57 protein-coding genes and 2 tRNA genes (2 of these 59 running past the window's edge) are annotated in these 57,671 nt (G+C 40.0%); 25 read left to right on the forward strand and 34 right to left on the reverse strand.

Annotated features, from left to right (window positions below):
• The 19 genes from HRU80_10285 to HRU80_10375 form a co-directional block, all read left to right on the forward strand.
• Positions 1–664, forward strand: partial view of an rRNA pseudouridine synthase gene (locus HRU80_10285; GenBank protein ID QOJ30514.1) — the 3' portion only. The gene continues 44 nt to the left of window position 1, outside the view; only the last 664 of its 708 coding nucleotides appear in the window; its start codon lies beyond the left edge, outside the window; it ends in the stop codon at positions 662–664.
• The gene (gene dacB / locus HRU80_10290) at positions 648–2,141 is read left to right on the forward strand and encodes a D-alanyl-D-alanine carboxypeptidase/D-alanyl-D-alanine-endopeptidase (protein ID QOJ29252.1); all 1,494 of its coding nucleotides are present in this window, start codon (positions 648–650) and stop codon (positions 2,139–2,141) included. The genes HRU80_10285 and dacB overlap by 17 nt, the downstream gene beginning before the upstream one ends.
• 8 nt (positions 2,142–2,149) lie before the next feature.
• Positions 2,150–3,652 carry a lysine--tRNA ligase gene (gene lysS / locus HRU80_10295; GenBank protein QOJ29253.1) on the forward strand — a complete coding sequence of 501 codons (1,503 nt, stop codon included), beginning with the start codon at positions 2,150–2,152 and terminating at the stop codon, positions 3,650–3,652.
• A gap of 3 nt (positions 3,653–3,655) precedes the next feature.
• A complete protein-coding gene (locus tag HRU80_10300; GenBank protein QOJ29254.1) occupies positions 3,656–4,621 on the forward strand; it encodes a DUF2279 domain-containing protein in 966 nt (321 codons plus the stop codon).
• Between the two features lie 6 nt (positions 4,622–4,627).
• Positions 4,628–5,353 (forward strand): glycosyltransferase, encoded by a 726-nt coding sequence (locus tag HRU80_10305; GenBank protein QOJ29255.1) that lies wholly within the window; start codon positions 4,628–4,630, stop codon positions 5,351–5,353.
• Complete coding sequence (locus HRU80_10310) at positions 5,354–6,973, forward strand: hypothetical protein (GenBank protein ID QOJ29256.1); 1,620 nt, start codon at positions 5,354–5,356, stop codon at positions 6,971–6,973.
• 10 nt (positions 6,974–6,983) lie between these two features.
• Complete coding sequence (locus tag HRU80_10315; protein ID QOJ29257.1) at positions 6,984–8,588, forward strand: S41 family peptidase; 1,605 nt, start codon at positions 6,984–6,986, stop codon at positions 8,586–8,588.
• Between the two features lie 4 nt (positions 8,589–8,592).
• Complete coding sequence (locus tag HRU80_10320) at positions 8,593–9,429, forward strand: DUF3108 domain-containing protein (GenBank protein QOJ29258.1); 837 nt, start codon at positions 8,593–8,595, stop codon at positions 9,427–9,429.
• A gap of 1 nt (position 9,430) precedes the next feature.
• Positions 9,431–9,949, forward strand: coding sequence for a gamma carbonic anhydrase family protein (locus HRU80_10325; protein QOJ29259.1), 519 nt, complete (start codon positions 9,431–9,433; stop codon positions 9,947–9,949).
• Positions 9,949–10,392, forward strand: coding sequence for an rRNA maturation RNase YbeY (ybeY, locus tag HRU80_10330; protein ID QOJ29260.1), 444 nt, complete (start codon positions 9,949–9,951; stop codon positions 10,390–10,392). Before HRU80_10325 ends, ybeY begins: the two co-directional genes overlap by 1 nt.
• A 9-nt stretch (positions 10,393–10,401) precedes the next feature.
• On the forward strand, positions 10,402–12,735 hold the full coding sequence (topA, locus tag HRU80_10335; GenBank protein QOJ29261.1) for a type I DNA topoisomerase: 2,334 nt from the start codon (positions 10,402–10,404) through the stop codon (positions 12,733–12,735).
• Positions 12,732–13,625, forward strand: a complete 894-nt coding sequence (locus HRU80_10340; protein QOJ29262.1) for a tyrosine-type recombinase/integrase — start codon at positions 12,732–12,734, stop codon at positions 13,623–13,625. The genes topA and HRU80_10340 overlap by 4 nt, the downstream gene beginning before the upstream one ends.
• 16 nt (positions 13,626–13,641) lie before the next feature.
• Positions 13,642–13,938: a ribosome-associated translation inhibitor RaiA gene (gene raiA, locus HRU80_10345; protein QOJ29263.1), complete on the forward strand. Its 297-nt coding sequence runs from the start codon at positions 13,642–13,644 to the stop codon at positions 13,936–13,938.
• Position 13,939: 1 nt separating this feature from the next.
• Positions 13,940–14,953, forward strand: a complete 1,014-nt coding sequence (locus HRU80_10350; GenBank protein ID QOJ29264.1) for an HPr kinase/phosphorylase — start codon at positions 13,940–13,942, stop codon at positions 14,951–14,953.
• A gap of 68 nt (positions 14,954–15,021) precedes the next feature.
• Positions 15,022–15,963 carry a M23 family metallopeptidase gene (locus HRU80_10355; protein ID QOJ29265.1) on the forward strand — a complete coding sequence of 314 codons (942 nt, stop codon included), beginning with the start codon at positions 15,022–15,024 and terminating at the stop codon, positions 15,961–15,963.
• Complete coding sequence (locus HRU80_10360) at positions 15,960–16,181, forward strand: DUF2795 domain-containing protein (protein ID QOJ29266.1); 222 nt, start codon at positions 15,960–15,962, stop codon at positions 16,179–16,181. Before HRU80_10355 ends, HRU80_10360 begins: the two co-directional genes overlap by 4 nt.
• A gap of 27 nt (positions 16,182–16,208) precedes the next feature.
• The gene (locus HRU80_10365) at positions 16,209–17,360 is read left to right on the forward strand and encodes an AAA family ATPase (protein ID QOJ29267.1); all 1,152 of its coding nucleotides are present in this window, start codon (positions 16,209–16,211) and stop codon (positions 17,358–17,360) included.
• A 1-nt stretch (position 17,361) separates the two neighbouring features.
• Positions 17,362–18,540, forward strand: coding sequence for an acetyl-CoA C-acetyltransferase (locus tag HRU80_10370; protein ID QOJ29268.1), 1,179 nt, complete (start codon positions 17,362–17,364; stop codon positions 18,538–18,540).
• A gap of 16 nt (positions 18,541–18,556) precedes the next feature.
• A complete protein-coding gene (locus HRU80_10375; GenBank protein QOJ30515.1) occupies positions 18,557–19,399 on the forward strand; it encodes a 3-hydroxybutyryl-CoA dehydrogenase in 843 nt (280 codons plus the stop codon).
• An 83-nt stretch (positions 19,400–19,482) separates the two neighbouring features.
• On the opposite strand, the gene HRU80_10380 is transcribed toward HRU80_10375, so the two are convergent.
• The 12 genes from HRU80_10380 to HRU80_10435 all read right to left on the reverse strand — a co-directional run bounded on the left by HRU80_10380 (position 19,483) and on the right by HRU80_10435 (position 30,294).
• The gene (locus HRU80_10380) at positions 19,483–19,683 is read right to left on the reverse strand and encodes a hypothetical protein (protein QOJ29269.1); all 201 of its coding nucleotides are present in this window, start codon (positions 19,681–19,683) and stop codon (positions 19,483–19,485) included.
• Positions 19,684–19,694: 11 nt separating this feature from the next.
• Positions 19,695–20,600: a diacylglycerol kinase family lipid kinase gene (locus tag HRU80_10385; protein ID QOJ29270.1), complete on the reverse strand. Its 906-nt coding sequence runs from the start codon at positions 20,598–20,600 to the stop codon at positions 19,695–19,697.
• Between the two features lie 10 nt (positions 20,601–20,610).
• A complete protein-coding gene (gene ftsY, locus HRU80_10390; protein QOJ29271.1) occupies positions 20,611–21,549 on the reverse strand; it encodes a signal recognition particle-docking protein FtsY in 939 nt (312 codons plus the stop codon).
• The gene (locus HRU80_10395; GenBank protein QOJ29272.1) at positions 21,550–22,098 is read right to left on the reverse strand and encodes a CDP-alcohol phosphatidyltransferase family protein; all 549 of its coding nucleotides are present in this window, start codon (positions 22,096–22,098) and stop codon (positions 21,550–21,552) included.
• A 3-nt stretch (positions 22,099–22,101) separates the two neighbouring features.
• The gene (locus HRU80_10400) at positions 22,102–26,298 is read right to left on the reverse strand and encodes a S8 family serine peptidase (protein ID QOJ29273.1); all 4,197 of its coding nucleotides are present in this window, start codon (positions 26,296–26,298) and stop codon (positions 22,102–22,104) included.
• On the reverse strand, positions 26,288–27,778 hold the full coding sequence (locus tag HRU80_10405) for an amidophosphoribosyltransferase (protein ID QOJ29274.1): 1,491 nt from the start codon (positions 27,776–27,778) through the stop codon (positions 26,288–26,290). The genes HRU80_10400 and HRU80_10405 overlap by 11 nt, the downstream gene beginning before the upstream one ends.
• A gap of 67 nt (positions 27,779–27,845) precedes the next feature.
• Positions 27,846–27,919 (reverse strand) — tRNA-Pro (locus HRU80_10410).
• Positions 27,920–28,312: a MerR family transcriptional regulator gene (locus HRU80_10415; GenBank protein QOJ29275.1), complete on the reverse strand. Its 393-nt coding sequence runs from the start codon at positions 28,310–28,312 to the stop codon at positions 27,920–27,922.
• A 75-nt stretch (positions 28,313–28,387) separates the two neighbouring features.
• Entirely contained in the window at positions 28,388–29,065 is a 678-nt protein-coding gene (locus HRU80_10420; GenBank protein ID QOJ29276.1) for an HAD-IA family hydrolase, read from the reverse strand.
• Positions 29,066–29,512 (reverse strand): type II 3-dehydroquinate dehydratase, encoded by a 447-nt coding sequence (locus HRU80_10425; GenBank protein ID QOJ29277.1) that lies wholly within the window; start codon positions 29,510–29,512, stop codon positions 29,066–29,068.
• Entirely contained in the window at positions 29,496–29,780 is a 285-nt protein-coding gene (locus HRU80_10430) for a hypothetical protein (protein ID QOJ29278.1), read from the reverse strand. Before HRU80_10430 ends, HRU80_10425 begins: the two co-directional genes overlap by 17 nt.
• The gene (locus HRU80_10435) at positions 29,770–30,294 is read right to left on the reverse strand and encodes a hypothetical protein (protein ID QOJ29279.1); all 525 of its coding nucleotides are present in this window, start codon (positions 30,292–30,294) and stop codon (positions 29,770–29,772) included. Before HRU80_10435 ends, HRU80_10430 begins: the two co-directional genes overlap by 11 nt.
• A gap of 37 nt (positions 30,295–30,331) precedes the next feature.
• On the opposite strand from HRU80_10435, the gene HRU80_10440 reads away from it, so the two are divergent.
• On the forward strand, positions 30,332–31,252 hold the full coding sequence (locus HRU80_10440; GenBank protein QOJ29280.1) for a Ppx/GppA family phosphatase: 921 nt from the start codon (positions 30,332–30,334) through the stop codon (positions 31,250–31,252).
• On the opposite strand, the gene nadB is transcribed toward HRU80_10440, so the two are convergent.
• The 11 genes from nadB to HRU80_10495 all read right to left on the reverse strand — a co-directional run bounded on the left by nadB (position 31,230) and on the right by HRU80_10495 (position 40,733).
• On the reverse strand, positions 31,230–32,843 hold the full coding sequence (nadB, locus tag HRU80_10445; GenBank protein ID QOJ29281.1) for an L-aspartate oxidase: 1,614 nt from the start codon (positions 32,841–32,843) through the stop codon (positions 31,230–31,232). The genes HRU80_10440 and nadB overlap by 23 nt on opposite strands.
• A complete protein-coding gene (locus HRU80_10450) occupies positions 32,833–33,180 on the reverse strand; it encodes a hypothetical protein (GenBank protein QOJ29282.1) in 348 nt (115 codons plus the stop codon). Before HRU80_10450 ends, nadB begins: the two co-directional genes overlap by 11 nt.
• A gap of 362 nt (positions 33,181–33,542) precedes the next feature.
• On the reverse strand, positions 33,543–34,031 hold the full coding sequence (locus HRU80_10455; GenBank protein QOJ29283.1) for a hypothetical protein: 489 nt from the start codon (positions 34,029–34,031) through the stop codon (positions 33,543–33,545).
• Positions 34,003–34,935, reverse strand: coding sequence for a ParB/RepB/Spo0J family partition protein (locus HRU80_10460; protein QOJ29284.1), 933 nt, complete (start codon positions 34,933–34,935; stop codon positions 34,003–34,005). The genes HRU80_10455 and HRU80_10460 overlap by 29 nt, the downstream gene beginning before the upstream one ends.
• A 7-nt stretch (positions 34,936–34,942) precedes the next feature.
• Entirely contained in the window at positions 34,943–35,707 is a 765-nt protein-coding gene (locus HRU80_10465; protein QOJ29285.1) for a ParA family protein, read from the reverse strand.
• Positions 35,708–35,802: 95 nt separating this feature from the next.
• Complete coding sequence (locus tag HRU80_10470) at positions 35,803–36,507, reverse strand: glycosyltransferase family 2 protein (protein QOJ30516.1); 705 nt, start codon at positions 36,505–36,507, stop codon at positions 35,803–35,805.
• Positions 36,471–37,262, reverse strand: coding sequence for a TIGR00159 family protein (locus HRU80_10475; protein ID QOJ29286.1), 792 nt, complete (start codon positions 37,260–37,262; stop codon positions 36,471–36,473). The genes HRU80_10470 and HRU80_10475 overlap by 37 nt, the downstream gene beginning before the upstream one ends.
• A 1-nt stretch (position 37,263) precedes the next feature.
• Positions 37,264–38,070: a dihydropteroate synthase gene (folP, locus tag HRU80_10480; protein ID QOJ29287.1), complete on the reverse strand. Its 807-nt coding sequence runs from the start codon at positions 38,068–38,070 to the stop codon at positions 37,264–37,266.
• Positions 38,071–38,141: 71 nt separating this feature from the next.
• Positions 38,142–39,308: an N-acetylglucosamine-6-phosphate deacetylase gene (nagA, locus tag HRU80_10485; GenBank protein QOJ29288.1), complete on the reverse strand. Its 1,167-nt coding sequence runs from the start codon at positions 39,306–39,308 to the stop codon at positions 38,142–38,144.
• Positions 39,305–39,973, reverse strand: a complete 669-nt coding sequence (gene rpe, locus HRU80_10490) for a ribulose-phosphate 3-epimerase (GenBank protein ID QOJ30517.1) — start codon at positions 39,971–39,973, stop codon at positions 39,305–39,307. The genes nagA and rpe overlap by 4 nt, the downstream gene beginning before the upstream one ends.
• A gap of 7 nt (positions 39,974–39,980) precedes the next feature.
• On the reverse strand, positions 39,981–40,733 hold the full coding sequence (locus HRU80_10495) for a PASTA domain-containing protein (protein QOJ29289.1): 753 nt from the start codon (positions 40,731–40,733) through the stop codon (positions 39,981–39,983).
• 173 nt (positions 40,734–40,906) lie between these two features.
• On the opposite strand from HRU80_10495, the gene HRU80_10500 reads away from it, so the two are divergent.
• The 5 genes from HRU80_10500 (at position 40,907) to HRU80_10520 (ending at position 44,645) form a co-directional block, all read left to right on the forward strand.
• Positions 40,907–42,394 carry a fibronectin/fibrinogen-binding protein gene (locus tag HRU80_10500; protein QOJ29290.1) on the forward strand — a complete coding sequence of 496 codons (1,488 nt, stop codon included), beginning with the start codon at positions 40,907–40,909 and terminating at the stop codon, positions 42,392–42,394.
• The gene (locus HRU80_10505) at positions 42,394–43,215 is read left to right on the forward strand and encodes a glucosamine-6-phosphate deaminase (GenBank protein QOJ29291.1); all 822 of its coding nucleotides are present in this window, start codon (positions 42,394–42,396) and stop codon (positions 43,213–43,215) included. The genes HRU80_10500 and HRU80_10505 overlap by 1 nt, the downstream gene beginning before the upstream one ends.
• A 69-nt stretch (positions 43,216–43,284) precedes the next feature.
• Positions 43,285–43,358, forward strand: a tRNA-Arg gene (locus tag HRU80_10510).
• 132 nt (positions 43,359–43,490) lie between these two features.
• On the forward strand, positions 43,491–43,922 hold the full coding sequence (locus HRU80_10515; protein ID QOJ30518.1) for a nucleoside deaminase: 432 nt from the start codon (positions 43,491–43,493) through the stop codon (positions 43,920–43,922).
• A 60-nt stretch (positions 43,923–43,982) separates the two neighbouring features.
• Complete coding sequence (locus HRU80_10520; protein ID QOJ29292.1) at positions 43,983–44,645, forward strand: adenylate kinase; 663 nt, start codon at positions 43,983–43,985, stop codon at positions 44,643–44,645.
• Here the strand turns inward: HRU80_10520 and ftsE are convergent.
• The 11 genes in view from ftsE to HRU80_10575 are tightly spaced (at most 48 nt apart) and all read right to left on the reverse strand, a layout consistent with a single transcriptional unit that may run on beyond the window.
• Positions 44,632–45,300: a cell division ATP-binding protein FtsE gene (gene ftsE / locus HRU80_10525; GenBank protein ID QOJ30519.1), complete on the reverse strand. Its 669-nt coding sequence runs from the start codon at positions 45,298–45,300 to the stop codon at positions 44,632–44,634. The two genes, HRU80_10520 and ftsE, sit on opposite strands and share 14 nt — an antisense overlap.
• Before the next feature lie 2 nt (positions 45,301–45,302).
• Entirely contained in the window at positions 45,303–46,274 is a 972-nt protein-coding gene (pdxA, locus tag HRU80_10530; protein ID QOJ29293.1) for a 4-hydroxythreonine-4-phosphate dehydrogenase PdxA, read from the reverse strand.
• Between the two features lie 5 nt (positions 46,275–46,279).
• Positions 46,280–48,568: a peptidoglycan DD-metalloendopeptidase family protein gene (locus tag HRU80_10535; GenBank protein QOJ29294.1), complete on the reverse strand. Its 2,289-nt coding sequence runs from the start codon at positions 48,566–48,568 to the stop codon at positions 46,280–46,282.
• A 2-nt stretch (positions 48,569–48,570) separates the two neighbouring features.
• Complete coding sequence (gene rho / locus HRU80_10540; protein QOJ30520.1) at positions 48,571–49,818, reverse strand: transcription termination factor Rho; 1,248 nt, start codon at positions 49,816–49,818, stop codon at positions 48,571–48,573.
• A gap of 48 nt (positions 49,819–49,866) precedes the next feature.
• Positions 49,867–51,150, reverse strand: a complete 1,284-nt coding sequence (locus HRU80_10545; protein ID QOJ29295.1) for a bifunctional folylpolyglutamate synthase/dihydrofolate synthase — start codon at positions 51,148–51,150, stop codon at positions 49,867–49,869.
• Positions 51,147–52,064 carry a dihydroorotate dehydrogenase gene (locus HRU80_10550; GenBank protein QOJ29296.1) on the reverse strand — a complete coding sequence of 306 codons (918 nt, stop codon included), beginning with the start codon at positions 52,062–52,064 and terminating at the stop codon, positions 51,147–51,149. Before HRU80_10550 ends, HRU80_10545 begins: the two co-directional genes overlap by 4 nt.
• The gene (locus HRU80_10555; protein QOJ29297.1) at positions 52,061–52,819 is read right to left on the reverse strand and encodes a dihydroorotate dehydrogenase electron transfer subunit; all 759 of its coding nucleotides are present in this window, start codon (positions 52,817–52,819) and stop codon (positions 52,061–52,063) included. Before HRU80_10555 ends, HRU80_10550 begins: the two co-directional genes overlap by 4 nt.
• A gap of 34 nt (positions 52,820–52,853) precedes the next feature.
• Positions 52,854–55,385 carry an Ig-like domain-containing protein gene (locus HRU80_10560; protein QOJ29298.1) on the reverse strand — a complete coding sequence of 844 codons (2,532 nt, stop codon included), beginning with the start codon at positions 55,383–55,385 and terminating at the stop codon, positions 52,854–52,856.
• 17 nt (positions 55,386–55,402) lie between these two features.
• On the reverse strand, positions 55,403–56,041 hold the full coding sequence (locus HRU80_10565) for an RpiB/LacA/LacB family sugar-phosphate isomerase (protein ID QOJ29299.1): 639 nt from the start codon (positions 56,039–56,041) through the stop codon (positions 55,403–55,405).
• Positions 56,041–57,108: an NTP transferase domain-containing protein gene (locus HRU80_10570; GenBank protein QOJ29300.1), complete on the reverse strand. Its 1,068-nt coding sequence runs from the start codon at positions 57,106–57,108 to the stop codon at positions 56,041–56,043. Before HRU80_10570 ends, HRU80_10565 begins: the two co-directional genes overlap by 1 nt.
• A 12-nt stretch (positions 57,109–57,120) precedes the next feature.
• Positions 57,121–57,671, reverse strand: partial view of a hypothetical protein gene (locus tag HRU80_10575; GenBank protein ID QOJ29301.1) — the 3' portion only. The gene runs 325 nt beyond the window's last position; the window shows 551 of its 876 coding nt (coding positions 326–876); the start codon falls outside the window, past its right edge; the stop codon is at positions 57,121–57,123.

Raw genomic sequence — 57,671 nt, forward strand, 5'->3', positions numbered from 1 at the left:
GAGGCAGGCAGACGAATACATCAGGCAGGGAAGGATAGATGTAAATCGTAAAACCGTTACTGATTTTGGTATCTTTATTGAACCTGAGAAAGATGATGTCCGTTTTGATGGTCAAAGAATAAAACCCAAAGAACACATCTATATACTGCTTAATAAACCAAAGGGTGTAGTTTCTACTACTGCAGACGAAAAGGGAAGAAAAACAGTAATCAATCTGATTAAGACTAAAGAGCGTATTTTTCCTGTCGGCAGACTTGACTTCAATACTACAGGAGTAATTCTTCTGACTAATGATGGTGACTTTACGAATGTAATGCTTCATCCCGGTCATAAAATTCCAAGAACCTATGTTGCCGAAATTCACAAACCTCTTTCAGAAGAAGATCAGCTGAAACTGCAAAAAGGATTTGTCTATGAAGGTAAGTTTTCCAAATTCGACAAGGTTAGTGTACATAAAAGGGGGCTGGTTGCTGAGGTTACAGTAACAGAGGGCCGCAATCACTTCGTAAAAAACCTGTTTAAGAAACTCGGTTATTTTGTGAACGAGCTTCATCGTAAATCATATGCAAACTTCACTGACAGAGATTTACCGATAGGAGCATACAGATTTATCACCAAAAGTGAGATAAAGGCATTTTATAAAAAATATGAACCGGCTGAATAATTTTCTTGTCCTCATAGGATTAGTTTTCCTTTCTGAAGCAGCTTTTGCTCAGAAAGAAACCTTTACCAATACTGCCTCAACAACGCTTGAAGAATTGCGTAATGAATTTGATCAGTTATTTGAGGATCCTGATTTTTATAATGCCCAGTGGGGAGTTTGCATTCAGTCTCTTGAAACAGGTGAGTTTCTTTACCGCCGTAATGAAAATAAACTTCTGATGCCTGCTTCAAATCTTAAGCTTCTCACAACTGCCTCGGGATTACAGTTTTTAGGTTCAGATTTCAGATTCAAAACGGAAATTGGATATTCAGGTAAGATTGAAGGAACAACACTTAAAGGAGATCTGATTATCAGAGGGTACGGTGATCCTACAATCAGCGGCAGATATACCAAGGATGACGTACTGAAATATTTTAATGACTGGGCAGATAGTCTCATAAATGCCGGAATTGAAGAGATCACAGGAAATGTAATAGGAGATGACAATGCCTTTGATGATATTGGATTGGGAAGCGGCTGGTCCTGGGATTATGAAAGCTACTGGTATTCTGCACCTTCCGGAGCTTTATCATTAAATGACAATTGTGTTGACATAGTTGCTTCTCCGGCTAAAAATGGGGATAAAGCAGAAATTAAGCTGATACCTGACAATAAATATACCGTAATTGTTAACCGTGTTATCACAGTGCCATTTGATTCTTCGGCAGGAATAGAAATTTACAGAGAGAGAGGAACAAATGTCATCACTGTTTCAGGCAAAATTCGTGAAGGCAGTAAACCTGTTAAACTCTATGCCACAGTAAACAATCCTACACAGTTTTTTGTTGTGGTACTTAAAGAGGTTTTAAAAGCAAAAGGAATTAACGTTCGCGGATTTGCAATTGATATAGATGATCAGCAGAGTGAAACGGAATCCGATTTCAACCTCCTGTTTATGCATGAATCTCTCCCATTGAGTGAGATAATCAAGGTTATTAATAAAAACAGTCAGAACTTTTTTGCTGAACAGCTGCTGAAGGCGATAGCGTATTATAAAACAGGATTAGGAACTTCAACAAGAGGTATCCGCCAGATAAAGCAGATTACACCCCGGATGGGAATCAATTCTGATAATTTTACCATGGTTGACGGGTCTGGCTTATCGCGCTTAAATTTAATTTCTGCCCAGCAGATGGTCGCTGTTTTACGATATATGTATCAGTCAGAGTATTTTAATGATTATTATAATTCACTGCCAATTGCCGGCCGAGATGGAACACTTGCAGACAGGATGAGAAAATCTGCTGCATTTGAGAAAATCAGAGCCAAAACAGGATTTATTGGGGGAGTGAGAAGCCTGTCCGGTTATGCAGTAACTGCCGATGGAGAAACCATTGCCTTCTCCATGATTGTGAACAATTTTACCGTACCTTTGGTACTTGCAGAGAATTTGCAGGATATGATATGCCTGCGGTTATCAACACTTAGAAGAAAATAGGAGAATTTTTGGAACAATATATTATTGAAGATGCCAATAGTCTGGTTGAACGCAGACTTGAAGAGATAAAACTGCTTCAGGAACGCGGTGTTACTGTATTTGCCTACTCATTTGAAACTGATTCAAATGCAGCAAAAATTAAAGCAGAATTTTCAGACGAATCTTCTGCAAACGTTTCAATTGCAGGAAGAATTATGGCTATCCGCCGAATGGGGAAAGCAAGTTTCGCCGCTATTCAGGATCAGACCGGAAAAATTCAGATTTATATCAAAAAGGATGATATTGGGGATATGTATGAGAATTTCAAACTCATGGATATCGGTGATATTATTGGCGTTAAAGGTTTTACATTCAGAACCAAGACAGGGGAAATTTCAGTGCATTGTAAAGAACTTACGCTTCTCTCTAAAGCAGTTAGACCCATACCGATCGCGAAAGAAGTAATTGACGATCAGGGAAATAAAACGGTATTTGACCAGTTTGCGGATAAAGAACTTCGTTATCGTCAGCGTTATGTTGATCTGATAGTTAATCCTGAAGTCCGTGATGTTTTTGTAAAGCGGAGTAAAATAATCTCTGCAATGAGACGCTTTCTCGACGAGAAGGGACTCCTTGAAGTTGAAACACCTGTTTTGCAGCCGCAATACGGCGGAGCTTCGGCACGACCTTTTATTACCAAGCATAATGCTCTTGGCATTCCTCTATATCTCAGAATAGCAGATGAGCTCTATCTTAAACGCCTGATCGTTGGCGGTTTTGAAGGAGTATATGAGATTTCAAAAGACTTCAGAAATGAAGGAATGGATAAAACACACAATCCTGAATTCACCATGATGGAGTGCTATGTTGCCTATAAAGACTACAACTGGATGATGAATTTTGTTGAAGAAATGGTGAATTACATTGTTGCAAATGTTTTTGCAAACAGTTCGTTTGATGTGGATGGAGTTACCATAACATTTGGCGGAAAATGGAAACGTGTGAGCATGGTAAATGAAATTAAGAATAAAACCGGACTGGACATTTTAACTGCAACAACTGATCAACTTGCAGAAGCAGTGAAGAAGTTTGGTGGTGAAGTTGGAGAAGTTCGGACTCGGGGTAAACTGATTGATGAACTTTTCAGTGTTACTGTTCAGCCAGAACTGATCCAGCCATCATTCGTTATTGATTATCCGGTTGAAATTTCTCCGCTCGCCAAAAAACACAGAGAAATACCAGGCCTCGTTGAGAGGTTTGAAGGATATATCTGCGGAAGGGAAATCTGCAATGCTTTTAGCGAATTAAATGATCCTTTTGATCAGTTTGACCGGTTCAGCCAGCAGTTGTCAGACAGGGATTCCGGAGATGATGAAGCTCAGGTAATGGATGAGGATTTTATAAATGCTCTGCAGTATGGCATGCCGCCAACCGCAGGACTCGGCATTGGCATTGACCGGTTGGTTATGCTTTTAACGAATCAGCCATCCATACGCGATGTTATATTATTCCCGACGATGAAACCGCTTTAGCAGATGAAGCAAATAATTATTCTGTTTTTCATTGTATTGAGTTCAGTAGCCGTATCTCAGGTTATTCCTGAAAAACGGGATACGACTGTTCTCATGAGCAAACTTGAGCTTCTGAATTCAATGAGCAGCAGTACTTCTCTTTCTTATGAAATGAATCTGGTTGAAAAATACCCGTCTGTGGACGTAAATGCCCAGAATATTGATTACCTGCGGTTAGGATTGATATCAACAGTTACTCTTGGTTCAGGTCTTGCGGTTCATATATATCAGGCAAATGCCTGGTGGAAGGATCAGAGAACTCCGTTCAAAATTGTCAATGACTGGGAATATGCTTTATGGATTGATAAAATTGGTCATTTCTATGCAACTTCATTATTGCAGCATGCGTTTTCAGCAGCGCTGGAGGGTGCAGGTTTTAATCTTGAAAATTCAGCCTGGATTGGAGCCGGTACTGCATTAGGCTATCAATTGTTTATCGAGATTGAAGACGGTTTTGGTCCGCAATGGGGTTTCAGTCCCGGAGATGCCGTATTTGATTTACTTGGAGCTTCGTACCCGGTCTTTCAGCATTATTATCCTTTTCTGAAGAACTTTCAGATGAAGTTCAGTTATTATCCGGTTGATCTTAACAAGGTCAGTCCGAAATCCGGCCAGAGACATATTATGATTGATGATTATTCCGGTCAAAAATTCTGGCTGTCATTCCGGATGAAGAATCTACTTCCTTATGAGATTGCAAAAATCTGGCCTTCATGGCTGGCATTGGCAGTTGGTTATGGAGTAAAGAATCTTGACGGATCAGGTGGAGGTCAGAAGGATGTTTATATAGCCATGGATCTGGATTTAGAGGCTCTCCCATTGCATGGCAAAACATGGGGATTTATTAAGAATACTTTAAACTATGCACATTTTCCGATGCCGGGTATCCGGATTACCAATAATGTGGCTTTTTTTGGTCTTTGTTATTAGAAAGATTTGAAACTTAGCATTGTTATACCAACTCTGAATGAAGAAAAACTTCTTCCGGTTCTCCTGAGTCAATTACAGGATGTAAGGAGGAAATATTCTAATACTGAAATCATAGTATCCGATGGCGGAAGTAAGGATAATACTCTTCAGATAGCAAAAGAGTTTGAATGTAAGATCGTGAATGATAATTCTGTTAACGGAAATATTGCCTCAGGGAGAAATTTTGGGGCAGCTCATTCTTCCGGTGATATACTTCTTTTTATTAATGCAGATATTAGATTTAAGTCTCCGGAATCGTTTTTTGATTATGCCTATAATCAGTTTTTAACGACCGGCTGCGCTGCAATGACCTGTTACGTTACAACATTTCCTGAAGAGTCACGTATTGCCGATAAATTATTCCATACATTTTATAATGCGTATTTTATTCTTCTTAATAAAATAGGAGTCGGCATGGGGAGGGGTGAATGCCAGCTGGTAAAAAAGGATATTTTTGAGAGTGTGGGAGGATATAATATTCACTTAGCCGCCGGGGAAGATTTTGATCTCTTCAGAAGAATTAAAAACTGCGGAAATAAGATACTCTTCAATACAGGTTTTACGGTGTTCGAATCTCCGAGAAGATACCGGAAACTTGGATATATAGGAGTTGCATTATTATGGACAAAAAATGCAGTGTCCATACTTCTTAAAAACAAATCAATCTCTAAAGTCTGGGAGCAGGTCAGATAAATGATACGTATATTCTTGCTACTTTTGATTATTTTACCAGGTTATATCATCTCTCAGGAATTTCAGATAAACAAATCTCATCCTGTTAACGGATTTTTAGACAGATACTATACCATAACGGGAAGAACAATTGAAAATTTCTTGTATCCGGTGCATAGAGATGTCATTTTTTCGCGGCTTAATGAACTTTCAGTTTATGATTCATTATTTACCAAGACTGATAAAGAACTGTTCAATCAGTTTATATCAGAGTTTGGTCCTCAGACAGATGTAAATGTCAAGCAGCTTACTTCATTTGAGAATTATGAATTCCTTTCTGAAAAGGAAAGTTACTTCTACTTCAGCAATTCATCGGATTCATTCTCGGTGGGGATCAATCTCATTGCGGAAATTGGTTATCATTCTAATTTTTCAGATGGTTCATCGGCGAATACTGTACTGCTTGGCGGTGATTTATCTGCAAGATTTGGAAAGCATGTGACCTTTAATCTAAGAGGATTGAACGGTATTTTTTCAGGCAATAAATCGGCGATCAGAGATCAGAGAAGGTATAATTCCAATTATAAACTTACTGATGACCCCAACTCTGCATTTTATGATGAAACAGAAGGCAATATTTCCTTAACCTATCCTGGTGTAAGTTTTACGCTTGCAAGAGGAGATTTATCTGCTGGTCTGGGTCAGTTTTCCCCGATGATTCGTGACCTTTATCCCCGGAGTGACTTTTTCTCTCTCAATCTCAGTTATGGGATATTAAACTACACTTTTGCCCATGGTTCTCTCCTGGCAGAATCCGTTTATCTGGGAGATAGCATTACCGGTGGAATAAGAGAAATACCGGAGAAATACATCGTATTCCACAAGGCTTCATTCAGTATAAGTGAGGCTGTAAAAATGCATTTTGGGGAGATGGTGGTCTATTCGGGACGGGGAATGGATCCCGGTTACTTGAACCCCTTTAATTTTTATAAAACAGTGGAACATTCAAGGGTTGACCGTGATAATACAGCGCTATTCACTGCTTTTGAGTCGGTATTGCCCTATTCATCGAAATTTTATCTGACCCTTCTGATGGATGATATTGATTATGCCAAACTTGGCAGCGGATGGTGGGGGAACCAGACTCTGCTACATGGCGGAATTACCTCATTTCCGGTCATATCATACGTACCCACGGAAATTAGTCTTGAAATTCTGCAAATTCAGCCCTATGTTTTCTCTCACAGGATTAAAAGAAATAATTTTGCTAACTTATCCGTACCGGTTTGGGGGGAGTTTTCTCCTAATTCGGTGAATTACCTCATTTCAGCCGGAGGGTGGTTTTCTGACAAGTTTTACTCAAAAATGAGTTATACCTTTACTCAAAGAGCGCTGAATGAATATGATTCAGCAGGAAACCTGGTTAAAAATTACGGGTCTAATGTGAATGAGGGGCACAGATCCTTCGATTCGGAAACCATTGGATTTCTGGAAGGGATAAAGGATAAGGTGCATTCTTTTGAAGCCGGAGTGATTTATCAGCCGGTAAATAATTATTTTCTGAAACTGATTTATAAGTTTTCTGATTCTTCAGTCGGAAATACTAATTTTGCTTCATTTTATTTAACAATTAAACTCTGAAAAGGGCAACATGAATTTTCGAAAATTCCGGATACCTCTTCTGGTAGTAGTTCTGACAACCGGTATCCTCCTTGGTACCCAGATTCAAAAGGTGATATCAGGAGATAATCTACTTGAGAACATCAAGAAATTTAACGATGTTCTCACTTTTACCCAGAGATATTACGTTGAGGATGTTGATACCCAGAAACTTGTGGAATCAGCCATTAAAGGGATGCTCGATGAACTCGATCCTCACTCCGTTTATATCCCGGCCAAACAGATGCAGTCTGTTGAAGAGGAATTCCGCGGCGATTTCGAAGGCATCGGGATAGAATTCCAGATTGTTAATGATACTTTAACGGTTGTAACTCCGATTACCGGAGGTCCCAGTGAAGCATTGGGAATTATGGCCGGTGACCGTATTGTAAAGATTGATAGTACTAATGCTGTCGGATTTACAAATGATGATGTAAGAAAGCGGCTCAGAGGACCGGCAGGTACAAAGGTAAAGGTTCTGGTGGTCCGGGCTGGAGTAAAAGATCCTATTGAATACGAAATTACCAGGGATAAAATACCCCTCTATTCCGTTGATACCCATCTTATGCTTGATGATAAGACCGGTTATGTAAGTATTTCCCGTTTTGCTGAAAAGACCACAGATGAACTGATGGAGGCACTTGTGGATCTTGATAAAAAAGGTATGCAGCAGTTAGTACTTGATTTAAGAAACAATCCGGGCGGTTATCTTAATCAGGCTTTCCAGATTGCAGACTTATTTATTGAAGGGAATAAAAAGATTGTTTATACCCGCGGCAGAAGACCTGAATTTAATGAAGATTACTTCTCAAGCAGAACGTATCCCTATGAAAAACTGCCAATTGTCATCCTGATCAATCGCGGAAGCGCATCGGCTAGTGAAATTGTTTCCGGTGCTGTTCAGGATTGGGACAGAGGCCTTGTTGTTGGTGAAACCTCCTTTGGAAAAGGTCTTGTGCAGAGGCAGTTTCCGCTTCCCGATGGAAGTGCGATCCGGCTGACGATTTCTGAATATTTTACACCATCAGGCCGTTTGATTCAAAGGAAGTATAAAGATAAAAAAGAATATTATGAAGAAATAGCTGAACGGGAAGAGGAGCCGGAAGGGGAAAATATTGATCATACATCAGAAAAAGACTCTACAAAGCCCGTATATAAAACTAACAAAGGTAGAGTTGTTTACGGCGGAGGAGGCATTACGCCTGATTATCTGGTGAAGAATGATAAAATAACAGATCTGACAACATCTCTTCTCCGTAAGAATGTATTTTACCTATTCTCATTACAGTACCTTGATAAAAACGGTAATTCGATAAAGAGTACGTATAACGGAGACCTCGCAAAATTTAAGAGTGAGTTTAAAATTACTTCTGATCTTTTTAATCAGTTCCTCAGTTTTGCTAAGGAGAAGGAAGTGAAGGTTGATGATGATGATTTGAAAGCAGACAGAAGTTATATAGAAGCCAGGCTTAAAGCTCAAATTGCCCGCAGTTACTGGAAGAATGAAGGATGGTATTCAGTTCTCTTAACCCAGGACAATTACATCAGCGAAGCCATGACTTTGTTTGACCGCGCGAAAGAAATGGCAGGAATCTGATTTAATGAAAAAGATTCTGCTTTTTTGCGGAATTGCAGTCCTGCTCCTGTCCGCCGGATTTATTGAGTACTCCTCTTCGGCACAGGCATCTGCACCTGTTGCTGCTGAATTCAGATCAAACGAGGCAGGTCTGATGCCAGGTGAAGAAATAACTTATCTGGTAAGATATGGATTTGTTAAACTAGGTGAAATCCGGCTAAAGGTCATCAACCGGAAAACAGAAAAAGGTGAGATCATTTATAATACGATAGGATATATTGATTCTTATCCCGGGCTTCCTTTTGTAAACCTTCATCAGATTTATGAAAGCAAGGTAAATAAAAACTATTTTAGCAATTTTTTCCGCGGAACTGTTAAAAAGGAAGAATATACAACTTTCACTGAATACTATTTTGATTATCCTAAGAAATCATTAAGAGTAAAAAAAGGGAAGGTCTTTCCTTTTGAATTATGGACAGACTCAACCGGAATTGCTGAAACAGAATTTCATGACGGGCTCTCTATTTTTTATTGGGCAAGAATGAATCTTGGTCAGAAAAAAACTGTTAAAGTTCCCTGTTTTGTGAATGAAGAGAAAGTATTTACACTGGTTAATTATTATTCCAGGCCGGAAACCATGGAAATTGATGCAGTGGACTATAAAATTCCTGTCTGGCGGCTGGACGGGCATACGGACTTTGTTAGTGTTTTCGGTCTGACGGGGCATTTTGAAGGCTGGTTCTCTCAGGATGAAGCCTGTATTCCAATTGTTGCTAAACTCAATGTTATCATAGGTAAAGTAACGGTTGAATTGATAAAATGGAACCGGAGCGGCTGGAATCCGCCAAAGGCAGAAAGTTAAAATGAAAACAATAATACCATATAAAGGTAAATCTCCCCGATTTGACCAAAGTGTATTCATTGCTGATGGTGTTAGAATGACAGGGGATGTAGAAATTGGACCAAACAGCAGCATTTGGTATAATACAGTTATCAGAGGAGATGTAAATCATGTGAGGATTGGCACAAATACTAATATTCAGGATAACGCCACCTTACATGTTTCATACGATTCAACCCCGCTTATCATTGGTGACAATGTTACTGTTGGCCATAATGCCATTCTCCATAGTTGTGTGGTCGGTAATAATGTATTAATTGGTATGGGGGCTATCGTTCTGGATAATGCAATTGTCGAGAATTTTTCTATGATAGCAGCAGGTGCATTAGTAAGACCTCATTCAAAAATTGAGACAGGTAAACTCTACGGTGGAATACCAGCCAAATTCATCAGGGATCTGACTCAGGAGGAATTGGATTACTTCCAGAAATCAGCTGATAATTATGCAATGTATGCTGCTGAATATAAGAAAGCGACCTGATGAAAAAGGGGAGAGTGCATGTTTCTTTTCAGAAAAGAATTAGTTTTTCTGCGAAAGAAGTTCGTCGGATTGTCAGAAAAATTCAGGAGGAAGTTGGTTTTCATTTATCTGAATTAACCATTTCCTTTATTGATGATGCTTCAATTCATGAAGTTAACAGGGAGTATTTGAATCACGACTATCCGACTGATATTATAACTTTTGATTATTCTGAAAAGAATAAAACATTCATTGAGGGCGAAATTCTTATATCGTTTGATACTGCGATCATGAATGCAAAAAAGTTTAAAGTGACCCCGGAAAATGAGTATACAAGGCTTATTATCCACGGTATTCTTCATTTGCTGGGATATGATGACAGAACTGCCGCAAAGAAAAAAATTATGAAAAACAAAGAGAACTCACTTCTGAAACTGGTTCTTGATTCTGTTAATAAGTTTTAATGTTATTAGATGGCAAAAAAATTAGTACTTGTTGAGTCTCCCTCAAAAGCCAAAACGATTAATAAATATCTTGGCAAAGATTATGTGGTTGAAGCTACAGTAGGGCATATTAAAAATCTTCCTAAATCGAAATTAGGGATTGACGTTGATAACGGATTTCAGCCTCAGTTTGTTACCATACGGGGCAAAGGAGATACCGTTAAGAAAATAAAGGACCTTGCTAACAAGAGCTCTCATATTTATATCGCGACTGACCCTGACCGCGAAGGCGAAGCAATAGCGCAGGACATTGCTGATGTAATGGATATAAAGAACTCAGATAAGATATCACGTGTCCTTTTCAATGAAATTACCAAAAACGGTGTTAAAAAAGGAATGGATGAACCCAGACCAATTAATACCGATTTAGTGGCATCACAGCGCGCAAGAAGAGTAATGGACCGCATTATTGGATATAAGATCAGTCCGTTTTTATGGCGATCTGTAGTTTCAGAAGCTGCTAACTCATTATCAGCCGGAAGGGTTCAGTCCGTCGCACTTCGTCTTGTTTGTGAACGTGATGCTGAGATTGATGCGTTTATTGAACAGGAATATTGGTCAGTCGGATCAATTTTCCTTACTGCGAAAAAAGATGAAATCCATTCAAAACTGCATAGTATTGATGGGGTGCAGATCAAATCTCCTGCTAAGGATAAGAAAGGGGACGAAAAAAGTGAGAATGATGGAGCAGATGTAAAGCACTCCAAATCGATGATTATTCAGAACTCAGGTGAAGCTGATGCAATCATTGAACGTATAAAAAAAGTCAAAAACTTTGAAATTAGTAATATCGCGCGAAAGCATACTAAAAGAAATGCTCCGCCGCCGTTCATTACAAGTACCATGCAGGCAGAATCATCAAAGATGCTGCGAATGAGAGCAAAGCAGACCATGATGTACGCTCAGCGGTTATACGAAGGAGTAACTCTTGGTAATGAAGGGTTGGTGGGTCTTATTACGTATATGAGAACAGATTCCACAAGACTGAGTGATGATATCTGCAAAGAAGCTTCAGAATATTTGAAATCTGTTTACGGAAACCAGTATGCTCCCGATACCATTCCGGTTTATGGAAAGAAAAAAGGTTCAAACGTTCAGGATGCGCACGAAGCAATAAGACCGACTTCATTGAAATATACGCCGGAATATGTAAAGCCTTATCTTGATGATCATTCATTCAAACTCTACAGTCTTATCTGGAAGCGGTTTTTAGCTTCTCAGATGAAGCCGGCTGAATTTGAGACTACAGTTGTTGAGATTACCGGTGATGAATTTTTATTTAAAGCATACGGACAGGTTTTATTATTCGACGGTTTTATGAAACTATATGTCGAGCAGGAAGAATCAACCAAGGAAGAAGACCGTGAAGAGGCTAAAAATGACAAGATTCCTGCAGGCTTAAATAAACATGATAATCTTGATTTAAAGGAAGTTACACCGCATCAGCATTTTACAAAACCTCCGGGCAGATATACTGAGAGTACACTGATAAAAGAACTGGAAAGTCTCGGAATAGGAAGACCAAGTACTTACTCCATGATAGTCAGTACAATTGTTGACCGCAAATATGTTGAAACCCGTGAGCGCAAAATTTACGCTACCGATCTTGGAAAAAAGATCAATGGAATACTGATCGAAAACTTCCCTGGTATTATTGATACCGGTTTTACCGCGAGAATGGAATCCGAACTCGATCAGATTGCACAGGGTGAATATACCTATAGTGGTGTTCTCAATGATTTTTATAATCCTTTTTCTTCAGCGCTTTCTGAGGTAGAAGATAAAATTGAAAAAATAGTTTGTGAACTCTGCGGCGGGGAAATGGTTATCCGATATGGTAGATTTGGTAAGTTCCTCTCATGCAATAATTATCCGGAATGCAAAAATATAAAATCGTTAAAGGAACTTGCTGCAGCCAATTCTGAACCTGAATATACCGGCGATACTTGCGAAAAATGCGGTGCCCGGACAATCTACAGAAACGGCAGGTTCGGAAAATTCATCGGATGCGAAAAATATCCTGAATGTGATTTTATAAAGAATATCACCCTTAATATATCCTGTCCTAAGTGCAAGGAGGGAGAGGTTCTTGAAAGAAGATCCAAACGAGGTAAGATTTTCTTTGGCTGCTCAAGATATCCTGATTGTGATTTTGTAGCATGGAATAAACCAAATCCCACGCAGTGTCAGTCATGCGGATCAGCTTACATGGAAGAAAAATATTCGAAAAAAAAGGGGAAATATCTGCAATGCCCGTCCTGTAAGGAGGAGATAATTCTTGAATCTGCAGAGGAAGAATCTTGAATGATCTCAGGTCTCTGACAGAGAGTTTTCTCATTTATGCTGAAAATGTACTGAGGTATTCTCAGAACACTATTACAGCTTATGGGAGTGATCTTGCCAGGTTTACTGATTTTTGTCTGAGGACCGGAAAGAGTGATATAAATCTGCATTCTGCCCGGACAATTATGGGCTTTATGGCTGAGATGAACAGGGATAGCCTTTCAAAAACTTCCATATCGAGGTATTTGGCAACGATACGGAAGTTTTATGCCTATTGTCTTGAACAGGGAATAATCACAAATTCGCCAGTCAAGGGTATCTCTAATCCCAAACAGAAAAAACTGCTTCCGGATACCTTCTCCCAAACCGAATATGAAAATCTTATAAAAAAGATGCAAATAGCCCTTGACTCTCAGTCAAATTATATTAAGTTTATGGTAGCATCTGTTTTTGAATTATTATACGGGTGTTCAATGCGAGTATCTGAAGTCTGTTCCGCGAAGCTGCATGACTATAACAGCCGGGAAGGAACACTTAAAATTACCGGAAAGGGAAGCAAAACACGTATTGTGCCTGTCGGGGCAAAAAGCAGGGATATACTTAACAAATATTTAAGTTTAAGGACAACTGGTTCAGATTATCTGATAGCAGATGAGAACGGAAATGCAGTCTATCCGAGAAAAGTGCAGCGCTGGACGGAGAAATATCTCGGAATGGTAACCGGAATCAGCAAAAAAAGTCCGCATATTCTCAGGCATAGTTCGGCAACTCATATGCTTGATAATGGGGCTGCATTAACAGCAATTAAAGAGATTTTAGGTCATTCCGACCTTAAAACAACCCAAATTTATACTCAGGTGAGTATAGACCGGCTGAAAAAAGTCCACAAACAATCACATCCAAAATCTTAATTCCTCAGGAGGATTTATGCAAGTACTTATAACAGCAAGAAAATTCACGGCAAGAGAAACACTCAAAGATTTTATTGACGCTGAAGTCAGATCTTTGGAAAAAATTGCCGATGATATATTGGATGCTGAGATGATTCTAAGCTTCGAAAACAACAATAACAGCGTTAAAACCGCTGAACTCATACTTAAAATTCCGGGTCACTTGGTGACCGCAAATGACAGTTCTGACGAATTCGAAAAAGCGGTCAGAGGTGCTGTTGAAAAAGCAGAAAGACAGATTATTAAACTTAAAGGGAAAAAACAGAACCACTAATATGACCTTAATTAATGAAAAATCCATAACCGTTAAGAATTTTATTGACGTACGATTTTTCTATGAAAATGTAAGAAACCGGTTTAACCTGAATCTGCTTACCTCTGAAGAGGGATTTGACAGAAAAATTCAGGATCCGAATGTTCACCGGCCAGGCTTAGCCCTGGCCGGTTATCTTGATATTTTTTCCTACCACCGGATACAGATTTTCGGCAATACGGAAATGAAATATCTTAAAAGTCTTACCACGGAAGTAAGAAGGGCCTCACTTGAAAAATTCTTCTCTTTTGATATCCCTTGTATCGTGATTACAAATGAGAACAAAATTTTTGATGAAATGGCCGAACTTGCAACTAAATTTAAGGTGCCGGTTTTTGTTTCTCCTTTTTCAACGACAAAACTGGTCTATTTCATCAGTGACTTTCTTGATGACCAGTTTGCACCCAAAGTCTCAATTCATGGATCTTTTGTTGATGTGTATGGTGTGGGGGTACTTTTTATTGGAAAATCGGGTATCGGTAAAAGCGAGGTGGCACTTGACCTTATTGAAAGGGGACATCGTCTGGTAGCAGATGATCTGGTTATCCTGACAAAAAAAGGGGAGGGGATTCTCATGGGTTCAGGAACAGATGTTGTAAAGCATTTTATGGAAATAAGGGGCCTGGGACTGATTAATATCGAAAAAATGTTCGGGATAAGGGCTATTAGGTATCAGAAACGCGCGGAAGTAATAGTTGAACTTGAAAACTGGGATCCCGGCGGAGACTACGACCGCACCGGTCTTGACGAAAACACCATGTCCATTTTGGGGGTTAATATTCCTCATATTAAGCTTCCTATTATACCGGGAAAGAATATTACGGTTATTTCGGAGGTAATTAGTCTCAATTATCTCCTTAAACATTACGGTTACGACGCAGCCCGGGTACTCCAGCATAAGCTCACTGACCGGCTTCGGCAAAAAAAGGGGGAAATTGGCAGAGGTGTCGATTATTTCGAGCATGATTTTGAGTAATTCTGTGTAGTTTAGTTTGTCAGGAAACTTGACTCACATCACACTTTTCTTTATCTTCGCACCTGACTATGCCAAAAATTTATTACTTCTCTGAAAATAAGCTCAAGATCGTTGAACTTAAGAAGACCAAGCTAAAAAGTGCTGTTTTTGCGGTTTTTAGCCTGATTTTAACAGGTTCATTGCTGGTTTTTGGACTCAGTTATTTCGGTGTTTTGAACACTGAAGGTAATGTCTCTTCTATAAAGAATGAGAACGCCCTTCTCTTATCAAAATTACAGGAAATTACCTCCAAATACCAAAATCTTAATGCTGAACTGGACAGTTTAATTACTGTTAACAATGACCTCCGGATTGCCGCAAATCTCCCCCCCTTAGAGCCTGAAGACAGGACTTTAGGAAAAGGAGGTAGCATTTCTTCCGGACTGTTTGACTTCCTGAGCAGCAATAACAAGAAGGAAATTCAGGCTTCTTTAAGCTTCATTGATGAGGTTGAGAAGAAGTTGGAATTCGAAAAAAACAACTTCATTGAGATTGCTAACACTCTAAAATCTAACCAGGAATTATACCGATCCATACCCGCAATTAAACCTTGTGCAGGAACGCTGGCGTTACACGGATTTGGAATGAGGCTTCATCCTATCCTGAATGTGAGAAGGATGCATGAAGGTATTGATATTATAACACCCGTCGGCACTCCTGTCTATGCTTCAGCAGATGGTGAGGTTGTATTTGCCGGACGCAACAGCGGATACGGGCTTATGGTTGAAATTGATCATGGTTTTGGTTACAGAACTATTTATGCCCACCTTTCGAGTGTGCAGACCAGAGAGGGAGCAAAAATTAAAAGAGGAACATTTATTGCAAAAACGGGGAACACAGGTCTTTCAACAGGACCTCATTTGCATTACGAGATTATACATAATGGGGTTAAATTGAATCCGGAAGAATTTATGTTTGATAGTTCAGAATTATTTATCACCGATATCTCATCTGCCAGGAATAATAAATGATTTGGACGATTGAATTAGCGAATTATCTTGATGATGCTCCCTGGCCCGCAACCAAGGAAGAACTTATTGACTATGCCGAGAGAATTGGCGCTCCTATTGAGGTCATCGAAAATCTTAAAGAACTTGAAGATTCAGATGAACCCTATGATGCAATAGAAGATATCTGGCCGGATTATCCGACAGATGAAGATTTCTTCTATAACGAAGATGAATTATAAGGCACTGTTAAGTGCCTTTTTCGTTTTATGAGTAATTTATTCTGGAATGGGTTAAAGGGTCACAAGGGAGCCAAAGAGTTATTCGAAACTCTGGTTCTTAATAATAAAATCCCAGCCGGAATAATATTAGCCGGGGATCATGGTAATGGCTCTGATTATTTAGCTCTTAAATTCTCCCATCTTTTGCAGCTCGCACACAATGGCTTGATACCCGAAACGGATACTATACCGGTTCGTTTTGAGGAACCGTATATAAAATATATATTTCCGCTGATGTCAGGCACAGGTGAGGATAATAAGAGCGATGACCCGTTCGCCAAACTCAGTTCAAAAGATATTGAGAGAATTAAATCCGAACTTGAGCTGAAAAATAAGAATCCTTATTATCAGCTTGATATTCCAAGAGCCAATGTCATCAGGATCAACTCCATCAGAAGTATAAGAAACTATCTCAGTATTAACTATAATGAGCTGCCTTACAGAACAGTACTCATATCACGAGCTGAGGAGATGGGGGATGAAGCTCAAAATGCGCTTCTTAAATCACTGGAAGAACCCCCTGAAAGGGTTATATTTATTCTCACCGCTAATCGCATGGATTCTCTGCTTCCCACTATCCGATCCAGATGTTGGGAAATTACATTACCGCTTTTAAATGACGCTGATATGTACTCAGTATTGACTGAAAACTTTGAATTTGGTCATGAGGAGGTTCAGTCTGTCATTCCATTCGCTGAAGGAAGTATATCTGAAGCTGTCCATCTCATTGATTCGGAATTACCATTAATCACTGAAAATGGAATGGATATACTGCTGCAGGCCACTGCCGGAAATATGAATACAGCAGCCGAAAAAATGGATGAACTTACCCGAAAAGCAGGGGACCAGTGCCTTCCGCTTTTTTTCCGATTCATACTTGGCTGGTTCAGAGATGCTTTCAGATATAAAAACGGGAATTCGCTGCTCGTTATGCCGCAATACAGGGAACGCTATGAGAAATTCGTTATGCGTTTTCCCGATGTAGATTTTAACAATCTCATATATAAAATTGAATCACTCTACAGAGTGATGAATGACAGTTACATGAATAAAAACGGTATACAATACCGCTTGTTTTTTGAACTGGCATCAGTAATTAACCCTCACATAAAAAATTCTACCAAAGTAAAGGCCATTTGACATGAAAAAAGTAGTAATAACTCATTTAACAAGAACTGCAATTGGTTCCTTTAACGGATCACTTGCTGCATTTACCGCACCCCAGTTGGGCAGTGTTGTCATCAAAAAACTTATGGAAACCAGCGGGCTTAAACATGATGCCGTTGATGAGGTTATCATGGGAAATGTTCTTAGTGCCGGCATCGGACAGGCGCCTGCAAGACAAGCAGCTCTGTTTGCAGGATTACCTGAAAAAACGGAAACAATGACAATCAATAAAATGTGCGGCAGCGGATTGAAAGCAGTTATGCTTGCAGCACAGGCCATTCAGACCGGGGATGCTGATGTAATTATAGCCGGAGGAATGGAGAGTATGTCAAATGCGCCATACCTTCTCTCTAAAGCACGCAGCGGGTATAAACTTGGCCATGGTCAGCTTCTTGACTCCATGATTATTGACGGCTTATGGGATGTATATAATAATATTCATATGGGCAGTTGCGCTGAAAAATGTGCAAAAGATTTTAATATGACAAGAAAAGAAGTTGATGATTTCGCGATACAATCTTATAAACATGCGCAGGAAGCTCAGAAGAATGGAAAATTCAAAGATGAAATAACTCCGGTTGAAATTAAAACTAAGGATGGTGTAACGTACTTTGAAACTGATGAAGATGTAAATAAAGTAAATTTTGATAAAATGCCCGGACTACGTCCGGTATTTGAAAAAGACGGTGTGGTAACAGCTGCAAATGCTTCAAATCTTAATGACGGAGCTGCTGCTGTAATCGTAACCTCTGAAGAAAAGGCAAAGGAATTAGGTCTCAGGCCTGCATTTGAAATTATTGCACAGTCATCAGCTGCAAAAGCACCTGTTGATTTCACAACAGCTCCTGCTGATGCAATCTTGAAAGTACTTAAAAAGGCAAATCTTTCTGCAAACGACATCGGACTTTATGAGATAAATGAAGCATTTGCAGTAGTTTCACTTGCGGTAAATAAACTGGCAGGACTCAATCCTGATAAAGTGAATGTGAATGGTGGAGCTATTGCCATGGGGCATCCAATTGGTGCCAGCGGAGCAAGAATACTGGCAACTCTTGGCTATGAGATGAAAAGAAGAAACACGGAATTTGGACTCGCCTCCCTATGCATCGGAGGGGGAGAGGCATCTGCAGTTATCATAAGAAATTTACAGTAAAAAGGAGGATGTCGTGATTAAAAAAGTTGCAGTAATTGGTGCAGGAACTATGGGGAATGGAATAGCCCAGGTTTTTGCAAGTAAAGATTTCTCTGTTCAGCTAATTGATCAGAATGAAAAACTTCTCGAAAAAGGACTTCAGAATATTTCCGGAAGTCTGGATCGAATCATTAAAAAGGGAAATCTTACCGAGGAACAAAAAGTCCGGATAATTGGAAATATCACCTCTGGCTCAAGTTTACATAATATAAGTCCTGATTCCGACCTTATTATTGAAGCAGTTTTTGAGAATAAAGCTGTTAAACAGGAAATATTTGGAACTCTCGAAAAGACCGTTAAAAAAGAGTGTATTTTCGCATCCAATACAAGTTCTATCTCAATCACTGAAATTGGCTCTGTATGCCGTCAGGATCGTTTTATTGGCATGCATTTTATGAATCCGGTTCCTGTAATGAAACTTGTTGAAATTATCCGCGGATATGCGACCAGTGACGAAACCTATCAGGCCATAAAGGATATTTCTATTGCACTCGATAAAGTACCTGTTGAAGTAAGGGATTATCCTGGATTTATCTCGAACAGAATACTTATGCCAATGATCAATGAGGCCATCTACTGTCTGATGGAAGGTGTTGCGAACAAGGAAGATATTGATACCGTAATGAAACTTGGTATGGCTCATCCCATGGGACCTCTCACACTGGCTGATTTCATCGGCTTGGATGTCTGTCTTGCAATAATGGAAGTGCTGTATAATGGGTTTTCTGACTCAAAATACAGACCTTGTCCGCTGTTAAAGCAGATGGTTGCCTCTGGAAAGCTCGGCAGAAAAACAGGAGAAGGCTTCTTTAAGTACTAAAAGACTAATAGCCGGAAGAAATTCCGGCTATTTATATGAAATAACTGTCGCATAATGTATATTATGTAAACTATTTAGATCTCTTAAATGATCTTCATAACACGCAGATAAATAAGGACTATAACAAGCAGGATCAGGATATTCCTGAATATATTTGATTTTTTAACAATGAATTTCCTTCCCCTGCTGAAGTTTAGTTTTCTTTTTTTTCTTTCATCAGGATCTTTAACAGGATCGTAATATCTGGGTGAATAATTGAATTGCCGGATTTTAGGTCTTTTCATTAACATACGTATCAGTACACGATAAAAGTTATCTTTTCAGGAAAAAGATGTATCTCGATATTGTTGGCCGAAGGTGAAAGAAATTCTCCATCCGAATGCAGCGGGACATTATTTTCTGTGGAAAGTTTAAGAAATTGAGTTCGGATGTAAGTAACTTCCGGACGGTGAATATGTTTGCCAATTATCGCCAAAGGCAAAATCTGAAGGAGTTTTGCGCGGGAGCATTTCCCTGCTATCATTACATCCGCAAGTCCGTCATCAATCACAGCATGAGGAGTCAGCTTAAATCCCCCGCCCGCAGTGGAAGTATTTCCGGTTGTTATTAGAGTGAAATCTCCTGTAATTTCACCTTCGCCATATAATACTTTACCCCGGTACTGTTTTAATTTTAACAGCGCTTTTAATGTTGAATAAAGATACAAAATGAGTCCCCGCAGAACTTTGTTCTCAGAACTAAGTTTGCTTACTTCTGCATCAAATCCGGCACCGCAGCTGCTCAAGAATTTTCTTTTAATCAATGAGCCATCCGGAAAAGAATTATAGGTCAATTCAAGAATATCAAACGGTTTACGAAAAATCTTAAAATCCGAAATTTCTAAAAATTTTCTCACGCTGATATCAAGTGATCGCCCGATATCATTGCCTGACCCGGCTGGTATTAGCAGAAACGGAATCTTTGCTCTCTCTGAGAATCCATTAACTATTTCATTCATAAATCCGTCACCGCCGACTACTGTGATGAAGTCTGTTTCAGCTAAATCAAGTTTCGGAAATTCATGAAAAAAATGTTTCGGTTTTTCAGAGAAAACAACTGAATGATTAATACCCAGTGCTGACAACTTATTCTCTATCTCAGGGAGGATTTTTTTTGTGTACCCTTTTCCTGAAACCGGATTAACAAGTAATACTGTTTTCATTATCTTCTGATCAGTTTCCGAAAATAGCGCTTACATAAGACTGAGGATCAAAATTCTGGAGATCATCAATCCCCTCACCTACTCCGATAAATCGAACCGGAATTTTATATTTAGAGGAAATCTGTAATAAAGCTCCACCTTTAGCTGTACCATCAAGCTTTGTAATGATCAGGCCCGTTACTTTAATTGCTTTATTAAACTCTTCCATCTGTACCAGAGTATTCTGTCCTGAATTTCCGTCAAGAACTAAGAATACCTCATGCGGTGCAGAAGGTACAAGCTTCTTAATAACCCGGTCAATCTTTTTCAGCTCTTCCATCAGTTCAGACTTGGTATGCAGCCTTCCGGCAGTATCAAGCAAAACAACATCATATTTTTCTTTAAGAGCAAAATCAACGGTTTCAAAGACCACTGAGGATGGATCAGATTTTTCTTTCTGGATAATTTTTACTCCTGCCCTTTGAGCCCAGACTTCAAGCTGATTATTCGCAGCAGCGCGGAATGTATCAGCTGCACCTACCACGACTTTCAGCCCTTCCTTCTTAAGATTATTTGCAAGTTTGCCAATGGTAGTTGTTTTTCCGGCGCCGTTCACACCCATTACAAGAATGATTTTAGGCCTGCTGCTGAGATCAAGCAGATCATAAGAAGTATCTGCTCCGGTTTCACTGAGAATTTCTATGCAAACCTCTTTTATTGCAGAAATCAGCTCCTCTGAAGTTCTTGTCTTAGACTGAACTATTTTTCCTCTTACGGAGGTAATTATTCTCTCCGATGTCTCAGCGCCAAAATCACTCTGAATTAATTTTTCTTCAAGTGATTCCAGAGTAGTATTGTCAAGAACTGCCTTACCGGTGACTGTTTCGGTAATTGAATTGACAATTTTGTCTCTGGTTTTACTAAGACCGTCTTTAAGTTTAGATAAACTGAAATTTCCGAAAAAACCCATTTAATCCTTCTCCACAAATTCCTTAGCCCGGATACCGTAACCAATCAGAGATATAAATATCATACTTACACTGGCATAAAGGAAAGACATATTAAGCATATGATCTTTAGGTACGCCATAAAGCACTATTAAAATGTAAAAACAGATAACTAAGACAGTTATTTTTCCCAGCATATTGGACGGAAGAACTTTTTTAATCCTTTTAGATACCAATAAAGCAGCAATCACAATAAGAACATCCCTGCCTACCACAACCGCAGTTAGGAACAGCGGAATCTCACCGAGGAGATAGAGTTTCAGAAAGATAGCGGCGACACATATTTTATCTGCTAAAGGATCAAGTATTTTTCCTAATTCAGTTATTTGATTCAGCTTTCTTGCAAGATATCCGTCTAATATATCAGTCACGCCTGCAAAAAGACAAAGTCCTATCAGAATAATACGGTTTTGATCGTAAACAGATGCCTCCATCATCAACCAGAATGGAATGACCAGAAATATTCTTAGAAGACTTAATAGATTGGATATCTGAAATAATTCTCTTATCATGTTTTACCTGACCACTGTAAACTTTTCAATTTTTGAGGATAATTCATTACCCTCAGCATCGGTTTGAATGATTTTATAAAAATAAACCCCGCTTGGTATTACTTCATTGTTTCGGTCTCGTAAGTTCCATGTCAATCCCCCGTTACCGTCTCTTTCAGTCAATTCATTAACAGACTTTCCTGTCAGCGAATAAATATAAATTTTAGCTCTTTGAGGAAGATTGGCAAAAGTAATTACGCTTGTTCGCTGCAAGGATGCCGGAGACGGATAGACATATACATTCGAAAGGTCACTTTCAAATGAAGACAGGATGACAATACTCCCCGACTCACTAAGCACCGGAAGATTACCGGATGCTGCGTCAGAAAACAGATTTTTTACCTGAAGTCTGTATTCAAGACCTAAACTGCCGACCGGCTTATTTCCTCTTGTTGATAAATAGATTTTCTTTTTTGAATTATCAGCAAATCTGATTGAGGATATTGCATTAGCTGGAGAAAAAATATAATTTTCTGTTTTGAATGCCTGAGTACTGTCAACCGGGTAGTTAAACTCAAGTTCAATAGTGTATTGGTCAATTATAGACGAAGAAACAATATACAATCCGCCGGATTGGGTAACGGGTGTATAAACGAAACGTAGTGAATCAGAAACTATCGGAGCACCAAAGTAGTCCCTTAAGTCATCCCAGATTAACACGTTAGTATCTGCAAACTGCTCAGAAAAACTCACCAGATAGCTAAACTGATCATAGGGAGTGATTGACGAGAGCCTGTTCAAGCCACCAGAAGATAAAAGCTTAAACACTTCAGGATTTGGGATGGTAGTATTAATTCTTTCTGAAAAATTCAGACGTATGCTTTTGGGAGTAACTACCTGATGCGAAAGTAACCGACCTGGCAAATGATGATAAACCAGTATATTCCCCGGACTATTGCCGGGAAGAAGCACATTACTTTTTGAAACAGTATAATTGTAGGATTTGCCTAATACTGCAGATCTGTCAAAATAACTCATCCCTGAAACGGAATCAAGAATACTGAGAGATTCACCTTCTTCTCCTCTGAAAATATATACATTTCCAGTTGTATTTTTCCAGTTAAGAAAGACAACTGAATCCAGAGTACTGTACCCTTTCAGAGCAAAGGGTATCACATTTGAAGACTGGAACTCATAAAACCGGAGACTATCAATTTCTGAAACAGCAAATTCTATTAAACCATTATTATTAAGATCGCCGGTAAAGACCGAGTTCGAATTTACGCCATCCCTGTAAAAAATAACATCACTTCCCCCTGTTTGATACTGCATGATGTAGCTGTATGGAAAAGCAAATAAGATAAGTTCATCTTTTCCATCAGCATCAAGATCTGTCAGCTTTACTGTGTTATATGCTTTTCTTGAGAATAAATTAAATTCTCCTGACGGATCAACAAATGCCTGGTCCAGATGAATGAGCAAACTGCCCGGCAGATAAGAAAATACAATAAGTCGGTGGAATCTTGCAATATCCAGTTCTGGAACTGATTGCAGCAGAAGTGCAAAGTCCTTAATACCATCTCCATTGTAATCCCCTGCCGCTAAATAGGCGGATGAGGATAAAAAACCAGTCGAGAATGAGTAATTAGAATCCGGGACAGCAGTATTATTGATAATTCTGTATACAAGAACATCTCCGTCACTGTCGGTCATTATGAGTTCATCAATCCCATCTCCGCTTATATCTCCCGTAACAGCAGCGGGATAATCAAATGCATTACCGCCAAAACCAAACGGACTGAAATTATAGAATTTCGATACAGAATCCAGTGTACCTGAACTATTTATCCTGGTAATATAGCCGGTAGTATCATCTGCGATAAAGAGTATTTCGGTTTTACCGTCAAAATCAATATCTTCAGCCATTACAGGCCATGATCTGGAATTTTCTCTTTTTATGATATCCCTGAAGGATGAACCTGAGTTTGTTTCCTGTTCGAGGATAAATCCATCACGCCCCCAGTTGGCCAAAATATCCTTCTTCCCGTTATTATTAAAGTCCCCAAAATCTTTAATAATTCTTTCACTAATCGAGTCAGTTAAACTTAACCCTGTTGCGTCGAGTGTATACAAGTATGTCCGTGAAAGATTGCGCAGATCGGAGTAGAATACCTGATTAGGTGAAGAAACGGAGACCGGTTCATTAAACAAGGCTCCTGATGGCAATGAATAACTGAGTTGCGTGTGTTCTCTCAGGTTGAACGACGAAAGTGTTTTAATTCGAAAATAATTTCCGCTTGAATCCTTCAGAATAGAAGATAACCCTGCCACATTAATTGTTTCATAATATACTTCATAGGTTTTATTAAATTCGGTAAAACCAGGAGGAGTGAACCCATAATGCAGGCGTTTTACAAAAAAATTATTCTGAGTGAAGGCGTCAAGAGATACTGACGAGAAAACCCCTGATCCTTCGGTCCTGTAATACATCTTAACAATTGAAGGCTCCCTGGTAAAAAAGGCACTCACCAGGGATGCTTTATTACCATAATAAGCAGGTATAAGTGATACAAGTTCTCCTGAAGGTGCTGAACTGCTTTTCCTGAAGTTAACACGCTCTTCGAGATAAAAACCGTTTGATTGCAGCATTCTTAACCGGAGTGTGTATACTGTATCGGGCATACCGGTTAAAAAAAGAGTGTAAACATTCTCCCGGAAAACCTGTCGCGTTGAGATTGGAATAATTTCTTCCCATACCACAGGGTTGAGACCCGTGCCAAAGGATATCGTATAATTTCTGAAATTGGGTGAAAGCACTGTAGCAGTAACCGTAAGGGTATCATTTACTACCGCGTGATCCTGCAGCGGAAAATCAAACTTGACAATACTTGCTCCAAGCTGAGCAATTGCTTTTAACAAATTGAGTCTTCCTGAACCGCTTCTCAGGTCCCAGCCTGGTTCTCCAAGATCATCGGCTGATGATTTAATGATCTGCTTTACTTCTTCATTTGTAAAATTACCCTTTGAAAGGACTAAAGCTGCGGCGGCGGCTACAAAAGGAGCTGCAGCACTTGTCCCATTAAATTCTGAGTACTTCCCTTTTCTTATCGTGGTTAGGATTGAAGTTCCGGGAGCAACAAGATCAAGGGTAGAGCCGTAATTCGAGGAGGATGCAACATAATCTTCACTTGTTGAATTGCCTACACAGATAACTTCCGAATAACCGCTTGGATAATGAGGTGATGTGGAATTAGAATTTCCAGAACTGGCGACAAGGACTACATTGCGGCTGTAAGCATATCTGATAACATCCCTTAATACATATGAAAATGAATTATCACCGAAGCTCATGTTTACGACTTTAGCACCATTCAGAACTGCGTAGAGAAGTGCCGATGCCACATCATCTTCTTCGCCAAAGCCATCAGGATCAAACGAACGGAGATTCATTAACCGGACTCCCGGAGCAGTACCTGCTATACCGCTTAAATTATTAGTCTGAGCTCCGATAATACCAGCAACTGCGGTACCATGTGAAAAAATATTATCATCAAGAGGATCATTATCCCAGTTCAGATAATCACCGCCGGTAGAATCGTATGGAAATCCATTACGGTCTGTAAAATCCCACCCCATATAATCGTCAATAAATCCATTCCCGTCGTCATCAATTTTATTGAATCTCTTATCATTACCAAAAGCATCAGTACCGGTTTCGCCAGAATTGAAATGGATTTTGTTCGTCAGATCAGGATGGAGATAATCAATCCCCGTATCAATAATCGCAACTATGATTGAGTCTTCGGTACCGGTTAACTGCCAGGCAGCAGGTGCCTGTATTTTTGTTAAAGCCCATTGCGAAGCATATAAACTGTCATTTGGATTTGAATCAACTTTGTAGATTACTGCAGGCTGCAGATATTCAATACCGCCGGCCAGTTTTGAATCAAACCATGATTCATCCAGATCGAATGAAGTATTACTTGTAATTTTAATTATTCTGTCTAAGCCATGTATCTCTCTTGCCATTCCATTGGCAAGATATGTTACTTTATACGAATCCGGACTTAAAGATTTATTTCTGCTGAGAAGATTCATTTCCTCAACAGCAGTCTGAATTAATTGTTTATCTGTTGTATCTGTAAATTTGACAAACCAGCTCTGCTGGGCGAACAGATGAGAGCTGATGAATAATAAAAATAAAATTGATTTAAGATTCATGCATCTCTTTGTTAAATTGAGCATTAACTGACAGCGGATAGTTCCCTGTGAAACAAGCAGTACAAAAATTATCAGGATTCTCTTCGTAAACTGATTTCAGAAGTTCATCAGGGGTAAGATACTCCAACGATTCAACGCCAAGGTATTCTCTTATTGCATCAATGCTACCATTCATCTTATTCGCAATAAGTTCACCTTTGCTTGGAAAATCCATTCCATAATAACAGGGGCTTGAAATCGGAGGTGAAGATATTCTCATATGTATCTGCTTTGGCTTAGCAGACCGGATGAGATTTATTAACAGTTTGGAAGTTGTTCCTCTTACAATTGAATCATCAATAACAACTACGGTTTTACCCTCAATAACACCCTTAACAACATTAAATTTTATTCGTACATCCATTTCCCGCTTTGTTTGTCCAGGCTGGATAAAAGTCCTTCCGATGTAGTGACTGCGTATTAGTCCAATTTCAAGTTTGGCATTTATTCCGTTATCCTGAAGACGAGTAGCATAACCGAGCGCTGCTGTATTTGAGCTGTCCGGCACACTTATAACAATTACTTTTTCACCATCAGGGTCTTTGACCGGGTGATAATCAGCAAGAATCTTACCGAGTCTTCTCCTGATTTTATCAACGCTGTGTCCGAAGATCCGGCTGTCCGGCCGTGAAAAATATACAAATTCGAATATACAGTGTTTTTTTTCAGCTGCGGGCTGGTTTAGTCTGTAAGATTTTATTTCCCCTGTCGAGATGACTTCATCATCTATTACAACTATTTCTCCCGGTTCAATATCCCGTATATATTCCGCGGAAATCATATCAAAAGCACAGGTTTCTGATGCAATCACAAACGAATTATCTTTCTTTCCCAGAGCTAGCGGTCTGAATCCGTTCGGATCACGTGCCGCAATCAGTTTGTCATCCGTAAGCAATAAAAGGCAGTATGCACCTTCAATCTTCCCAAGAGCTTCCTGAATCTGATCAATCTGATTATCAAGCCGGCTCTTTGCTATTAAATGGAGAATAACCTCAGTATCTGTAGTAGTCTGAAAGATCGAGCCCTCATGAACCAGCTGATTTCGTAATTGCGTTTCATTTGTAAGATTGCCATTGTGCGCTACGGCGAGATTGCCATTTCTGTAATTCACATAAAGCGGCTGTATGTTTTTACCATGGAACGATGAGCCTGTTGTAGAATACCTGTTGTGCCCGATTGCAGCATTACCGCAGAGGTGTGAGGTGAGGGTTGACTGATCCGGAAAAACCTCCGAAACTAATCCGTCTCCCTTTTGAATGTTAAAAACAATTTTCCCGCTGTCAGTCTGGTTTCTGGTGATTATACCGGAAGCTTCCTGTCCTCTGTGCTGCAGGGCATGCAAACCATAATAGGTATCAATTGATGCAAAGGGGGTTCCATACACTCCAAAAATGCCACAGAAGGATTTTGGCTTATCATTCTGGTAACTGTCTATTTTCATGTTTATGGGCTGCAAGTTATAAATGGATAAAATGAAAAAAGGTACTAATGGTTAGTACCTTTTCAAGTCGGAACGGCGGGATTTGAACCCGCGACCCCTACCACCCCAAGGTAGTGCGCTACCGGGCTGCGCCACGTTCCGTTATAATTTTTTGAGTATGTCTTCCAGTATGGTTCTGATCTCAAGCAAATCTGACTGAATACTGGTTTTCTGAAAATTCTTGAGCGGTTCAAGAGGCTTATCCGGAGGATTTTTAGATTCATACTTCTTGAGTTCTTCTAATGTAGCAACTTCAGTCAGAATCTGCTTTGCACCCTCAATGGTGTATTTCTTTTCTCTGATCAGCTCTTTAATAACAAGAATAAGCTGAATATCCTGATTGGTATACGCTCTGTTTCCGGATCTGTTTTTTTGAGGTTTCAGACCGTCAAACTCAGTCTCCCAGTAACGAAGCACATAATCCTCAACTTCGGTAATCTTGCTTACCTCGCTGATTGAGTAGTACAGTTTTTGAATATTATAGTCTTTTACCACAGAAATCCGAAAGAATTCTCAGCAATTTTATTGCCGAAATATAGTGAAAGAGGGGCGGAAATAAAAGAAACCACCCTATTCCTTTTCCTTAATAATATCCAAAATCTGAGAAATGTCGGTCAGTTCATAGTCAGCATTATGTGTTTGGGTATTAAAGGTATCCCCATAACGGGCAAACGCGGTTTTCATTCCAACTCCGCTGGCTCCCAGAATATCTCTTTCTGCCCAGTCCCCCACCATTAAGGCCTCTTTTGGCTCTACTTTAAGTCTTCTGAGGATTTCAAGAAATGGAGCAGCATTGGGTTTACGCTGACCGGTTTCTTCAAACGTCACAACTTCGTCAAAATAATGATGAAAATTCAAATATGCCAGTCTGAGCCAGGCTTCTCTGCGGGGGGCGTCTGAGACGATACCCAGTTTCAAGCCGCTTTTTATTAATTTATTAAGTGTTGAGTATACATGCGGATATGGGATCAGGGCGGCTTCCCGTTCACGTCTGTACGCGACAATACCGGCAGCCAGAATTTTATGATCTATTTTTCCGAGGGTTTGCTGAAGAAATAAATCAAACACCTGCTGATACTCTATCCCCTGTTCTTTGTAGATTTTATCAATCTGCTGAGTCGCTTCAAAAACAGTAAGATTAAGCCCTGCATCTACCATAGCTATCATGGCAGCTTCAATTGCCCGGCTTTTCATCCTCATGAAGTCAACTAGGGTATTATCAAGATCAAATACGATTGCCTTTACCATTTATTGTGCCTTTTTTATCAATTTAAGCAAAATATACACTGCGGCAGAGTAACCATCTGCCTTAAATCCGGAAATATAACCGTCACAAGCCCTTGCTGTAAGCAATATCTGCCTGAAATCTTCCCTTTGGGCTAAATGCGAAAGATGAACCTCAATCTTTGGTGCAGAAATGAGGGAAAGTGCATCCATGATAGCCACGGAAGTATGGCTGAAACCCCCAAAGTTTACAATAAATCCATCAAAAACACTCCTGTTTTCCTGTAAATACTGAATCAGCTCACCTTCAAGATTCGACTGAAAAAACGAAAACTCCACCCCGTTAAATTCAGATTCAAGACTTGTGCGGATATTTTCCAGCGAAAAATTGCCATAATGAGAGGGGTCCCGTTCCTGAATCAGGTTCAAATTTGGGCCATTAATGACTCCGATTTTAAGATTGCTTTTCATCAACCTCTACCATTTCATCAATCACCTCTCTGAGTCTAGGCGTAAGAAACATATTATCAATCCCAATTTCTTTTAACGCTTTGGATAGGATAATGGCTTTACGCTGGGTATTTGCCATTTTATTAATGACAATGACTCTGCTATCCTTTAAAACACAATACCCGCCTTTGAAATCCCCTTTCTCGAACCTTACAGTGGCTCCTAGTTCTGAAGCCAGGGCTCTCAGCTCTTCTATAATCTGTTCAAACTCTTTTTCTTTAATCTTCATTATTGAATTGGGTTTTTACCAGTGGTTTATAAATGGCTAAAAATATAATGGCGGCATAGCTGCAAATCTGAATTATCGGAAAACCGCTCATTTTATCAATCCTCGTAATCAGATTCTGCAACAGCAGATTTGAATCAAATTGTCCGGATAGTCCTGCATTCAAATATGCCCAGTCATAGGTTACTATGCTGTAAATCTCGAAAGGCGAGGTAATGAGTATTGAGGCAAGACTGATGAATAACCAGCCATTTTTCCTGAGAGACGGCCGGGCAACAGAAATTGTAATTATCAGTAAAACCAGAAAGAAAAGGAAACTCACGGTTGTGAGGTTAACCAGTGGTATTAAAACTTGAAATACCGCCGTGAGATCAGTATTCTGAAATTCCGGTCTGAGATTCAGAGTAGGAGGAACAAAAAAACTGTAGGACATAAACAGTCTTGCTACATAAGCTCCCAGCCAGGCCACACCTGCTAAAGAGGTCAGGAAAATGAGTATTTTTAGGTATAGTTTCATTTAAAAATCATATAAATAAGGCTCAAAAATAAGAAAAATGCCCAAGATTGCCTCAATTGATATTGGTACAAATACCGCCCTCATGCTGATCTCGGAATATAACGAAAGCAGGTTCTCATTTTTTGAAGACTACTATGAAATCCCAAGGATTGGCCAGGGTGTTGCCAATTCCGGAGTAATTAGTGACCAGAAAACAGAATTACTCAAAACTGTTCTGCTTAATTTTAAGAAAATCGCGGAGCAAAAAGGAGTTGAACGCTTTCTTATTTCCGGGACGAATGCTTTCCGTATTGCCCGAAATAGCAGTGAAGTAATCGCAAAAGTTAAAAGTTCGACAAATCTGGAAATTCAGGTATTAAGCGGCGAGGAAGAAGCAAGACTATCCTATTTGGGCGCTACATGGCTTAATGAGGGAGAGAACTTTATCGTTATAGATATTGGCGGTGGCAGCACCGAACTAATCAAGGGTACTAAAAATAAAATTTCACAGTCTGTCAGCCTCCCTCTCGGGGTTGTCGCGCTCACTGAATCTTTCGGGAGAAAAGTTCCGCCGGTATTTAATGACATGGATAAATTACAAGCTGAAGTGTACAAAGTTTTTAAGAATATACCATTAACTGTTAATGGTGATGAGAAGGTAATTGCAGTCGCCGGAACTCCGACTACTCTTGCTGCTATTAAAGCCGGACTGACTATATATGATGAAAACAGTATCGAAGGATTTGTGTTAAAAAATCACGAACTGCAGGAGTTTTCAAAAGTTCTAAATAATATGAGTTCTGATAAAATTCTAAGCAATTATCCGATTGTTAAGGGAAGAGAAGACGTCATTACAGCCGGAAATATCATACTCTCAATGTTAGGTAATTATCTGGGCATAAAGGAAATCCAGGTAAGCACCAGAGGACTTCGTTATGGTATGCTCTTTGAATATATCAGGTTACATTCTCAAACTTAGACTGAATAGTATATTCCCCCTGCTCTTTAGGCAAACCGGGATAATTAATATTATAATGCAATCCCCTGCTCTCCTTTCGCATCTGTGCTCCTTTTACAATCAGCGATGCAGTCTGAATAAGATTCCGTAACTCAAGCAGACCGGAAAAAACTTTTGTTCTTCTGTAAATCTCACTGACTTCCTGAAGCAGATTCATTATTCTTCTGTCCGCATACTGCAGCCGAAGATCCGACCTTACTATTCCAACATAATTCCACATAAGAAGTTTTAACTCTTTCACTGCATGAGAAATGAGTACTTTTTCATCGGATGTTATGGTGTCACTATCGTCCCATTCCGGAATTACTTCATTGCTTACCGTTTCAGTCATTCTGCTTTTTATATCCAGAGCAGCATGCTTTCCGAATATAAGAGCCTCAAGAAGCGAATTGCTCGCAAGTCTGTTTGCGCCGTGAACTCCTGTCATGGTAACTTCACCAACTGCGTATAGTCGGTTAAGTGAACTTCTCGAATTCTTGTCAACAACAATCCCGCCGCAGGAATAGTGGGCTGCAGGCACTACCGGGATGTAATCAGTGCTGGCATCAATGCCGAGTTCAAGACACTTTTTATAAATATTCGGGAAATGTTCTGTGATATCGCTTTTAGGAAAATGCGTCATATCGATATACACAAAATCGTCACCATGCTTTTTTAATTCAGCATCAATGGCTCGTGCAACGATATCTCTGGGTGCTAATTCCTTACGGCTGTCGTAATCAGACATAAATAATCTGCCATTTTTATTACGCAGCAATGCCCCGTGCCCTCTGACTGCCTCAGAGATCAGGAATGCGTAATTTTTCTTGCGTGTGCCGTCAGGTTCGTATAGTGATGTCGGATGGAACTGCACAAATTCCATATTCGCCATTTTTGCCCCAGCGCGATAAGCCATCGCATAACCGTCACCGGTAGCTATTTCAGGATTGGTGGTATGCAAGTATATCTGTCCAAGTCCGCCGGTTGCCAGTAAGGTGAATTTCGATCGTATGATATTAATTTTACCTGATACAGGATCATGAACATATGCACCGTAGCAATTACTATTTTGACCTTTAGAACCGTATACATGATGTTCAGTTATAAGATCAATTGCGAAGGAATTTTCAACCATTCTGATTGATGGAGTTTGAGCAATTTTTTCAAGTAACGAACGTTCAACTTCCTTCCCGGTCAGATCCTTAGCATGTACAATTCTTGAAGCCGAATGTCCGCCTTCTTTTGCTAGATGAAGACTGCCATCCTTGTAGGTAAACTGAGTCCCAATTTCGATAAGTTCGAGTATCCTATCAGGACCTTCTCTTACCATCATTTCAACAGAATTTCTGTCACAAAGACCTGCCCCGGCTATCAGTGTGTCGCTGATATGTTTATCAAATGTATCTTCCTTCCCAAATACTGATGCAATACCTCCCTGAGCATAATTCGTGTTAGAATCAGATGATCCTTTTTTGGTTACCAGAATCACATCCGCAAATTCAGAACATTGCAGAGCGGTAAATAAGCCGGCAATTCCCGATCCAATAATCAGAACATCAGTTTCAGTTGCCATAAATACCTAAAGTAACAAAATAGAGAGAAACAAAAATCAGAGAAGTAAATAATGAAAGAAGTACTGAGAATGCTTTGTGATTGCTGTAAATTTTTATGAAAACAAACAACAGGTATAAATAATGCACGAATAAAAGAAATTCCATCCCGATAAATATCCATGCAACTATATCGTTAATCATGAACGCATTAGGATATATTGAGAAAAGATATTTACCGAAGAAGATGTATTCAAGAAGAAACAAAAAAATACCGGCAAACAGCAAAGGCAAAGCGGCATAGGCTGAACAGGCAAGAACATCTGTAAAGCGGACTTCGGCTCCGGCCTTCCTGTGCATTTTTTTCAAAATAAAATAGAGAGGTAGTAATGCTAATAAATAAATAACAATTGAAAATAGTGAGTGTATCGCAGGGACGTTGTTTTTCAAGACAAAAACAGCAAAAAATTCACCATACGAGGCAAATCTTACAGCCAAAAGAAGTAACAGGAGGAATACAAAGTTCTTATTTTCTGCCCGAATAATCCACTTAAAGGCAACAGCAGGATTCTCAATAATTCCCGCAATCGTCGTCCACAAGTCCAGATTCGGAAACCGGTTATCTAAAACAGAGCCGCACTCAGAGCAGTTTAACCTAAAGAGTTCATTCTGTCTCTGACAACTCTGGCAGCCTACAAAATATTCTGAGTTCTGTTTTTTCATCAGAAGTAAATCTTCATACGGACATGATAAAAATTTCCTGGCCGGTAAAAATCTTCCTCAACATTGAAATCAAATAAGTGAGCATCCACATATGCATCTATGAGATTCGCAACATAGAGAATCCCCAGATATATCGCAAAATTATCACGCTGATCACGATAAAACTCCCTGTTCAGATAATAAAGCCGGTTGCCGGTATTCTGATAAAGTGTTTTGTAGTCATTATAGAGATTATTATTTGAAAAATAATTATAGCCAAACCAGGCAGCAAGCCCCGCGATTACAGGTACTTTATAATAAGATTCATTATAGAACTGACCCCAGCCGGGCAGAACCGCGCTCCTGAATAACGCACCGGTTGGTGATTTGGTAAATGAATATTCAGTAGTATCACTTGCAACAGAATCAGAATTCTGGCTAAACGTCAGTGAAGTTAAGAGAATGAACAGGAGAGGTATACTACTTCGTAATTGTAAATAGTTGTTCAACAATTCCTTCAAACTCCTGGGATGAGTAATATTCAATGATAATCTCACCTGAACCATCTTTTTTTAATCTGCAGCTTACTTTAGTTCCCAATAAGCGTTTCAAACGATCTTCAATATCCCTTAATTCATATGATTTGACAGTGCTGCCATCAATGGTCTGAATTTTTTTCTTTTTCTTTGCATGCGCCTCCCCTGATAGAAGTTCTCTTACAAGCGATTCAACTTTCCGCACTGAGAGGTTATCCTGAAGGATTCTACCAAGGACATAAAGCTGCTTATCCTTTTCAGGTAAATTAATAAGAGCTCTTGCCTGCCCCATGGAAATTTCTTCGGAAATAAGTTTTTGTTTTATCTCTTCAGGGAGTTTCAGTATCCTGAGTGAATTGGCAATAGTTGAACGGTCTTTTCCAACTCTGTCTGCTATTTCATCCTGCGTAAGGCCGCAATCTTCCATCAGTCGGCGATAAGCGATTCCAATTTCAACAGGATTAAGTTTTTCCCTCTGAATGTTTTCGATGAGTGCCATCGCAAGCATAACATCATCAGATTCAACATTGATGATATATGCAGGAATCTCGGGATACCCGATTTCCTTAAATGCCCGCAGGCGTCTTTCACCAGATATCAGCTGGTATCTGTTATTAAAATTTCTGACTGTAACCGGTGTAATCAGACCATTTTTAAGAATTGAAACTTTTAGTTCATCCAGAGGCTTCTGGTCAAAAACTGTCCGCGGCTGAAAGGGATTTGGGTCTATCAGTTCAACGTCAAGATTCCTGAAATTAACATTTGTATCGGTTACAATCGCGGGAGCCGGTTCAGTTTCATGTCGGGTTTCAATATCACGCTGCACCTTGATTAAGGCATCCAACCCTCTTCCCAGAACTAATTTGCTTTTACTCATTGCAGGTTCACTTCATGTTATTTCTGGTAAGAATTTCTTCAGCCAGGCTCAGGTAGTCTCTTGCCCCTATTGACATAGCGTCGTAAAGCAGAATGGGTTTGCCGTGACTTGGCGCTTCAGAAATACGGACATTTCTGTGAATTATTGCATTAAACACTTTATCCCCGAAATATTTTTTTACCTCGTCTGATACCTGTGTCGAAAGACGAAGTCTCTGATCAAACATCGTAAGAAGAACTCCCTCAATGGTAAGCTGCTTATTAAGATTCTGTTTAACGATATTAATGGTGTTAAGAAGTGCACCAAGCCCTTCAAGCGCGAAATATTCGCACTGAACAGGTATCAGAACGCTATTAGCTGCAGTCAGAGCATTCAGCGTCAGTAATGAGAGAGATGGAGGACAGTCAATAAGGATAAAATCATAGGCCGGCGCAAGGTCCTTCAAAGCAAAAGAAAGCCGTCTTTCTCTATCTTCCATATCAACCAGTTCAATTTCAGCTCCGACGAGGTCTATTGAGGAAGGAATTAAATCCATAAACGGCATAATTGATCGTATTATGGTTTTTTCTGCCTGTTTTTTTCCAATCAGGACTTCATAAATCGTAGATTCAGAGTCATGAATTCCGATTCCGGAAGAGGAATTCGCCTGAGGGTCTATGTCAATAAGGAGGATCTTCTTCTCAGCCGCGGCCAGGGATGCAGCAAGATTGATGGATGTAGATGTTTTACCTACACCCCCTTTTTGATTTGCTATGGCAATTATTTTGCCCATTTTTCTCACATTTACTGAAAATTAACCCGTTAAAATAAATAAAACTGCCCCCAGAATGAAGTAATAAACTGCTCCATTCGGATGATACACAGGTGTTACTGTAGAATAACCCTTAAAAAGCCACGTATTGCCTGAATGTAGTTCATTTTACTTGGAAACTCAGTGTAAATCGTAGGAATTTCTACCTCAGATACTGTTAATCCTTTTCTCGAAGCATTGATTAGAATTTCAGTTTCTGCTTCATACCCTGGGGCTTCGGGTAAAATATCTATAATCCTGTTCAGGCGGTAACCTCTGAATCCTGACTGACTGTCATGAAGCCGGTATCCCGTCTTGATGTTCACTAAAAGAGAAGTGAGAAAATTGCTTAACCTTCTGTGGACAGGCATTTGGCTTCCTGTTTTCTTCCTCTTTCCGATGACAATATCTGAGTGTTTTAGCGCCTCAACAAAATCGGGAATCAATTCGGGCTGGTGCTGTAAATCTCCATCAAGAGTTACAACGATTTCTGAACCAAATTTGGCTGCTTCCCTGAAACCTTCATTGAGACTATACCCTTTTCCTCTGTTCACCTCTCTTGCTATGAGTGTAATCTTGCTTTCATTTGGAATTCTTTTTACTGTGTTATCAGTAGAGCCATCATTAATCACAATAATCTGATCGACCAAAGGAAGGGTTCTTTTGAGTAATTCACCGATTGTGTTTTCCTCATTATAACAAGGTATTATAGCAACTATTTTATCGGACAGAGTTACATACCAGGTTAATTTGAAGCAATTGGCTTCCCCTTGGTGCGATATACCGCAAGAAGTCGGTTTCTTAAGGCATCCCTTGAAAGCCCTCGGTAAAGTTTGCCATCATCAGCAACGGAAATACTCCCTGTTTCCTCGGAAACGATAACACTAATTACATCAGCGACTTCTGATATTCCAAGACCAGCCCGGTGCCTCATCCCCAGGGTTTCTCCGTTAACCAGTGTGATCGTAGAAAGAGGCAACGTAGCCCGTGCAGCTTCCACAATGTCATTTTTAATAATAACTGCGCCGTCATGAAGCGGTGAACGGGGATAAAATATTGAGCGGAGCAGGTTCTTTGTAACTTTTGCGTTCAATAGTTCACCTGTTTCGCTGAATCCCCTGATTCCGCTTGATTTATTCAGAACAATTAATGCCCCATGCTGGAACTGAGCCATCTCAAAAGCAGCATCAGTCACAATATCAGGTACCTCTGAGCTTTCAGATTTCAGACCAAATCGGAGGAACGGACTTTTAGCAACAAATACCAGCAATCGCCTGATTTCCGGCTGGAAAAGAATAATGAACGCAATGATCCAGATATCTGTAATAAACTTAAGAAGCCAGCTCAGCGCTTTAAGGTTTATTAACTGTGCTCCGAACGAAAGAAACAGAACCACCAGTAGTCCAAGAAAAATCTGAGCGGCTATTGTACCACGGAGCAGGGTATAAAGTTTATATATGATAAACGTTACAATTGCTATATCAATAAGATCAAGCAATGTAACATTAAGAAATCCTATTCTGAAAATATCAAACATTTTAATGCCCGAGATACCCGAATAGTTTTTTTATGTAATAGCCATTTCTGGTATTATGTGTACGTATGATAGAGGCTCCCTTAAACAGGAGCATACTTTCCAATAGTGCAGAAGGTATATCGCGTTCTGTTACTTCCAGATCGAAAAGTGACTTGAACAAAGACTTACGGGATATGCCGATAAGCAGCGGAAGATTAAAAGAGGTAAATCTATCTAAATTATTCAGAATCAACCTGTTATGCTCTGGAGTTTTACCAAATCCTATACCCGGATCTACGGCATAAACCTTAACATTTAACGAATCACAGATCGAAATCTTTGCTGCAAGATATTCAGATATTTCAGTTATCACATTCTGATAAACGGGATTATTCTGCATAGTAAGGGGTGTCCCTTTCATATGCATAATGATTATCGGAATACCTGTCTTACTCAGAGAATTTACCATTAATGGATCATAATCGCCACCGGAAATATCGTTTATAATATCTGCTCCGGCATCAATTGATCGAACCGCTATTTCTGATTTAACCGTATCAATTGAAATTTTTAGATTTGGATAATTCTTTTTGCAATATAAAATCGCAGGTTCTATCCGTCTCCACTCCTCATCAACCGGCACTTGCTGTGCTCCCGGTCTGGATGATTCTCCGCCGATATCAATAATATCAGTCTCGTCCGATGCTATTTCATCAATTCTGCTCTTTAGTGCATCAATATTCATAAACCTGCCGCCATCGCTGAAAGAATCAGGCGTACAGTTGAGTATACCCATTATTTCAATTTTACGATTATTCGGCTTGTTCATGTCAAATTTCTGATGGAATCAGACTGCTGAAATATTAGTTAAACTCTTTCAATAAAAGTTCTTATGATAATCTAATTAGAATTTTTCTGATGACGTATCTCACCATTGAGAACTGTCATAACAACATCATAATGGTCATTAAGCACGGTAATATCTGCTGCTTTTCCTACTGCAAGAATACCTTTCTTATTCTCTATGTTTAAGACTTTTGCCCCATTCAGTGAAGCCATTCTAATTGCATCGGTTATGCGTGCTCCGGCAGTTTCCATCAGATGTTTAATAGCAAGATTAAGTGTGAGTGTGCTCCCTGCAAGTGTTCCATCTGCAAGATACGCTTTCTTATCTTTCATAAACACTTTCTGATCTGCAAACTCATACTCTCCTTCATGCATACCGCCTGCTCTGATGGAATCAGTTATCAGGATGATTCCATTTGCTCCTTTTAGTTTTAGCAGTAATTCCATAACCGCCGGATGAACATGAAGCGTATCGGCAATAAGTTCGATCTTTAGTTCATTACGCAGCAGTGCCCCAAGCACAACACCAGGAGTTCGATGATGGAATGGTTTCATTGCATTAAAAATATGCGTAACATGAGCTGCCCCGTTATCAATAGCAAGTTCTATCTGTTCGTACGAAGCGGTTGAATGGCCAATAGAAAGAACAACTCCTTTTTTTGCTGCAGCTCTCATAACCTCAAGTGCACCAGGTAATTCAGGTGCAATGGTCATAATCTTTATATTACCCTCAGAAGCCTCCCACATTGCTTCCCAGGATTCAACACTTGGCTTCCATAAGTACCCTTCGTTCATTGCTCCTTTGAGCTCCGGATTCAGATATGGTCCTTCCATGTGTATCCCATATACATTGGAATTAGGATTTTCTCTTATAAACTGAGCTACTCTTCTGAGATCGCCCAATAATTGTTCCGTGGGCTTGGCGTAGAGGGATGCAAGTAATGTTGTTGAGCCATGTCTGAGGAAATATTCAGAAGCATTTTTAATACTTTCAAGTGACTGGTCAGCAAATCCGTAACCGCCGCCGCCATGGACAAGGAGATCAACAAAACCTGGAGCCACGGTATATCCGCTCACATCAATTACCCGGCTGTTGGCAGGGATATCAACATCAGCAACTTTACCAAGTTCTGCAATCTGACCATCTTCTATAATGATAGTTCCGTTTTTTACTATTCTGAAAGGCGTTATTATTCTTCCGCCAACTAATGCTATGCTCATTTTATGGTATTTCCTTCATAATTCAATAATTTTTTCAATCTCATGGTTGCAGCAGTCGGATTATCATCACTAAAAATAGATGACCCGGCAACAAATATATCGCATCCGGCTGACTGAAGCTCCTTTATATTGCTCTCCCCTATCCCTCCGTCCATCTCAATTTTAAATGTTAGTCCATGTTTTTCACGAAACGCTGCAAGCCATTCAGTCTTCCTGAGCGTGTAATCAATAAATTTCTGTCCACCGAACCCCGGATTAACTGACATTACAAGAACTAGATCAATTTTCTCCAGTAAATATTCAATAGCAGAAATGTGTGTGGATGGATTGAGGGAAAGACCTGCCTTTACACCAGATTCTTTTATTCGTTGGACTGTCCTGTCAGCATGGACTGATGCCTCGATATGAAAGGTAAGGAACTCTGGTTTAAGCCTAAGGAAAGATTCAAGATGCTCCTCTGGCTGAACGATCATCAAATGGACATCCATCGGTATTTTTGTGCATCGTTGAGCAGCACTGATAATCATGGGTCCAAAACTGATGTTGGGTACGAATCTTCCATCCATGACATCACAATGGATGAGATCAGCTCCGCCTAATTCAACATGACGAATGGACTTTGCAAGATTTGAAAAATCTGCAGATAATAGAGATGGAGCTATCATATTTCCATTAATCCTGTCCGGTTTCATCACGCAATTGTGATTCTTTTGTTACGAATAATTCAACAGCGTCACCCGGATTAAGTTTAGTGCCTGCGGCAGGATACTGATCAATTATGGTATTCGGTGCCAATTGAAACGATGGCTGGAAATTGATTTTACCAACCTTTAAGTTTATTTGTCTTAGAATGGCTTCTGCTTCAGAAAGGAGCTTTCCTGCCAAAATCGGAACCTCAATACTGCCAGGCAACTCCCCTTTACTTACTGAAATGCCAACTTTGGTACCCTCTTTTAAGAAAGTCCCGGCCGGATACTGTTGTGAGAGAATTTTATCCTTATTTTCAACGATCTCGACTATTTCTATTGATCCAAGTTCCAGGTTCATTCTTTCAAGAGCTAGTTTTGCCTCATTTATAGTTTTACCCAGTAAATCAGGCACCAATACTCTCTGGGCTCCTCCGCTCACAACCAGATGAACCCTTCTTCCGTCCTTAACCTGCTCACCCTGCTTCGGACGTTGATTTAGAACCAAACCTGCCTCCTTTCTGGGCTGAGCCATAGTATCACTTACAATGGGAGTAAGTCCGGCTTCAGTCAGAATCTGTTTAGCTTTTTCTATCTGGAGGCCCTCAACTTTAGGGACCGTTCTGATTTCAGAACTCACATACCAGGGGAAAAAGAAAAAGTTCAGGATGAGGAGAATAATACCGAAAGTCCCCAAAAAGTAGAGAAGTTTTAACAAAAACTGACTATTAATCTTCATTTTCATCATAGTAATATATAAATTGAAGCCTTGTTAAACAAAGATACCGGATACGCCGGGGCCTAATGATCACAAATTATTTTTTCCTGCTCAGGCTCGCAATGGAACTGCAGGAAAAATTACAGAATACTGCTCTGATAGACTGCTTTTCTCAGGAAAAGGATTCCTTAATAATGAGTTATAGTTCAAATTCAGGAGAAATTCATCTTGAGTTTTCAACTCATTTCCCTGGTACCTTCCTGCTGTTCAGAGATCATTTTTCGAGAGCCAGGAAAAATACCGTTAGTTTTCAGACCATCCCTTCCGGTACGGCTTTCCGGGGAATTCGCATGCACCATTCTGACCGGATACTGGTTCTGGATTTCGAAGATAATTATGCAATAACTCTCTTTATAAGGGGAGCTAAAACCAACGCCATATTTGTAACCGGTACCGAAGCAATCCCCTTCCGCAAATCTGATGAGAAAATTGTTTCTGAATTAAAGCGCTTGTTACAGAACCCTCAAAAACAGGAAGAATTTTCAGATTTAGATCAGATTTCCTTTATTGACCAACTTACGCCCGATGACCCCCGGCTTGGCAAAGAAATAAAAAACGAGCTTTCAGTAAGAATCAATGAGTCGGGAGACCCCGAATCGGAGTTGAGAAAAATCATCTCCGGTATACTTCATGGCGGATTTCGCTTAGCTAATACTCCTTCAGGATATTCTATTGTCCCTGAGGCGTTCCTCTCTGCAAACCCGGAGGATCCGCTTTTTGAAACTGCTGTTGATGCAGTTTCAGGGCTGGTAAAAAGAAGATTTGCTGAGGCAAGATTTCATCAGAAAAAGAACCAACTTATAAAGGAATATACCCGTCAGATTAAATCACTGGGTAAAATTGCTGATGATTTGTCGAATAGGTTAAAACTGGGAGACCGCTCTGCTCTTTATGAGAAATATGCTCAGGTTCTGCTGATGACCCCTGACAAAAAAGAAAAGGGTCTTAAGGAGGTTTTTCTGCGCGATTACATGAACCAGGGGGAATTACTCAAAATACCTCTTGATGATAAGCTGGATATCAATCAGAACACGAAAAGATATTTCGAAAAGGCAAAAGAAGAGAAGACCAGTTATGCTGAAGGTATTTTAAGACTGCCGGAAATAAAGGCCAAAATCAGTAAATTTACAACTGACTTAAAATTAATTGAGCAGTGTAAAAGTTTGAAAGAATTATCCCCGTTTGAGAAGAATGAAGCGGAAAACAAAAAATCCAAAACCGCGGATGATACAGTCAAATTTCGTGCTTTTCATATTGAACCTCACTACATTGTTTATGTAGGTAAAGACAGCCGCCAGAATGATGAACTGACCCTGCACTTCGCCAAACCGAATGATATTTGGATGCATGCCCGTGGTTGTCCCGGTTCACATACCGTTCTGAGAGATACTTCCGGCAGAAATATCTTCGGAAAAGATGTAATCAAGGCAGCAGCTTCAATAGCAGCATATTTCAGTAAAGCGAGAAACGCCAAATATGTTCCTGTCGCCTATACTGAAAAAAAGAATGTTGTAAAAAGAAAAGGAATGGAAGCGGGAAAGGTTCAGATGATGCGGGAATCAATTGTAATGGCCGAACCTGCTCTCCCTAAAAATGAAATTCAAAATAAAGGAGATCAGTAATGAGATTAATTATTCAGCAGGATTACGAAAAAGTATCCAATTGGGCAGCACATTATGTCGCAATGAGGATAAAGGAATTTAACCCCAGCAAATCAAGAAGATTCGTCCTGGGCCTGCCAACAGGGTCCTCTCCCCTGGGGATGTACAAGCGTCTCATTGAACTAAATAAAGCTGGTGTGGTCTCATTCAAATATGTGACTACTTTCAATATGGATGAATATGTGGGTCTTTCAGAATCTCACCCGCAGAGCTACCACTATTTTATGTTCAGCAATTTTTTCGATCATATTGACATAGACCGCAGTTTTATTAACATTCTTAACGGAAATGCCTCTGATCTGAATGCCGAATGCAGAAATTATGAAAGCAAAATCAAGGATGCCGGCGGGATAAACCTTTTTATTGGAGGAATTGGAGCAGACGGGCATATTGCGTTTAATGAACCAGGGTCATCCCTCGGTTCAGTTACCCGGGTAAAGACGCTCACCAAGGATACCATCATCGCGAATTCCCGCTTTTTTGATAATGACGTTCAGCAGGTTCCCAAAACTGCCTTAACCGTGGGTGTTAAAACCGTACTTGATTCTGAAGAGGTTATGGTTCTAATAAGCGGTCATTCTAAAGCCCGTGCACTGGCAAAAGTGGTCGAAGAAGGTGTGAATCATATGTGGACCGTAAGTGCATTGCAGCTTCACCCGAAAAGTATCATAATCTGTGATGACGCTTCAACAGCTGAACTTAAGGTGGGTACGGTGAACTATTTTAAAGATATTGAGTCCCAAAATCTTGTTCCTGAGACTCTGTTAACCGAACTACATTAAAATCTGACCAGATTTATGTAAAATCGTTGTAAAAAAGGCATAAATTACTTATTTTTGCAGGCTACAATTGCACCCGTAGCTTAATTGGATAGAGCATCTGACTACGGATCAGAAGGTTCGGGGTTCGACTCCCTGCGGGTGTACTCAGCAGCCCCTTATAAGAATAAAAGCATTATAAGGGGCTTTTTCTTTTATGAACCGGATGCCTCCAGAGGCATCCTCAGTTGGAAAGGCAGATATCTTCCTTGCTTTTTGAGGAAGTTCATTACAAATACATGTTCAGAGCTCTTCAGGAAGCGGAAAAAGCCGCGGAGGCTGGTGATGTCCCCGTTGGAGCTATCATCGTAAAATCCGGGAGGATCATCGGGACGGGCTATAATCAGATGAAATCTTTATCAGACGCGACGGCACATGCTGAGATGATCGCAATTACTGCCGCGGCCTCCTCGGTGCAATCCCAATTCCTTGAGGATTGTACCCTTTATATTACCCTTGAACCCTGTGTAATGTGTACCGGCGCTATTCTTCTTTCCCGGATACCTGTAGTTTATTTTGCAGCTTTTGATCCGAAGTTTGGAGCAATGGGCTCTTTGTATAATATAGCTGCTGAAGGAAAAATGAACTTCATTCCCGAGATATTCTCAGGCATATATGAGAGAGAATCTTCAGAAATGCTTAAAAACTTCTTTTCGCAGAGGAGAAACTGAAAAATATGATGGGAATCTATCAATGAAACATTTAATTTTGTTTTTGAAAATGGAGCTTTCATGCGAATAATCTTATTTGGTTCCCCTGGTGTCGGTAAGGGAACGCAGGCGAAAATTCTGAGCAATCAGCTCTCAATTCCTCATATTTCAACCGGCGATATCCTGAGAGAGGCAGTAAAAAATAAAACCTCACTGGGGATGAAAGCAAAAGAAATCATGGATGCCGGTGAACTGGTTCCTGATGAGGTAATGGTTGGGATAATTAAAGACCGCCTTACTGATTCTGATTGCCATAAAGGGTTTATTCTTGATGGATTCCCAAGGACCATCAAACAGGCAGAAGCTCTTAACAAATTATTCATTGAACTCCATATTACAGACTTTTTCCTCATTTCGCTAGAGGTTAATGAGGAAGAAATTATCCGCCGTTTAACCAACAGACGTGCATGCAAAGTCTGCAGCAACATTTTTAATTATAACGATATCGAAGGCAGAGAGACTTGTCCCACCTGTGGAGCAGAAAATAGCTTTTATCACAGGAAAGATGACAGAGAAGATGTTATACGGAAGCGTCTTGAAGTATTCCAGTCCACAACAAAGCCCGTGCTTGAATATTTCGCTGATAAGCAGAATGTCATTAGGATAGATGCACTTGAAACGATTGATAATGTTACAACGACCATCGTTACAAGATTGAATTCTCTGAATTCTAACTTACGGTAGTACTTTCAGAAATTCCTTTTTCGGTTAGTTTTAATACCCTGCCCCTGAAGTTTTTGAATAACTCATAATTATGAGTTGCAAAAATTACGGCTGTTCCCATTGCGTTGATCCTTTTAAACAACTCAAGTATTTCAGCTGAGGTTTCAGGATCCAGATTACCGGTCGGCTCATCTGCTATAATGAGTTTGGGATCATTAATTATCGCTCTGGCAATAGCTACCCTCTGCTGTTCACCCCCGGATAGTTCGTCCGGCATGCTTAGCCGTCTGTGGGAGAGACCTACTAGTTTTAGAACAGAATTAACTTTCTGCTTTATCTCCTTTGATGACTTCCCTGTTACTTCTGGAATGAAAGATATATTATCCTGTACGCTGCGATCTTTGAGCAATTCAAATGATTGAAAGACGATTCCTATTTTACGCCTCAGAAAAGGCAGATCAGACGTGCGAAAGCCGGCAGTATTATATTCCGCGAATTGAATAAATCCTTCGGTTGGAAACTCTCTGAAATAGATTAACTTCAGTAACGTACTTTTCCCTATTCCGCTTTTCCCCGTGAGTACAAGGAATTCCCCTTCCTGAAGCTCAAAATTCAAATCATTAAGAATCACTCTGTCAGGCGGATAGACAAACGAAACATTATGAAACTGCAGCAAAATCATTTTTTCCCCAGAAGTTTAAGCGCCCATCTTACGGCTGAGATCATTGAAGAGGGATCTGCGATTCCCTTTCCGGCGATGGAAAATGCTGTACCATGATCCGGTGAAGTTCTTATATACGGAAGTCCGGCTGTAAAATTAACACCTTCCGAAAATGCGAAGAATTTAAAGGGAATCAGAAGCTGATCGTGATACGGTGAAAGTACCAGATCAAACTGCTCATACGTTCTGTTTCCAAAAAAACCATCAGCCGGAAAAGGTCCTTCGATATTAGGGTATTTATTTACAAAAGGTATCATAATATCCTGTTCCTCATGTCCGATATTGCCATTTTCACCGGCATGCGGATTCAAACCTAACAGCGCGATCCTGGGATTGTTCTTTCCAAGTTTATCATGCAAAACCTCATTCAACAGGATATACTTATTCTCCAGAAGTTCAGGTGTTATCATATCAGGTACAAATGAAAGCGGCTCATGAATGGTAAGAAGCGCTCCAATCATTTTGGAAGAGAGAAACATCATTGAGAAATTCTGAATACCGGAAAGAAAAGCAAGAAGCTCAGTATGTCCTGGAAAATCGGAACCTGCCGATTTTATCGCTTCCTTCGAAATGGGTGCCGTCACTAATACAGATCTGGATATATCTGAACAGACTATATCGTGGGCTTTATAGATTGCTTCTAAAGCAACACGGCCGGTGTCCGGAGAATGAATACCAGGCTTAACCGGTGCTGATTGGATAGAATTGATAATGATGGTTTCATGAAGATTAAGAGACGGATCATAAGAATCAGTAACATAAAATTTTGCTGATTCAGTATATCTCTTAATTTCGGGTATAAAAACATCAGCAGGACCGGTTATGATAACCTGATGTTTTTTCGTCAGATTTTCTTTCTGAATAGTTCTGGCGATAATTTCAGGCCCGATACCTGCGATATCTCCGCATGAAAAGACAATTTTATCCATTCAGTCTATTTGAGATAAAGCAGTTTTACTGTCCGGGTACCTGAAAGAGTTTCAAATCTTGCAACATAAGTTCCGCTCACCAGATTTCCCGGTTCAGTGCTGAAATCAAGATTTACTTCATGAAAGCCCTCACTGAATATCCGGTCTGCAGCAGTATAGACCATCTCGCCCAGAACATTATAGAGGGATATTTTTACTTTCCCGGCAGAAGGATTAAAAAACATTAACTTTGTTGATGGATTAAATGGATTCGGATAATTCTGATAAACCTCAAAAACTTTTTTAGCTATCGGTTCATCAAATTCTTCAACCGGAGTTGCGGGATAGAAAAAGTTTAACAGATCAGCCATGAATTGGGTACGCAATGATTTCGAGCCAATGGATTCAAAAGGAAATCCCAGGTAAATCAGTTTTGCCTGCTGAGCGGACTGACCAAATGTACCCCGGAAATAGATTCCTGCCGGCTTTGTTACATTATACTTTATAAACTCAATTGCTCCCGGTTCACCCATAATAACATCGGGTGCATCCTCAATATATGGTGACCCCTGTGAGGTAAGTCCGAACGGAATTAATGCACTGCTGAACATACCCGTAGAATCAGAAACAATGGCATAATTGAGATTTGCATCACCATCTATATACTGAATCTTCAGATAGTCTTTCATAAAATTAATAAGAGAACTATCCTGAGCGCCATACTGATACAGATTTTGCGCAATTTCTGAACCTGAGAGAAAGAGGTTTCCTCCCCCCTCAAGAAATGACTTCAAAGCATTCATTTCTGTGGAATCAAAAAAAGCTGCTGACGGATATTCATCACCGCTCAACCAGAAGACCGTCTGATAACCGGATAAGTTAATTTCCCCGTTCCGTATTTGAGAGTGATGTGCAGTTTCAAAAGTAAAATTACCTGATTCCGCAAAACGGATTATAAAATCATGATATGCCAGATTATAACTTCCTCCGCTTAAGAATCTGTTAAACCCGTCAACTATGAGAATCTTCCTACCGTCATTTATTGTACGAATACCATAGACATCTGACTGTATTGAAAGATTGGCAGGATTAGCAGTATCAACTGCATATATTTTTAAATACAGTGGATTAGGCAGCCCGTATGAATATGTACGGTTATTTACCATAGCAGTCAGTGTATTTTCCGACTCACGAATCTGGAAAGTATTTCCATCATTACTGTAGTGTATTCTGAATCCACGCAAATCACCATCTCCCGGCGGTGTCCATGTCATGGTAAAATAAACAGTGGAATCTTTTAAGATTGACTTTAACAGCGGCTGGGCCGGAGGTGTAAGGTCTGCCGGTGCTGTGGTTACCGGAATAAAAACAGTATCGCCATTACCTCTGCTGTCATAAGTGAAAACCATGACTTTATAATTGCCATACGGAAATGCATCTGCGTCAAAAAAGCTATTGCCAACTATCTGGCTGGAGGCGACTGAAGAAGCGCCGCTTCCGTTTGTCACAATATACACATGTTTACTGGTATTGGATTCAGGACGATAATAATTCACATTAACATACTGATCTCTCGGAATGTTGTAATACTTGAATCTGAGTCCGTTATCCGGAGGAGTAAATATTACAGTCTGGCCGTCTTCCGAAAGAATTTTATACCCGATTTCATAAGTGCCATTATTAAAAGTTGCGCTGGTTGTACCGTTTGTTTCTTCAACATGGGCTATTATATCAACCTTTCCTCCCAGATTACCTGCCGGAAGCTGTAGATCACTGTTATCACGGAAAAATTTAACATAGCGGATATATGGCTTCCAGGGATCATTATACGGTACTAAACCCCCGTCAGGTCTCAGGGAATTTATCTGAGCTGCTGTTTGAGTTGTCCCGAACCGGTATTCAATAAGATGAACATGATCTATGGCAATAGTAGAAATTTGCTGACCGGCGGAAATTGCCTGTCCGACACTTAGACCCGCAACAGGACGTGTATGATAATATGTAAGCATTTTCGTCTGACCATTAATCGTAGAATTAATTCTTACATACGAATCGTATCCTGTATTGCCATCATCAAAAGCGGCACCAACAACTCCTCCAAGTACAGCATATACCGGAGTTCCAGCACCGCCGGAGATATCCGTCCCGTTATGATAATGACCTTCTGCGCTGGTGCTTCTGTATTCACCAAAAGAGCCGCCGACCTGCTTTTGTACATTGCCGGGATTTGTGGGCCAGGGATACTTTGTGGTATCCTGGCCTGATAAGGTAAGCTGAATACAGAGAACTATGAGTGCCGGGAGTAATAGTTTCATGATCAGCTATTCATATTAGCAAGGAACTCTTTATTATTTCTTGTGCCCTTCATGCGGTCAAGGAGAAACTCCATCGCTTCAATGGAACTGAGTTCGCTGAGGATTTTACGAAGAATCCATACTTTCTGAAGATCTTCTTCAGACATGAGCAGTTCTTCTTTTCTGGTGCCTGATTTGTTAACATCAATTGCCGGAAAGATTCTTCTGTCGGAAAGATCTCTGTCAAGTACCAGTTCCATATTACCGGTTCCTTTGAATTCTTCAAAGATAACATCATCCATTCTGCTACCAGTTTCAATAAGAGCCGTAGCAATAATGGTAAGACTTCCTCCGTCTTCGGTATTTCTTGCAGCACCAAAAAATCTTTTTGGTTTCTGAAGTGCATTTGAATCCACACCGCCCGAGAGAATTCTGCCTGAATGAGGCATTACTACGTTATTAGCACGTGCAAGTCTGGTGATGGAATCAAGAAGAATAATCACATCTTCATTTGATTCTACCATTCTTTTTGCTTTTTCAATAACCATGTCAGCAACCTGGACGTGACGGTCAGCAGGCTCGTCGAATGTAGAACTTATTACTTCGGCTTTAACACTGCGTTCCATATCCGTAACTTCTTCCGGGCGCTCGTCAATCAGGAGTATGATAAGTTTTGCTTCAGGATGATTTCTGGTAATGGAGTTTGCAATTTTCTGCAGAAGAATGGTCTTTCCGCTTTTAGGAGGAGCTACGATGAGACCTCTCTGCCCTTTACCAATCGGCGCGAGAAGATCCATTACGCGCATGGAATATTCACCGGGTACGGTTTCGAGAGTCAGTTTGTTTGTGGGATATACAGGGATGAGGTTGTCAAAAAGTGTTCTTTCTCTTACTTCGGAAGGATCTTTTCCGTTTACCGCTTCAACGCGGAGAAGGGCAAAGAACCGTTCTCCTTCCTTCGGAGGACGTACCTGACCGCTGACAAAGTCACCGGTACGAAGCATGAATTTTTTAATCTGTGAAGGAGATACATATATATCATCAGGTGAAGGAAGGTAATTGTAGTCCTTTGAACGGAGAAAGCCGTATCCATCGCCAAGAACTTCAAGTACTCCCCTCGAAAAAGTTAAGCCGTCTTTTGATGTCTGGGCTTCCAGTATTTTGAGAATTAATTCCTGTTTTCTTAAGTCACTGTAGCCGGTTATGCTTAAATCTTTTGATATCTGATAGAGTTCGACGATCTTTTTAGATTGCAGTTCTGCAATATCCATTGGCATTTTGTTTACCTTTTCCTCTTTCGGTTGTTGGTTAAGTTAATGTTAAATAAAAATCTGTTTTTGGTTCTTTAAATACGATTTAAACGCGCCGAGTAAGTACATACTGCCGGTCACTGCAAAAGCATCATCTGGCCTGGCGCTGCTGAAAATGTTCCTGAAAAAATCTTCCGGTGATGAGAGTTCGGTTACGGTAAAACCCTTTGCATGTGCAATTTCCTTCATCTGGCTCATCTTCATTCCCCTTTCGAATTCCAATTCATGAAGAATCAGGTGGCTGCTCACCGTACGCAACTCTGAAAGCATTTCGTCTGCATTCTTATCTGATAATGATGTGAAAACAATGGAAAGATTTAATTTATTAGTTAATTGTGATTTTATCTGGTTTACAAATGCGGTTATACCGGCGGGATTATGGGCAGAATCCAGTATCAGAAGGGGTGAATTTGAAAGCACTTCAAATCTGCCTTCCAAACCCGTATTTTTAATTACATTTTGTATTCCACGTTTAAAGACTGACAAATCCTGAAGATTTAAAACCTTCCGGATGCTTAAAATGGCTAAAGCTGAATTAATAAACTGATGTTGACCCTTAACGGGGGGAACAATACCTGACAAAATTAAACTGTCGCTGTAAAAATCATACTTTTCCGGATAAATTGCAACATTTCTTTTAATTTCAAATATTTCTGTTTTTTTCTCCGTGGCTATCCGTTTTAGCTCAGAGAGACCCTCATCCGGAATATCACCCAAAAATAAAGGAATTCCTGTCTTGATAATCCCCCCCTTTTCTCTGGCAATCTCAGTGAGAGAATTACCCAGAATAGAGGTATGTTCAAGTGAGATCGAAGTAATGATTGAAGCCAGAGGGGTTAATAAATTGGTTGAATCGAGTCTTCCCCCAAGGCCGGTCTCAATCGCGGCAATTTCGACTCCCCTATCCCTGAAATAGCAAAAACCGAGAACAGTTGTTACCTCAAAAAAAGTGAGCCCGGTTTTATGGATATAGTCCTTATGTTTTACCCAGAAGTCCTTAATATAGGAATCCTCGATTTCAACACCATTAACCTTTATCCTCTCATTAAATCTGACAAAATGGGGGGAGGTATAAAGTCCTGTTTTGAATCCCGCCTCCATAAGGATACTGGCCAGGAAGGAGGTTGTACTCCCTTTCCCGACCGAACCAGCAATATGGAAAGATTTGAATGCATTTTGGGGATTACCCGTCCGATCAAGAAACTCTCTGGTCGGGTCCAGAGAAAGCTTAATTCCACGGTTTCGAAGGTTAAATAACTCTTCCGGATTGAATCCGGAATCTTCTGAGGTCAAAGAGTAAAACTGCCGGTTAATTGTGAAATGGAATCAATTTTTTGAAGGTTGCAAAAGTCTGTCAGGCCGCTTAAGAAATTAACCCCTGAATCCGGATTAATAAAGTTGATCGTACCAAGCTGGACCGCTGCAGCGCCGGCAATCATGAATTCAACCACATCCTGCCAGACAGAAATTCCCCCCAGCCCAATAACTGGGATATCAACATTTCTTCTGATTTCTAATACTTTGGCGAGCGCAACCGGTTTGATTGCCGGTCCGGAAAGCCCTCCCGTGATGTTTCTGATTTTTGGTTTGCGGCTGTAAATGTCAAATGAGGTTCCTACAAGGGTGTTTATAGCTGAAACTGCATCCGCTCCCTCTTCTTTTGCTATTCTGGCAAAATCTGAGATTCTTGCTACATTAGGCGAAAGTTTTATCGTCAAAAACTTCTTCGTAGCTCCTCTAGTCAAATTTGTAATCTTTGATACCATTGCAGGATTATTGCCAAATTCCAGACCGCCGTCTTTTACATTCGGACAGGAAACATTTATCTCAAATCCATCAATTCGCTCCTCAGAATCCAGAATTCTGACGCACTCAAGATATTCCTCCGGAGTGGAAGCAGCAATATTACAGATAAGAGCAGTGTCATAATCCTTAAAGAAACCAATCTTAGACCGTAAAAATTCATCAACCCCTACATTTGCCAGTCCAATTGCATTCAGCATACCTGAAGGTGTTTCAACTATTCTCTGGGGTGGATTGCCTTTTCTTGGTTTTAATGAAAGCGATTTTGTAACCACTCCCCCTATTTTATTAAGATCAGTAAACTCTGCTATTTCCTGGCCGTAACCCACAGTACCTGAAGCCAGTAAAATCGGATTTTTCAGAGTAAGATTCCTCAGTTTAACAGAAAGATCAACCATGCTCATATCGTTATATCTTTCAGATTAAAAACCGGGCCATCCTTGCAGATAAGTTTATAAACATCGGGACTTTCGGCGTGCTCAATAGGACATCCCTGACAAATGCCAAAGCCGCAGGCCATTGCACTTTCAACTGATGCTTCTGCGATGATTGATTTTTCTGCTATATACTGTTTAAGTGCCCTGATCATTCCATTAGGCCCGCAGGTAAAGATTCTCAGCTTCCTGCCGCTGAATGAGCTGCTTAAACTATCAAAAAGCTGAATGACATTTCCTTTAAATCCTGAGGAACCGTCTTCGGTTGCCGTATAAACATTTGAGAGACCATAGGTCAATATATCGCCGGAGGATCTGCCGCCAACGAGTGCTGTTACCTGTTTATTATTCAGTTTTTTTTGCAGATAAGGAAATGGTGCTGCTCCGAGACCGCCGGCAATAAAAACTGCATCAGTCTCAGGGAACTGCAAACTGAATCCATTACCGAGAGGACCGAGGACGTCAATATAATCCCCTTCTTTTTTCTCAGAGAGAATTCTTGTCCCCTCACCTGCTACATTGAACATTATGGCAACACTCTGACCGTTCACATCACAAACACTGAAGGGCCTGCGAAGAAGCGGAAAAAAACTTTCATTGACCTTTATATTCAAAAACTGACCTGGCTTAATACTACCAGAAATCCTTGAAGCATCGAACCAGAGCAGGAAGACACCGTTTCCTATTTTCTCATTTTTATCTACACGGGCAAGAAATTGTATCACGTTTATGATTTAATCTGATTTATTTTGATATCAATTATTTAATAATCGTCATCTTCTTATATGCTGTAAATCTATCCGTTTTCAGACGGTAAAAATAAATACCCGAGGACAATCCATGGTCTGATATGCTGAAGCGCAATGAATAATTTCCTTTATCATAGTATACATTATCGGCGAGGGTTGCAACTTTTTTCCCAAGTATATCATATACTGATAATTCAACAACAGTATTTTCAGAGAGTGAGAATCTGATTATGGTTTCCGGATTAAACGGATTAGGGAAATTCTGATGAAGAATATATTCTGCCGGTACACTGCTCAAAGAATGTTCTTCAGCATCCGTCAGGGCAGGATTACGGCGAATTGCATTATCAACGTAAACGGCTCCTGAAGTTGCGCCGGTTGGACTTTGCTTTATTACAATGCTGTGAAAAAGTTTATCACCGGAACCGGTTATTGATGAAACCGGGACCTCGACCCACTTCCATCCCGTCCAGTTCAGTGTATCTGCTTTAACAATCACGTTTGATGAAGCATTATAGTAAAACCAGTATTCTAGGTAATTATAACTCAGGTCACCGTATATCCATAACCCGAATGTTTCAGCGCTGTTTGAACCAATAGATGGTTTGTCTGCATTAAACGTCCTGCAGACTCCGCCCGCTCCGGTAAATACATAATTTATCTTACCGCTGGCTGAACCTGCATATTTTTCTTCATTTGAAATGGTAAAGGTTGTAGCATTCGGATCAGTTCCAATAGTGCTGCCGCTGAAATTAGGATCTTTCCAGTTCTTAATGAGTTCAAAGTTGTCAATAAGAGTACCCGCTACATAAATACTGTCAGCTGTTCTGAACTGGACGTTTTGAGAAGTACCGAGAGATGTACCAAGAATGTTTTTTATTTCTGAACTGACCTGTATCGAATAATCCGAAGAAAACTTTAAAGAAGACTGAGGAGAGAAAGTCACTGTCCCTCTTCCGTCAACTTCAGAATAAACGACATTCTTTATTTGGACAGGTTCACCCGAGAAATTGAACAGCCCGATATTTCCCGTAATACTTGATGTTAGAAGCGGTGTGTCAAACTCAACTTTAAGTTTTACCGTATTGCTTATCCCCTGCTGATTTACAGCGGGATAGGTATTCAGTACATTTAATGGTGCTGTGCTTCGGGTTACAAAACTGAACTCAATACCGCTCAGGAGTTTCCTGTTGTTGTAATTTACTGCTGAGGTATCAAAGCTCACTTGGTATAATTGTCCAAGCTGATAAAGTCCTGTCGGCTTAAATACCAACGTACGGCCGCTATTCTCCCAGGAAAATACGCCGCTAACCTGGGGAGTAATACTAAATGCAGACTGAGCGGCAGATTTTTTCATCCTTTGAGAAAATGTAATCTTTATACTCTGGTTGGCCCAGATACTGTCACCTGTTACTGAAGGAGAATAACCGGTAATCACAGGTGATGTCGTGTCTTTTGAGACCAATTGCATGTAAAATGGCCAGTCCCAGTAAATACCCGGATCGGTGTGCGTATTGCATGTGGGGTCAATACCAGGATAATTCGACTGCATCCAGATTCGCCAGGCGTTATTTTGCCACTGATTGTGGCCGATGATTCTGTTAAAATTAAACGGTATATTATATCTGACTGAAAAATGATTAAAAAGATTGGCTGAAGCAATATACATTTCATCCGTGTACCAGGCCGGGTTATCAACAAAACCCTCATGCTCAACGCCCAGACTATAGCCGTTCCAGCAGACTACATGCCATGCCCGGTTCTGTTCTCGTACAAGTTGTACAATATAACCGTCGGAACTTCTGATAATATAGTGCGTACTGGCATTTGCAGCTGGATTCTTTAACCATGAAACTGATCCCGCGAATCCTCCCTGGGTGGTGTGCACAACTGAGAACTGATGCGATATATTTCCGTTTGTATAATTAGGACTCGGATCCCAGACTGCAGGACCATAATCTTCCGACTCTATATAAACCGGATCAATTCCCGGTTTAACATATTCAGGGAAAATCCCGAGATCAATTTCCTGATTCACAGGAATTGATAAATTTTCTGATATGTACCCTTCTTTCATTACACGGAAGATTTCGTAAGAATACAGAGGTTTAACGGCATCCTGCTTTATTCCTGAATATGATTCAATAACTTCTTTCCAGTTATGAATATTATTCCTGTTAATTCTCCGTTCTGCAGCGTAAAAATCCAGAAGTGCCGCTGCAGCCAGTATATTTAACCTTTCATCAGAAGTAATCTGATCCGGAGTGAATCCCGTAATCTCCGATGCTTTATCAACAGACTTTCCAAACCAGTGATCATTTCGAAGTCCCATAATTCCATAAACATGGGGTATCCCAATACATGATTGATGGCTTTCTTCATCATTAATAATGTGCACTCCTCTTGTTTCTGAAAACGCAACTGCTTTCAGAATGTTTACGGGAATCTGATATCGCTGAGAAGCCTCGTCAAAATATGCTTCAAATTGCTGCGCTGAAAGAATGAAGACCATGGAAATGGAGAGTAATAGAACTTTATACATCCGGACCTGTCTGGAAATTATTTAAAATTATTTTTTTCGATTTCAGATACGATATCAAGCCGCTTCTGGTGTCGCTCTCCCCCAAACGATGTTGACAACCAGGTATCAACAATTGATGTAAGGGAATTTTCCCCCAGCGCTTTTGCTCCAAGGCATAAAACATTCGCATTGTTATGTTCCCGCGAACTCTTTGCGGTAAATTCATTATACCCTGTAGCCGCTCTGATACCCTTAAATTTATTACAGACCATTGCCGAAGCATTACCGGTAGCATCAGTAAGGATTGCAAAATGAGATTCTCTATTGAGAATTTTCATGCATGCCCTTTTTGCTAGCTCAGGAAAATCAGCTGGTTTGGCATCATAGCTGCCAACATCAACCAGTTTATAACCTTTTTTATAAAGATAATCCAGTAAAAAGGATTTATAAGCGAATCCATTGTGATCATTACCCAGTGCGATAATGGTCTGTGCAGGAGATAATATTTCAGCATCAGATTTTTTCTGTAGTGAGACTTCAGATGATATACTTATCCCTAATTCCTTTATTTTATCCTTTGCCGCGGGAGTAATCAAAGAATTTTTTGGAATAATTATTGAATTTTGTCCCTTCTTAAAGAGGTTCAAAATATCATTTTCTGTAATCAGTTTCTTCATCAGACTAAATCGTCTAGTTTTTGATCTTTAAGAAATTCAACAACCTTTTTTACATCCTGAGCTTTATCCCTTCTGCAGATCAGGAGACTGTCCTTTGTGTTAATGACCAGAAGATTTTCAGCGCCGATTATTGCGGTAAATTTGTCAGGAGAATAGACAAAAGTATCAAGTGTGGAATCGGAATATACAGTGCCTTCGAACACATTTCCGTTGCCGTTCTTTTCAGAGAGCTGATACACTTCTTCCCAGCTTCCTACATCGCTCCAGATGAAATTTGATTTTATGAGACTGACTTTATCGGATTTTTCCATCACTCCGTAATCAATAGAGATTCCTCGAATACTGTTGTAAATTCTCTCAACTGATGATTCAAACCCCGGATTTGAAGATGGCAGGAGAAGATCATTAAAATCCTTATAGAGATCAGGAAGATGTCTCTGCAATTCCTGAAGAATGACCCCTGTTTTCCAAATGAACATTCCGCTGTTCCAGTAAAAATCACCTGATTCTAAAAACCTTACCGCTGTTGCGTAATTTGGTTTTTCGGCAAAAGTTTTAACAGGATGAATTCTGCTGCTTATTTCTTTTCCCTCTATCTGAATATATCCATATCCGGTCTCAGGACGGGTCGGTGCAATACCGATGGTGAGGAGATTATCAGAAGCATAAGCATATTCAGCAGCTTTTTTGAGTGTATCCCTGAAATTATCTTCTTCTTTAATCAGGTGATCAGCTGGCAGTACCAGACAGACTGAATCTTTATCCCGTTCATAGATTACTCTTGAGGCCAGTAAAATACAGGGAGCCGTATTTCTGCCGACAGGCTCCGCAATTACATTCTCAGGATTTATTCCCTGAAGCTGGTTAAGGATTTCTTCTTTATGAAATTTGTTTGTAATGATAAACGTATTTTCAGGTTCTACAAGGCCCCTTAACCTGCTAACGGTATTTTGTATTAATGAATTTTCACCGAAAATATTAATTAGTTGCTTTGGTTTTCTTTCACGGCTTCTGGGCCAGAATCGTGAACCAACACCGCCGGCCATTATAACAGCATAAATTTTCATTACTACCTTGTTTTATTTGCGTAAAATTTTCTTTCCAAACTCTTCTGCGCGGTCTATATACATTTTTATGTCAACTCCTTTTCCCCTTACAAGAGCAACAATAACAATCAGACACGCCCTTATGGATTCAATGGTATCTTTTGTCGGTTTTAATTCCCCGTCCCGTATCATTGGCAGAGCTTTTGCAATAATCAGGTGCATTTTAGCAACAATTTCAGTTCCGAATTTCATTGCTATCTGCGAATTCCAAAGTATTAATTTGGAATAATGCGTTAAATCATCCGCGTTATATTCCCCGCTAAGCAGTGCTTTAAGAATCTCATCAAGTCCCCTTATCGGGTGTAATATTCTGGATTCATACTGCTGATAAGTCATATCAGAATCGTGGTCAGGATCATCAGGAATTTCAGTATCCTGATTTTCCGGCTCAGGTTCTTCTGTGTTCTGGTGTAATGACTCTGTTGTTACTCTGCTCCCCTTCGGGGCTGAAAAATCTATTATGGCTGATACCTGACCGGGGTTCATGACAGCGCTTCCGGAAAAGAACAATACTTTTTCCATTG

This window comes from Ignavibacteriales bacterium (genome assembly GCA_015709675.1).
Classification (GTDB): domain Bacteria; phylum Bacteroidota; class Ignavibacteria; order Ignavibacteriales; family Ignavibacteriaceae; genus H2-BAC3.

Bases quoted from the DNA above. Each gene is read 5' to 3' on its own strand.
- rpe (QOJ30517.1), bottom strand. From the start codon at position 39,973: ATGATAGCTCCATCTCTATTATCTGCAGATTTTTCAAATCTTGCAAAG.
- HRU80_10310 (QOJ29256.1), top strand. From the start codon at position 5,354: ATGATACGTATATTCTTGCTACTTTTGATTATTTTACCAGGTTATATC.
- HRU80_10465 (QOJ29285.1), bottom strand. From the start codon at position 35,707: ATGGGCAAAATAATTGCCATAGCAAATCAAAAAGGGGGTGTAGGTAAA.
- HRU80_10440 (QOJ29280.1), top strand. From the start codon at position 30,332: ATGCCCAAGATTGCCTCAATTGATATTGGTACAAATACCGCCCTCATG.
- HRU80_10450 (QOJ29282.1), bottom strand. From the start codon at position 33,180: ATGCACAGGAAGGCCGGAGCCGAAGTCCGCTTTACAGATGTTCTTGCC.
- HRU80_10460 (QOJ29284.1), bottom strand. From the start codon at position 34,935: ATGAGTAAAAGCAAATTAGTTCTGGGAAGAGGGTTGGATGCCTTAATC.
- HRU80_10370 (QOJ29268.1), top strand. From the start codon at position 17,362: ATGAAAAAAGTAGTAATAACTCATTTAACAAGAACTGCAATTGGTTCC.
- HRU80_10475 (QOJ29286.1), bottom strand. From the start codon at position 37,262: ATGTTTGATATTTTCAGAATAGGATTTCTTAATGTTACATTGCTTGAT.
- HRU80_10325 (QOJ29259.1), top strand. From the start codon at position 9,431: ATGAAAACAATAATACCATATAAAGGTAAATCTCCCCGATTTGACCAA.
- HRU80_10350 (QOJ29264.1), top strand. From the start codon at position 13,940: ATGACCTTAATTAATGAAAAATCCATAACCGTTAAGAATTTTATTGAC.
- HRU80_10500 (QOJ29290.1), top strand. From the start codon at position 40,907: ATGAGTTATAGTTCAAATTCAGGAGAAATTCATCTTGAGTTTTCAACT.
- HRU80_10430 (QOJ29278.1), bottom strand. From the start codon at position 29,780: ATGAAGATTAAAGAAAAAGAGTTTGAACAGATTATAGAAGAGCTGAGA.
- raiA (QOJ29263.1), top strand. From the start codon at position 13,642: ATGCAAGTACTTATAACAGCAAGAAAATTCACGGCAAGAGAAACACTC.
- HRU80_10380 (QOJ29269.1), bottom strand. From the start codon at position 19,683: ATGAAAAGACCTAAAATCCGGCAATTCAATTATTCACCCAGATATTAC.
- HRU80_10495 (QOJ29289.1), bottom strand. From the start codon at position 40,733: ATGAAGATTAATAGTCAGTTTTTGTTAAAACTTCTCTACTTTTTGGGG.
- HRU80_10435 (QOJ29279.1), bottom strand. From the start codon at position 30,294: ATGAAACTATACCTAAAAATACTCATTTTCCTGACCTCTTTAGCAGGT.
- HRU80_10400 (QOJ29273.1), bottom strand. From the start codon at position 26,298: ATGAATCTTAAATCAATTTTATTTTTATTATTCATCAGCTCTCATCTG.
- folP (QOJ29287.1), bottom strand. From the start codon at position 38,070: ATGAACAAGCCGAATAATCGTAAAATTGAAATAATGGGTATACTCAAC.
- HRU80_10550 (QOJ29296.1), bottom strand. From the start codon at position 52,064: ATGAGCATGGTTGATCTTTCTGTTAAACTGAGGAATCTTACTCTGAAA.
- topA (QOJ29261.1), top strand. From the start codon at position 10,402: ATGGCAAAAAAATTAGTACTTGTTGAGTCTCCCTCAAAAGCCAAAACG.
- ybeY (QOJ29260.1), top strand. From the start codon at position 9,949: ATGAAAAAGGGGAGAGTGCATGTTTCTTTTCAGAAAAGAATTAGTTTT.
- rho (QOJ30520.1), bottom strand. From the start codon at position 49,818: ATGGATATTGCAGAACTGCAATCTAAAAAGATCGTCGAACTCTATCAG.
- HRU80_10535 (QOJ29294.1), bottom strand. From the start codon at position 48,568: ATGAAACTATTACTCCCGGCACTCATAGTTCTCTGTATTCAGCTTACC.
- HRU80_10425 (QOJ29277.1), bottom strand. From the start codon at position 29,512: ATGAAAAGCAATCTTAAAATCGGAGTCATTAATGGCCCAAATTTGAAC.
- HRU80_10365 (QOJ29267.1), top strand. From the start codon at position 16,209: ATGAGTAATTTATTCTGGAATGGGTTAAAGGGTCACAAGGGAGCCAAA.
- dacB (QOJ29252.1), top strand. From the start codon at position 648: ATGAACCGGCTGAATAATTTTCTTGTCCTCATAGGATTAGTTTTCCTT.
- HRU80_10300 (QOJ29254.1), top strand. From the start codon at position 3,656: ATGAAGCAAATAATTATTCTGTTTTTCATTGTATTGAGTTCAGTAGCC.
- nagA (QOJ29288.1), bottom strand. From the start codon at position 39,308: ATGAGCATAGCATTAGTTGGCGGAAGAATAATAACGCCTTTCAGAATA.
- HRU80_10355 (QOJ29265.1), top strand. From the start codon at position 15,022: ATGCCAAAAATTTATTACTTCTCTGAAAATAAGCTCAAGATCGTTGAA.
- pdxA (QOJ29293.1), bottom strand. From the start codon at position 46,274: ATGGATAAAATTGTCTTTTCATGCGGAGATATCGCAGGTATCGGGCCT.
- HRU80_10560 (QOJ29298.1), bottom strand. From the start codon at position 55,385: ATGTATAAAGTTCTATTACTCTCCATTTCCATGGTCTTCATTCTTTCA.
- HRU80_10395 (QOJ29272.1), bottom strand. From the start codon at position 22,098: ATGATAAGAGAATTATTTCAGATATCCAATCTATTAAGTCTTCTAAGA.
- HRU80_10515 (QOJ30518.1), top strand. From the start codon at position 43,491: ATGTTCAGAGCTCTTCAGGAAGCGGAAAAAGCCGCGGAGGCTGGTGAT.
- HRU80_10360 (QOJ29266.1), top strand. From the start codon at position 15,960: ATGATTTGGACGATTGAATTAGCGAATTATCTTGATGATGCTCCCTGG.
- HRU80_10315 (QOJ29257.1), top strand. From the start codon at position 6,984: ATGAATTTTCGAAAATTCCGGATACCTCTTCTGGTAGTAGTTCTGACA.
- HRU80_10405 (QOJ29274.1), bottom strand. From the start codon at position 27,778: ATGAAAATAGACAGTTACCAGAATGATAAGCCAAAATCCTTCTGTGGC.
- HRU80_10505 (QOJ29291.1), top strand. From the start codon at position 42,394: ATGAGATTAATTATTCAGCAGGATTACGAAAAAGTATCCAATTGGGCA.
- HRU80_10520 (QOJ29292.1), top strand. From the start codon at position 43,983: ATGCGAATAATCTTATTTGGTTCCCCTGGTGTCGGTAAGGGAACGCAG.
- HRU80_10570 (QOJ29300.1), bottom strand. From the start codon at position 57,108: ATGAAAATTTATGCTGTTATAATGGCCGGCGGTGTTGGTTCACGATTC.
- ftsY (QOJ29271.1), bottom strand. From the start codon at position 21,549: ATGGGTTTTTTCGGAAATTTCAGTTTATCTAAACTTAAAGACGGTCTT.
- HRU80_10420 (QOJ29276.1), bottom strand. From the start codon at position 29,065: ATGGTAAAGGCAATCGTATTTGATCTTGATAATACCCTAGTTGACTTC.
- HRU80_10565 (QOJ29299.1), bottom strand. From the start codon at position 56,041: ATGAAGAAACTGATTACAGAAAATGATATTTTGAACCTCTTTAAGAAG.
- HRU80_10320 (QOJ29258.1), top strand. From the start codon at position 8,593: ATGAAAAAGATTCTGCTTTTTTGCGGAATTGCAGTCCTGCTCCTGTCC.
- nadB (QOJ29281.1), bottom strand. From the start codon at position 32,843: ATGGCAACTGAAACTGATGTTCTGATTATTGGATCGGGAATTGCCGGC.
- HRU80_10385 (QOJ29270.1), bottom strand. From the start codon at position 20,600: ATGAAAACAGTATTACTTGTTAATCCGGTTTCAGGAAAAGGGTACACA.